The sequence below is a fragment of the Sporosarcina sp. Y352 genome (assembly GCF_056786535.1).
On record NZ_JBXCJE010000018.1, the window covers coordinates 1 to 55561 of the forward strand.

Annotated in this window: 50 protein-coding genes, 18 tRNA genes, 1 rRNA gene and 3 pseudogenes; 52 read left to right on the forward strand and 20 right to left on the reverse strand. The window is 40.3% G+C overall.

Going from position 1 to position 55561, the window contains the following annotated elements:
- The 22 genes from rrf to AC1TO6_RS19365 all read left to right on the forward strand — a co-directional run.
- Positions 1 to 100: ribosomal RNA gene (gene rrf / locus AC1TO6_RS19260) — 5S ribosomal RNA — on the forward strand; the annotation flags it as partial.
- A 45-nt stretch (positions 101 to 145) separates the two neighbouring features.
- A tRNA-Asn gene (locus tag AC1TO6_RS19265) sits at positions 146 to 220 on the forward strand.
- A 4-nt stretch (positions 221 to 224) separates the two neighbouring features.
- Positions 225 to 316, forward strand: a tRNA-Ser gene (locus AC1TO6_RS19270).
- A 20-nt stretch (positions 317 to 336) separates the two neighbouring features.
- Positions 337 to 411: transfer RNA gene (locus AC1TO6_RS19275), tRNA-Glu, on the forward strand.
- An 87-nt stretch (positions 412 to 498) separates the two neighbouring features.
- Positions 499 to 574: transfer RNA gene (locus AC1TO6_RS19280), tRNA-Val, on the forward strand.
- A gap of 68 nt (positions 575 to 642) precedes the next feature.
- Positions 643 to 717 (forward strand) — tRNA-Met (locus AC1TO6_RS19285).
- A 90-nt stretch (positions 718 to 807) separates the two neighbouring features.
- A tRNA-Met gene (locus AC1TO6_RS19290) sits at positions 808 to 882 on the forward strand.
- Positions 883 to 885: 3 nt separating this feature from the next.
- Positions 886 to 961: transfer RNA gene (locus AC1TO6_RS19295), tRNA-Asp, on the forward strand.
- 139 nt (positions 962 to 1100) lie between these two features.
- Positions 1101 to 1176, forward strand: a tRNA-Phe gene (locus AC1TO6_RS19300).
- A gap of 13 nt (positions 1177 to 1189) precedes the next feature.
- Positions 1190 to 1265: transfer RNA gene (locus AC1TO6_RS19305), tRNA-Thr, on the forward strand.
- 14 nt (positions 1266 to 1279) lie between these two features.
- Positions 1280 to 1364: transfer RNA gene (locus AC1TO6_RS19310), tRNA-Tyr, on the forward strand.
- Between the two features lie 43 nt (positions 1365 to 1407).
- Positions 1408 to 1481: transfer RNA gene (locus AC1TO6_RS19315), tRNA-Trp, on the forward strand.
- Between the two features lie 26 nt (positions 1482 to 1507).
- Positions 1508 to 1583, forward strand: a tRNA-His gene (locus AC1TO6_RS19320).
- A 36-nt stretch (positions 1584 to 1619) separates the two neighbouring features.
- Positions 1620 to 1695: transfer RNA gene (locus tag AC1TO6_RS19325), tRNA-His, on the forward strand.
- A gap of 35 nt (positions 1696 to 1730) precedes the next feature.
- Positions 1731 to 1806, forward strand: a tRNA-His gene (locus AC1TO6_RS19330).
- Positions 1807 to 1816: 10 nt separating this feature from the next.
- Positions 1817 to 1888: transfer RNA gene (locus AC1TO6_RS19335), tRNA-Gln, on the forward strand.
- Between the two features lie 4 nt (positions 1889 to 1892).
- Positions 1893 to 1967, forward strand: a tRNA-Gly gene (locus tag AC1TO6_RS19340).
- An 8-nt stretch (positions 1968 to 1975) separates the two neighbouring features.
- Positions 1976 to 2049, forward strand: a tRNA-Cys gene (locus AC1TO6_RS19345).
- A 38-nt stretch (positions 2050 to 2087) separates the two neighbouring features.
- Positions 2088 to 2168, forward strand: a tRNA-Leu gene (locus AC1TO6_RS19350).
- Positions 2169 to 2276: 108 nt separating this feature from the next.
- Positions 2277 to 2729: an SRPBCC family protein gene (locus AC1TO6_RS19355; RefSeq protein ID WP_482103244.1), complete on the forward strand. Its 453-nt coding sequence runs from the start codon at positions 2277 to 2279 to the stop codon at positions 2727 to 2729.
- Positions 2730 to 3052: 323 nt separating this feature from the next.
- Positions 3053 to 3598 (forward strand): RNA polymerase sigma factor, encoded by a 546-nt coding sequence (locus tag AC1TO6_RS19360; RefSeq protein WP_482103245.1) that lies wholly within the window; start codon positions 3053 to 3055, stop codon positions 3596 to 3598.
- Complete coding sequence (locus AC1TO6_RS19365; RefSeq protein ID WP_482103246.1) at positions 3552 to 4451, forward strand: hypothetical protein; 900 nt, start codon at positions 3552 to 3554, stop codon at positions 4449 to 4451. Before AC1TO6_RS19360 ends, AC1TO6_RS19365 begins: the two co-directional genes overlap by 47 nt.
- Positions 4452 to 4589: 138 nt before the next feature.
- Here the strand turns inward: AC1TO6_RS19365 and AC1TO6_RS19370 are convergent, their stop codons facing one another.
- Positions 4590 to 5291, reverse strand: a complete 702-nt coding sequence (locus AC1TO6_RS19370; RefSeq protein WP_482103247.1) for a B3/B4 domain-containing protein — start codon at positions 5289 to 5291, stop codon at positions 4590 to 4592.
- A 47-nt stretch (positions 5292 to 5338) separates the two neighbouring features.
- On the opposite strand from AC1TO6_RS19370, the gene queG reads away from it, so the two are divergent.
- From queG to AC1TO6_RS19385, 3 genes are all read left to right on the forward strand, one after another.
- Complete coding sequence (gene queG, locus AC1TO6_RS19375; RefSeq protein ID WP_482103248.1) at positions 5339 to 6478, forward strand: tRNA epoxyqueuosine(34) reductase QueG; 1140 nt, start codon at positions 5339 to 5341, stop codon at positions 6476 to 6478.
- Positions 6479 to 6495: 17 nt separating this feature from the next.
- Entirely contained in the window at positions 6496 to 6969 is a 474-nt protein-coding gene (gene trmL / locus AC1TO6_RS19380) for a tRNA (uridine(34)/cytosine(34)/5-carboxymethylaminomethyluridine(34)-2'-O)-methyltransferase TrmL (RefSeq protein ID WP_482103249.1), read from the forward strand.
- 322 nt (positions 6970 to 7291) lie between these two features.
- The gene (locus AC1TO6_RS19385; protein WP_482103250.1) at positions 7292 to 7594 is read left to right on the forward strand and encodes a hypothetical protein; all 303 of its coding nucleotides are present in this window, start codon (positions 7292 to 7294) and stop codon (positions 7592 to 7594) included.
- Positions 7595 to 7631: 37 nt separating this feature from the next.
- On the opposite strand, the gene AC1TO6_RS19390 is transcribed toward AC1TO6_RS19385, so the two are convergent.
- A complete protein-coding gene (locus AC1TO6_RS19390) occupies positions 7632 to 8933 on the reverse strand; it encodes an NCS2 family permease (protein WP_482103251.1) in 1302 nt (433 codons plus the stop codon).
- A 159-nt stretch (positions 8934 to 9092) separates the two neighbouring features.
- Between AC1TO6_RS19390 and AC1TO6_RS19395 the strand changes: the two genes are divergently transcribed.
- Positions 9093 to 9917 (forward strand): aldo/keto reductase, encoded by an 825-nt coding sequence (locus AC1TO6_RS19395; RefSeq protein ID WP_482103252.1) that lies wholly within the window; start codon positions 9093 to 9095, stop codon positions 9915 to 9917.
- 336 nt (positions 9918 to 10253) lie between these two features.
- On the opposite strand, the gene AC1TO6_RS19400 is transcribed toward AC1TO6_RS19395, so the two are convergent.
- The 3 genes from AC1TO6_RS19400 to AC1TO6_RS19410 are packed head-to-tail and all read right to left on the reverse strand — an operon-like array spanning position 10254 to position 12039.
- Complete coding sequence (locus AC1TO6_RS19400) at positions 10254 to 11105, reverse strand: RluA family pseudouridine synthase (RefSeq protein WP_482103253.1); 852 nt, start codon at positions 11103 to 11105, stop codon at positions 10254 to 10256.
- Positions 11106 to 11132: 27 nt separating this feature from the next.
- Positions 11133 to 11612 carry a thioredoxin family protein gene (locus AC1TO6_RS19405; protein ID WP_482103254.1) on the reverse strand — a complete coding sequence of 160 codons (480 nt, stop codon included), beginning with the start codon at positions 11610 to 11612 and terminating at the stop codon, positions 11133 to 11135.
- A gap of 1 nt (position 11613) precedes the next feature.
- The gene (locus AC1TO6_RS19410; protein WP_482103255.1) at positions 11614 to 12039 is read right to left on the reverse strand and encodes a disulfide oxidoreductase; all 426 of its coding nucleotides are present in this window, start codon (positions 12037 to 12039) and stop codon (positions 11614 to 11616) included.
- Between the two features lie 132 nt (positions 12040 to 12171).
- Between AC1TO6_RS19410 and AC1TO6_RS19415 the strand changes: the two genes are divergently transcribed.
- A complete protein-coding gene (locus AC1TO6_RS19415; protein WP_482103256.1) occupies positions 12172 to 13716 on the forward strand; it encodes a GNAT family N-acetyltransferase in 1545 nt (514 codons plus the stop codon).
- A gap of 60 nt (positions 13717 to 13776) precedes the next feature.
- Here the strand turns inward: AC1TO6_RS19415 and rsgA are convergent, their stop codons facing one another.
- The 3 genes from rsgA to AC1TO6_RS19430 form a co-directional block, all read right to left on the reverse strand.
- Positions 13777 to 14856, reverse strand: coding sequence for a ribosome small subunit-dependent GTPase A (gene rsgA / locus AC1TO6_RS19420; protein WP_482103292.1), 1080 nt, complete (start codon positions 14854 to 14856; stop codon positions 13777 to 13779).
- Between the two features lie 442 nt (positions 14857 to 15298).
- Positions 15299 to 16573 carry an Nramp family divalent metal transporter gene (locus AC1TO6_RS19425; RefSeq protein WP_482103257.1) on the reverse strand — a complete coding sequence of 425 codons (1275 nt, stop codon included), beginning with the start codon at positions 16571 to 16573 and terminating at the stop codon, positions 15299 to 15301.
- Positions 16574 to 17208: 635 nt separating this feature from the next.
- On the reverse strand, positions 17209 to 18546 hold the full coding sequence (locus AC1TO6_RS19430; RefSeq protein WP_482103258.1) for a hemolysin family protein: 1338 nt from the start codon (positions 18544 to 18546) through the stop codon (positions 17209 to 17211).
- Positions 18547 to 19810: 1264 nt separating this feature from the next.
- On the opposite strand from AC1TO6_RS19430, the gene AC1TO6_RS19435 reads away from it, so the two are divergent.
- Both AC1TO6_RS19435 and AC1TO6_RS19440 read left to right on the forward strand, forming a co-directional pair.
- Entirely contained in the window at positions 19811 to 21550 is a 1740-nt protein-coding gene (locus AC1TO6_RS19435; protein ID WP_482103259.1) for an ABC transporter ATP-binding protein, read from the forward strand.
- A 1-nt stretch (position 21551) separates the two neighbouring features.
- Positions 21552 to 23306: an ABC transporter ATP-binding protein gene (locus AC1TO6_RS19440; protein WP_482103260.1), complete on the forward strand. Its 1755-nt coding sequence runs from the start codon at positions 21552 to 21554 to the stop codon at positions 23304 to 23306.
- A 96-nt stretch (positions 23307 to 23402) separates the two neighbouring features.
- On the opposite strand, the gene AC1TO6_RS19445 is transcribed toward AC1TO6_RS19440, so the two are convergent.
- Both AC1TO6_RS19445 and AC1TO6_RS19450 read right to left on the reverse strand, forming a co-directional pair.
- Positions 23403 to 23555, reverse strand: a complete 153-nt coding sequence (locus AC1TO6_RS19445) for a hypothetical protein (protein WP_482103261.1) — start codon at positions 23553 to 23555, stop codon at positions 23403 to 23405.
- 52 nt (positions 23556 to 23607) lie between these two features.
- On the reverse strand, positions 23608 to 23811 hold the full coding sequence (locus AC1TO6_RS19450; protein WP_482103262.1) for a YheE family protein: 204 nt from the start codon (positions 23809 to 23811) through the stop codon (positions 23608 to 23610).
- Positions 23812 to 23880: 69 nt separating this feature from the next.
- Between AC1TO6_RS19450 and AC1TO6_RS19455 the strand changes: the two genes are divergently transcribed.
- The 6 genes from AC1TO6_RS19455 to AC1TO6_RS19480 all read left to right on the forward strand — a co-directional run bounded on the left by AC1TO6_RS19455 (position 23881) and on the right by AC1TO6_RS19480 (position 29721).
- The gene (locus tag AC1TO6_RS19455) at positions 23881 to 24270 is read left to right on the forward strand and encodes a ferritin-like domain-containing protein (protein ID WP_482103263.1); all 390 of its coding nucleotides are present in this window, start codon (positions 23881 to 23883) and stop codon (positions 24268 to 24270) included.
- Positions 24271 to 24321: 51 nt separating this feature from the next.
- The gene (locus AC1TO6_RS19460) at positions 24322 to 25494 is read left to right on the forward strand and encodes a DUF445 domain-containing protein (protein WP_482103264.1); all 1173 of its coding nucleotides are present in this window, start codon (positions 24322 to 24324) and stop codon (positions 25492 to 25494) included.
- An 11-nt stretch (positions 25495 to 25505) separates the two neighbouring features.
- Positions 25506 to 25853 carry a YlbF/YmcA family competence regulator gene (locus AC1TO6_RS19465; protein ID WP_482103265.1) on the forward strand — a complete coding sequence of 116 codons (348 nt, stop codon included), beginning with the start codon at positions 25506 to 25508 and terminating at the stop codon, positions 25851 to 25853.
- Between the two features lie 836 nt (positions 25854 to 26689).
- The gene (locus tag AC1TO6_RS19470; protein ID WP_482103266.1) at positions 26690 to 28198 is read left to right on the forward strand and encodes a coproporphyrinogen III oxidase; all 1509 of its coding nucleotides are present in this window, start codon (positions 26690 to 26692) and stop codon (positions 28196 to 28198) included.
- 68 nt (positions 28199 to 28266) lie between these two features.
- Complete coding sequence (locus AC1TO6_RS19475) at positions 28267 to 29046, forward strand: enoyl-CoA hydratase (RefSeq protein WP_482103267.1); 780 nt, start codon at positions 28267 to 28269, stop codon at positions 29044 to 29046.
- A gap of 540 nt (positions 29047 to 29586) precedes the next feature.
- A complete protein-coding gene (locus tag AC1TO6_RS19480; protein WP_482103268.1) occupies positions 29587 to 29721 on the forward strand; it encodes a hypothetical protein in 135 nt (44 codons plus the stop codon).
- A gap of 62 nt (positions 29722 to 29783) precedes the next feature.
- On the opposite strand, the gene mgsA is transcribed toward AC1TO6_RS19480, so the two are convergent.
- Both mgsA and AC1TO6_RS19490 read right to left on the reverse strand, forming a co-directional pair.
- A complete protein-coding gene (gene mgsA, locus AC1TO6_RS19485; RefSeq protein WP_482103269.1) occupies positions 29784 to 30188 on the reverse strand; it encodes a methylglyoxal synthase in 405 nt (134 codons plus the stop codon).
- Between the two features lie 136 nt (positions 30189 to 30324).
- On the reverse strand, positions 30325 to 30510 hold the full coding sequence (locus tag AC1TO6_RS19490; RefSeq protein ID WP_482103270.1) for a YhzD family protein: 186 nt from the start codon (positions 30508 to 30510) through the stop codon (positions 30325 to 30327).
- 175 nt (positions 30511 to 30685) lie between these two features.
- Between AC1TO6_RS19490 and AC1TO6_RS19495 the strand changes: the two genes are divergently transcribed.
- From AC1TO6_RS19495 to yhaM, 5 genes are all read left to right on the forward strand, one after another.
- A complete protein-coding gene (locus AC1TO6_RS19495) occupies positions 30686 to 31585 on the forward strand; it encodes an ABC transporter ATP-binding protein (RefSeq protein ID WP_482103271.1) in 900 nt (299 codons plus the stop codon).
- Complete coding sequence (locus AC1TO6_RS19500) at positions 31578 to 32843, forward strand: ABC transporter permease (RefSeq protein WP_482103272.1); 1266 nt, start codon at positions 31578 to 31580, stop codon at positions 32841 to 32843. Before AC1TO6_RS19495 ends, AC1TO6_RS19500 begins: the two co-directional genes overlap by 8 nt.
- 145 nt (positions 32844 to 32988) lie before the next feature.
- A complete protein-coding gene (locus AC1TO6_RS19505; RefSeq protein ID WP_482103273.1) occupies positions 32989 to 34218 on the forward strand; it encodes a metallophosphoesterase family protein in 1230 nt (409 codons plus the stop codon).
- Positions 34219 to 34227: 9 nt separating this feature from the next.
- Positions 34228 to 37131 (forward strand): ATP-binding protein, encoded by a 2904-nt coding sequence (locus tag AC1TO6_RS19510; protein ID WP_482103274.1) that lies wholly within the window; start codon positions 34228 to 34230, stop codon positions 37129 to 37131.
- Positions 37128 to 38066, forward strand: coding sequence for a 3'-5' exoribonuclease YhaM (yhaM, locus tag AC1TO6_RS19515; protein ID WP_482103275.1), 939 nt, complete (start codon positions 37128 to 37130; stop codon positions 38064 to 38066). The genes AC1TO6_RS19510 and yhaM overlap by 4 nt, the downstream gene beginning before the upstream one ends.
- Before the next feature lie 119 nt (positions 38067 to 38185).
- Here the strand turns inward: yhaM and AC1TO6_RS19520 are convergent, their stop codons facing one another.
- The gene (locus AC1TO6_RS19520; RefSeq protein ID WP_482103276.1) at positions 38186 to 39064 is read right to left on the reverse strand and encodes a peptidylprolyl isomerase; all 879 of its coding nucleotides are present in this window, start codon (positions 39062 to 39064) and stop codon (positions 38186 to 38188) included.
- A 145-nt stretch (positions 39065 to 39209) separates the two neighbouring features.
- On the opposite strand from AC1TO6_RS19520, the gene AC1TO6_RS19525 reads away from it, so the two are divergent.
- On the forward strand, positions 39210 to 39302 hold the full coding sequence (locus AC1TO6_RS19525) for a YjcZ family sporulation protein (protein ID WP_179393195.1): 93 nt from the start codon (positions 39210 to 39212) through the stop codon (positions 39300 to 39302).
- Positions 39303 to 39385: 83 nt separating this feature from the next.
- On the opposite strand, the gene AC1TO6_RS19530 is transcribed toward AC1TO6_RS19525, so the two are convergent.
- From AC1TO6_RS19530 to AC1TO6_RS19550, 5 genes and pseudogenes are all read right to left on the reverse strand, one after another.
- Entirely contained in the window at positions 39386 to 39571 is a 186-nt protein-coding gene (locus AC1TO6_RS19530; RefSeq protein WP_482103277.1) for a hypothetical protein, read from the reverse strand.
- Between the two features lie 161 nt (positions 39572 to 39732).
- A pseudogene (locus tag AC1TO6_RS19535) lies at positions 39733 to 40240 on the reverse strand (HTH-type transcriptional regulator Hpr); the annotation flags it as partial.
- Between the two features lie 213 nt (positions 40241 to 40453).
- Positions 40454 to 40816 (reverse strand): YtxH domain-containing protein, encoded by a 363-nt coding sequence (locus AC1TO6_RS19540; protein ID WP_482103278.1) that lies wholly within the window; start codon positions 40814 to 40816, stop codon positions 40454 to 40456.
- Between the two features lie 126 nt (positions 40817 to 40942).
- Positions 40943 to 41467, reverse strand: coding sequence for a tryptophan transporter (locus tag AC1TO6_RS19545; protein WP_482103279.1), 525 nt, complete (start codon positions 41465 to 41467; stop codon positions 40943 to 40945).
- A 112-nt stretch (positions 41468 to 41579) separates the two neighbouring features.
- Positions 41580 to 42005 carry an HIT family protein gene (locus AC1TO6_RS19550; RefSeq protein WP_482103280.1) on the reverse strand — a complete coding sequence of 142 codons (426 nt, stop codon included), beginning with the start codon at positions 42003 to 42005 and terminating at the stop codon, positions 41580 to 41582.
- Positions 42006 to 42124: 119 nt separating this feature from the next.
- Here AC1TO6_RS19550 and AC1TO6_RS19555 point away from each other — a divergent pair, with 119 nt between their 5' ends.
- The 6 genes from AC1TO6_RS19555 to AC1TO6_RS19580 all read left to right on the forward strand — a co-directional run bounded on the left by AC1TO6_RS19555 (position 42125) and on the right by AC1TO6_RS19580 (position 50737).
- Positions 42125 to 42874, forward strand: a complete 750-nt coding sequence (locus tag AC1TO6_RS19555; RefSeq protein ID WP_482103281.1) for an ABC transporter ATP-binding protein — start codon at positions 42125 to 42127, stop codon at positions 42872 to 42874.
- The gene (locus tag AC1TO6_RS19560; RefSeq protein ID WP_482103282.1) at positions 42858 to 44069 is read left to right on the forward strand and encodes an ABC transporter permease; all 1212 of its coding nucleotides are present in this window, start codon (positions 42858 to 42860) and stop codon (positions 44067 to 44069) included. The genes AC1TO6_RS19555 and AC1TO6_RS19560 overlap by 17 nt, the downstream gene beginning before the upstream one ends.
- A 139-nt stretch (positions 44070 to 44208) precedes the next feature.
- Complete coding sequence (locus AC1TO6_RS19565; RefSeq protein ID WP_482103283.1) at positions 44209 to 44445, forward strand: IDEAL domain-containing protein; 237 nt, start codon at positions 44209 to 44211, stop codon at positions 44443 to 44445.
- Between the two features lie 153 nt (positions 44446 to 44598).
- On the forward strand, positions 44599 to 46581 hold the full coding sequence (uvrB, locus tag AC1TO6_RS19570; RefSeq protein ID WP_482103284.1) for an excinuclease ABC subunit UvrB: 1983 nt from the start codon (positions 44599 to 44601) through the stop codon (positions 46579 to 46581).
- A gap of 6 nt (positions 46582 to 46587) precedes the next feature.
- Positions 46588 to 49461: an excinuclease ABC subunit UvrA gene (gene uvrA, locus AC1TO6_RS19575; RefSeq protein ID WP_482103285.1), complete on the forward strand. Its 2874-nt coding sequence runs from the start codon at positions 46588 to 46590 to the stop codon at positions 49459 to 49461.
- 85 nt (positions 49462 to 49546) lie between these two features.
- Entirely contained in the window at positions 49547 to 50737 is a 1191-nt protein-coding gene (locus AC1TO6_RS19580; protein ID WP_482103286.1) for a DUF4097 family beta strand repeat-containing protein, read from the forward strand.
- Between the two features lie 307 nt (positions 50738 to 51044).
- Here the strand turns inward: AC1TO6_RS19580 and AC1TO6_RS19585 are convergent.
- Positions 51045 to 51419: pseudogene (locus AC1TO6_RS19585) on the reverse strand (cysteine hydrolase family protein); the annotation flags it as partial.
- Positions 51420 to 51531: 112 nt separating this feature from the next.
- Here AC1TO6_RS19585 and AC1TO6_RS19590 point away from each other — a divergent pair.
- From AC1TO6_RS19590 to AC1TO6_RS19605, 4 genes and pseudogenes are all read left to right on the forward strand, one after another.
- Positions 51532 to 52006 (forward strand): annotated as a pseudogene (locus AC1TO6_RS19590) (Lrp/AsnC family transcriptional regulator).
- A gap of 523 nt (positions 52007 to 52529) precedes the next feature.
- Positions 52530 to 52913, forward strand: a complete 384-nt coding sequence (locus tag AC1TO6_RS19595; protein WP_482103287.1) for a hypothetical protein — start codon at positions 52530 to 52532, stop codon at positions 52911 to 52913.
- A gap of 107 nt (positions 52914 to 53020) precedes the next feature.
- The gene (locus tag AC1TO6_RS19600; RefSeq protein ID WP_482103288.1) at positions 53021 to 53218 is read left to right on the forward strand and encodes a hypothetical protein; all 198 of its coding nucleotides are present in this window, start codon (positions 53021 to 53023) and stop codon (positions 53216 to 53218) included.
- Positions 53219 to 53503: 285 nt separating this feature from the next.
- Positions 53504 to 54187: a hypothetical protein gene (locus AC1TO6_RS19605; protein WP_482103289.1), complete on the forward strand. Its 684-nt coding sequence runs from the start codon at positions 53504 to 53506 to the stop codon at positions 54185 to 54187.
- A 584-nt stretch (positions 54188 to 54771) separates the two neighbouring features.
- Here the strand turns inward: AC1TO6_RS19605 and AC1TO6_RS19610 are convergent.
- Positions 54772 to 55146, reverse strand: a complete 375-nt coding sequence (locus tag AC1TO6_RS19610) for a hypothetical protein (RefSeq protein ID WP_482103290.1) — start codon at positions 55144 to 55146, stop codon at positions 54772 to 54774.
- Between the two features lie 178 nt (positions 55147 to 55324).
- Between AC1TO6_RS19610 and AC1TO6_RS19615 the strand changes: the two genes are divergently transcribed.
- Positions 55325 to 55471: a hypothetical protein gene (locus AC1TO6_RS19615; protein WP_482103291.1), complete on the forward strand. Its 147-nt coding sequence runs from the start codon at positions 55325 to 55327 to the stop codon at positions 55469 to 55471.
- The last annotated feature ends 90 nt before the right edge of the window (positions 55472 to 55561 follow it).

Below are 55561 nucleotides of genomic sequence, written 5' to 3' on the forward strand. Positions count from 1 at the left end.
AAGAGGTCACACCCGTTCCCATACCGAACACGGAAGTTAAGCTCTTCAGCGCCGATGGTAGTTGGGGGTTTCCCCCTGTGAGAGTAGGACGTCGCTGGTCTGTTATTCCAAAAGAACATACTAACTGTATGATCTATTACATTATTCCGCAGTAGCTCAGTGGTAGAGCAATCGGCTGTTAACCGATCGGTCGTAGGTTCGAGTCCTACCTGCGGAGCCATTTAGGAGAGCTGTCCGAGTGGCTGAAGGAGCACGATTGGAAATCGTGTAAGCGGCTAACGCTGTTTCAAGGGTTCAAATCCCTTGCTCTCCACCAGAATTTACTTTCATAATAATGGCCCCTTGGTCAAGCGGTTAAGACACCGCCCTTTCACGGCGGTATCACGGGTTCGAATCCCGTAGGGGTCACCAATACTTTTTCAAAACGAAGTTTTGAAAAGAGTAATCCATAAGTACTTTAAACGAAGTTTTAAAAAGAGTTTATCAATATTTTACCCAGGAGGATTAGCTCAGCTGGGAGAGCACCTGCCTTACAAGCAGGGGGTCGGCGGTTCGAGCCCGTCATCCTCCACCATTAAGTTTTTTAAGCAGATCCACCGCTTAAATAAACTTCCATATATTTACTTATATAAATACTATTGTCGCGGGGTGGAGAAGTGGTATCTCGTCGGGCTCATAACCCGAAGGTCGCAGGTTCAAATCCTGCCCCCGCAACCAAATTTTATTGTGAATACAGCCTTTTACACACAATTCTTGTACATAGAAGGTTCAGGTTCATATACATTTATTGATATTTTATATTGTTGTCGCGGGGTGGAGAAGTGGTATCTCGTCGGGCTCATAACCCGAAGGTCGCAGGTTCAAATCCTGCCCCCGCAACCAAATGGTCCCGTGGTGTAGCGGTTAACATGCCTGCCTGTCACGCAGGAGATCGCCGGTTCGATCCCGGTCGGGACCGCCATTTTTTATATTAAAGGTTTAGAATAAGCAAGCAGATAGTTGAAGCAATCGAATATAGGATAGAACGTATGTAGTTACGTGACTGACCGAATGATTGAATTAGACATAAAGGTGCATAGCTTAACAAAAGCCAAACATGTGGCTCAGTAGCTCAGTCGGTAGAGCAAAGGACTGAAAATCCTTGTGTCGGCGGTTCGATTCCGTCCTGAGCCACCATTTAACTTAATATGCCGGAGTAGCTCAACTGGTAGAGCAACTGACTTGTAATCAGTAGGTTGAGGGTTCAAGTCCTTTCTCCGGCACCATATACACCTATTGTGGTGGGGTAGCGAAGTGGCTAAACGCGGCGGACTGTAAATCCGCTCCCTACGGGTTCGGCGGTTCGAATCCGCCCCCCACCACCAACTTTTTTTAACATGAATTATGTGTTGAAATGAATTTCCATTTAGGGGCATAGTTTAACGGTAGAATAGAGGTCTCCAAAACCTTTGATGTGGGTTCGATTCCTACTGCCCCTGCCATTTTTTTAATTCAACTTATTATTTTGGCGATTGTGGTGAAGTGGTTAACACATCGGATTGTGGTTCCGACATTCGAGGGTTCGATCCCCTTCAGTCGCCCCATTTTTTACACTTTCTCAAATCAAATTAAACGTCATGGCGGTTGTGGTGAAGTGGTTAACACATCGGATTGTGGTTCCGACACTCGAGGGTTCGATTCCCTTCAGCCGCCCCATTTTTATATTTTTTCAATTCAAATGAGATATCATGGCGATTGTGGTGAAGTGGTTAACACATCGGATTGTGGTTCCGACACTCGAGGGTTCGATTCCCTTCAGTCGCCCCATTTATCTTTTTGGGGTATAGCCAAGCGGTAAGGCAACGGACTTTGACTCCGTTACTCGTTGGTTCGAATCCAGCTACCCCAGTTTTGCGGAAGTAGTTCAGTGGTAGAATACGACCTTGCCAAGGTCGGGGTCGCGGGTTCGAATCCCGTCTTCCGCTCCAATTTCTACGGCGGCATAGCCAAGCGGTAAGGCATGGGTCTGCAACACCCTTACCACCGGTTCGATTCCGGTTGCCGCCTCCATATTTTATTACTACAGTATGGAAAATGAATATTACTATGCCCGAGTGGTGGAATGGCAGACACGTCGCACTCAAAATGCGATGCCGCGAGGCGTGCCGGTTCAAGTCCGGCCTCGGGTATCATATGGAAAAAACACAACTTCGGTTGTGTTTTTTTATGCTTACTTTTAACTACTGTGGTATGGTTTTTCTAAAGTGATTGAAAGAAAATCGGGTGGAGGAATCAATATGCCTTTAATAGAACATCAGCAGTTTATTCATGCCCCTATTGAACGCTGCTTTGATCTTACACGTGATGTGGATATTCATACTCGTACAACAGAAAGTACGAAAGAGAAAGCCGTGGGTGGCATTACGACAGGTTTATTGTCGGCTGGGGATGTTGTCACATGGGAAGCTGTTCATTTCGGTATAAAGCAAAGGCTGACTGCAAAAATAACAGTAATGAATAGACCCTATCTGTTTGAAGATATAATGGTGAAAGGCGCCTTTCACTCTTTCACACATATTCATGAGTTTATTGAAAAGGATAATGGCACTCTGATGATTGACAGATTTCAATATACATCACCTTTTGGACTGATTGGTGTTATAGCAGATAAGTTGTTCTTGGAAAGCTATATGAAGAATTTTATCATGAGTCGGGCTATAGCACTGAAGGATATTGCAGAAAGTGAGTAACGGGTGTTTCGTCACGAAAAGGTGACTTAATAAATAAGTATTGAATTTATCTACTATATAAATTGAAATCAAGAATTCCTTCCAACCCGCTTCGACTAGACCTTTTAGGGCACCTACGCTCAGGCTATTAACCGGATTCAATATTTAAACTAATATAGTGAAAAAACTCCTTTTACCAAAACTTTTTTTAAATTGGTAAAGGGAGTTTTTTGGGGGAAGAAATAGGCGAAGTTTCATTCTAACCTTTGAAGTAACATGTCTTCTTATTTATCTGTAATAATTTACATAATAAATCGTCTAATAACTAAAGGGGGGGAGATTGTGTGACGAACCATAAAATCGAGGAGTGGTTTCGACTGTACGAAAGGGATATCACGAGTTTCCTAACTTACTATACAGGTTCACTGGACGTCGAGGACCTTGTACAAGAGACCTTCATGATTGCTATGAAAAAGATGTCTAGCTTCAAAAATCAATCCCATCCGAAAACGTGGTTGATTTCAATCGCAAGGAACAAGGTCGTCGATGAATATCGCAGAAGGAAAGTATGGGGGAAAATCAAATACTTATTTTTCCGTGTGCAAAGACATTCAAATGAATTGGAAGACCAAACAATTCAGAACCAGGAGATTATCCAATTATACAAAGCAATTCATCAACTTTCTCCGCGATATAAAGAAGTGGTAATACTTAGGGGCATATTAGAGCTAACGCCTAAAGAAGTGAGTGAAATACTGAAAAGTAATGTGAATCAAGTGAATGTCACGTTTCATCGAGCGTTAAAGAGACTAAGGGAAATACTTGTGGAGGAGGGCTATGCTAATGAAGAGGGTGGAGAACTTACAAGAAAATCTGAAAAACCTACCTAAATACACATTGAATGTAGAACAGAAAGAAAGAGTCAGCCTGGCTTTGAAAAGGAGGACGAAATCTAGAAAGAGAGCACAATTTGTTAACCCTATCATTGTATTCACTTTACTATGTGCGACTGTATTTGTTCTTGCCCTATCAAATAATTGGTTTTATGAACTGAGACAGTCGTTTCAGCCTCAAGTCGAATTTACATCGGGAGAAGCGGAAACCTTCAACTTAGCAGATAGTAATTATCAAGTGACTGGAATTGAAGGTAAGGTGGGAATGTTATTTAACGAGAAATTTGTTGCAGAAGATGCTAGAAGAGGAGCAAAGATGATGCTCTACTTTTGGGGGGATGCGTCAGAACTCGCAGGTGAAAATTACACAGTTGAAGCTAGAAATACTTACAATAAAAAGATTACAATGTCTGAAGGGATTTTTGATGGGTTTCTATTTGCTGAAGATATTCAACAGATATTGACTAGTTTTCCACCATTTCCGACAGAGGGTGAATGGCAACTTTCCTTCCTTGTGAATGATCAATTACTAGAGGAATTCACAATTGAAGTCCTTCCACCATTTCCAAAGACCGAACATTATACTTTGATTAATCAACCAATGGAACTTAAAGTAGGTGAGGAGACTGAAATCACAATTGAAAGTTCAGTGGATAGTGGGAAGGAAATAGAAGTGAAGTTACTGAATAAGAAAGGAAGTATAGTGTCTGAACATGTTTTTGCCCAAGGCGGCAGCTATATTGGAGCGGGTTCATTTATTTATCACTATCAAGGGAATTTAAAATTACCAGAGCATGGCACCTGGACATTACTCATCGATGGTGAGAAAACAAAGCCATTCAAAAATTGAAGCTAAAAAAATCGCTCCTTTCCGTCGATGCGGAAGGGGCGATTTCCATTATGGGAGATCAGATTATACTACATTGGGGTTGACCATTGCAGTTAGCTTGGTAGCTTTTCGGTTCATTCCCCTCAATTATAAACACTATCAGCCTACTTCAATAGATGTCTGTTCCTTATGTAAAACATAAGAACGAACGTCTCCGCCGCTAAGGCTTGTGAACATATTTCCACATGCTCTCGTCAGTTCAAAAGCTTTAGCCGCATCCATGGATGGGCGTAGAAAGTAGATATGCATTGCTTCAGTCGTTTCTTCAGTTACTGCTGTTCGGATTGAATCGACATAGGGACTTCCAAATGAGCTATAATCATCTTTCAAGAGTATAATGTCTTTTAACGAATTGAAACGGCCATTTAGCCCATCATATCCATCATCGTTGGTACCTGTCGTAACCAATACATCACCGACGATTTTTTGGAAATCATAGATGCCCATTGGAATTGAATGCTGCAAGGATAAGAAGTTGTTTAAGTCGACGGCATTATGGAATGGGTTAATGAAGTTTTCCTGTTTGATCCGACGCATAAGTGCTTCTGAAGAATTGCGGTAGCGATTTGGATCCGCGCCAAGTGTTTTCCATATCGTACGCCATTCCTTAATAGCGGGTAAATCAGTAATAGATTTATCCTCAAGTTCAAAGAAAAGTTGCTCTTGGAATAATTGCAATTTTCCTTTTAACATTTGAGGCGATTCTGACACTGTAATTTTGGTATAATGGTTAATGCCCAATTTTAAATCGGGCACGGCTTCTAATAGGTTTTTAGCCAATTCAATATTCAATAAATTCACCCTTTATATAGTTTAATTCAATAGTAGCATAGTGGAGGTGATACAGTGTGAATGCTGTTCAAGTGCAACAGTTAGTGAGGGCTTATGCGGAGTCGATTGGGATTGATAAAGTCGGTTTTACAACAGCTGCACCATTTCGTGAATTGAAAAACCGCTTGAAGCGCCAGCAAGAACTTGGCTTTCAGTCGGGTTTTGAGGAAAAAGATTTAGACAAAAGGACTGAACCTGGACTTCTGCTAGATCAAGCAGAGAGTATCATTTCAATAGCTATAGCGTATCCATCTAAAATGGCTGATTCACCGAAAGGGAAAAAAGGGGAAAGACGGGGAATCTTTTGCCGTGCATCCTGGGGCACGGATTATCATACGGTTTTACGGGAGAAGTTGAAACTTCTTGAAGAATTTATATTGGGACAAGTACCCACCGCTAGAGTAAGATCTATGGTCGATACTGGGGAACTATCTGATCGTGCAGTTGCGGAACGGGCGGGTATCGGATGGTCTGCAAAAAACTGTTCAATTATTACACCTGAGTTTGGTTCATATGTATACCTAGGTGAAATGATCACGAATATCCCGTTTGCGCCAGACGTTCCGATGGAAGATGAATGCGGGGAATGTAGACTCTGTCTTGACGTATGTCCAACCGGTGCTTTGATTCAAGGAGGGCAGTTAAATGCGCAGCGTTGCATTGCTTTCCTAACACAGTCGAAACTCCCAATCCCGGAAGAATTTCGGATGGAGTTTGGTAATCGAGTGTACGGGTGTGATACATGTCAAACGGTATGTCCGAAAAATAAAGGAAAGCATAATTTGCATCAGCACGCTTTCCAACCGGACCCTGAACTGGCTAAGCCACTTCTTCAGCCGATTCTTAAGTTGTCGAATCGTGAATTTAAAGAGAAGTTTGGCCATGTATCAGGATCTTGGCGCGGAAAAAATCCGATTCAACGAAATGCAATCATTGCACTCGCGCATTTCAAGGAGGAGTCTGCGGTCCCTGAATTAATCAGTATGCTAGAGAATGATCCAAGGCCCGTCATTCGTGGTACGATTGCTTGGGCACTTGGTCGAATTGGTTTGGAAGAAGGACATGTAGCTATAAAGGAAGCATTATTGAAAGAGGAAGATCCGGAAGTGCGCGCTGAATTAGAAAAGGCGGCAAATAGCTGGAAAGAAAGAGTTTAAGTGGAGGAAGTGTTGAAATGGCAATACATGTAGCATTATTTGAACCGCTCATTCCTGCAAACACAGGGAATATTGCACGGACATGCGCGGGAACAGGAACAAAATTGCATCTTATCAAGCCGCTCGGTTTTTCGACAGATGATAAAATGTTGAAACGGGCGGGGCTCGATTACTGGGAACATGTAGATATTACGTATCATGAAGGAATCCGTGAACTATTTGCAGAAAATCCCGATGCCCTGTTTTATTTTTTGACGAAGCATGGAGATAAAGCTCATACTGCCTTTGATTATTCAAATGTTTCACAAGATATATTTTTCGTTTTTGGAAAAGAGACGAGCGGACTACCTGATGACGTTTTACGTGAAAACGAAGATAGATGTCTTAGGATTCCAATGAATGATAATATACGGTCACTCAACTTGTCGAATGCTGCTGCTATTCTTATTTATGAAGCACTTAGACAGCAAAATTATCCAGGACTGGCATGAAAAAACGGGACAGCCAGAAGGCATGTCCCGTGTATTAATCATTATTTTCTTTGACCAGGTATCTTAACTTTACCAGGCTTATCATCGTATCCACCTGTAAAAATTGCAGATAGGAATGCGAAGCAAACACCTATAATTAGAATTACTGTCATGATAGGTACCTCCTGTAAATTCATTAGTAGCTTTATTAAGTATACCCTATTTTTATTGGAATTGAAACGACCGTCTGGAAAAATTGTGACAGAGCAGAGAATAGTGAAACTTTTTGTTCGCTTGTCCGTATATAACATAACGACTAAAACGATATGGAGGTAAGATATATATGAATTATTCTACAGGAATGAAATGGGTGACAGCAATTGCTGAAGGGTTTCTCGCAATTCCACTCATTGGGGGAGCTTTTGTCATAGGTACTGGCTATTCGGCACTTGTCGTAATGTTTGTACTACACGCAATTACGTTAATTCTTTCAATCCGTGAGATGCAAGGCAAGTCTGCATCGATCCTAGGTCTTGTAACAAGCGTAGTGAGTGCCATACCACTCATAGGCTGGTTCATGCACCTACTGACTGCAGGAGCGCTCTTACTATCGGCAATCACTTCTAGCCGCAGAGTAAATATATAAGAAAATGCGCTTCCGCTTAAAAACGGAAGCGCATTTTTTAATGTGGTAAAAAGAACAGTTGATAGGTGAACAGTACTGCGAAAATATACAAAAGCACAGGAACTTGTTTCCCTTTCCCCTTAACAACTTTTAAAAGCGGGTAGGTGATGAAACCTAGTGCAATACCTGTCGCAATGCTTGAAGTGAGCGGCATCGTCAGAATAACTAAAAATGCCGGGAATGCTTCATCGAAAGAATCCCAGTCTACATCTTTGACAGCGCCAATCATCAGACTTCCGACAATGATTAAAGCAGGAGCGGTTATCGCTGAGACACTCGATAACGAACTAACGAGCGGACCAAAAAATGCCGCGACAAGGAATAGAATTGACACTGTCAGTGTTGTCAAACCTGTCCGGCCACCTACTGCTACGCCAGAGGAAGATTCAATGTATGCTGATGTAGGGCTCGTTCCAAACATGGAGCCGAATGTCGTTGCAATAGAATCTGCAAGTAATGCATGACGTGCACGTGGTAGCTTGTTTCCTTTCATCAGGCCTGCCTGTTTTGCAACGCCAATCATCGTACCAGTTGTATCGAACAAGGTCACGATAAGGAAGGCAAAGACGACACCATACAAACCGTGTGAGATAACATCCCCGACTGCCGTAATGGGATTCCAGACTAAAATACCCTCAGGTAAATGAGGCATTTTCCATAATGCGCCTTCAAATTTAAGCTGACCTGTAAATGCTGCGACAATTCCCGTCAAAATCATTCCGATGAAAATCGAGCCATAGATATTCAGCGTCATAAGAATTATCGTAACTAGAAGGCCGAATAAAGCAAGTAGAACCGGTGGTGAGGTGAGGTCGCCAAGCTTAACAAGATTCGCTTCATGTGGAGCAACGAGTCCGGAGAGCCGTAAACCAATAAAGGCAATGAATAATCCTATCCCGGCCGTAATTCCCAGTTTCAAGCTCTCTGGAATGGATTCGATTAATTTTTCGCGGAAAGATGTCAATGATAAGAGAACAAATAATAGTCCAGCAACGAAAACTGCGGAAAAAGCGGTCATATAATCGAGTTGTCCATCAGAGGCAAGAATAATAGATGTGAAATAAGCGTTTAATCCCATCCCTGGAGCAATCGCAATTGGATAGTTGGCGAAAAGGGCCATCCAGAGTGTACCAACAACAGCCGCGATAATCGTCGCAATGAATACTTGCTCAAACGGTACACCTGCGTCAGCAAGTATAATGGGGTTAACAATGACGATATAAGCCATTGTTAAAAAAGTAGTCATACCGGCTAATAGTTCAGTTTTTACTGTGGTATTATTCTTTTTTAAATGGAACAACGTAATTCTCCTTTCAAAATACGAACGAAATGAGGTTCAATTACAATAATATTCGTTTTTACAATTAAATTCAACTCTGACTTTTAATCAGGGAATTCGTACTATTCGAATGACGCTTGTACAATTAGTAGTATAAAGGTTAGAAAGGGGAAATACACAATGTCAAAACGATTTACTGGAACAATTGAGCTTGGAAATGGTGTGGAAATACCACAATTAGGTCTTGGTGTTTATAAAATGACAGAACACGAGCAGACGGTCGAAGCAATTGCCTATGCAATCGAAACTGGATACCGTGCAATCGATACAGCAGCCATCTATGACAATGAAAGAGAAACAGGTGAAGCGATTCGACATTCCGGAGTTCCAAGAGAAGAGCTGTTCATTACATCAAAAGTTTGGAATACTGATCAAGGATATGACGATACATTGCGTGCGTTTGAGACTTCTTTAAAGAAATTGGACTTAGATTATTTGGATCTCTATTTAACACATTGGCCAATCACTGGAAAATACACGGATACATATAAAGCAATCGAACGACTATATGACGAGAAGCTCATTCGTGCAACGGGTGTTTCCAATCATCACAAACATCATCTTGAAAAAATACTCGTTAAAGCGAATGTTGCACCAATGGTAAATCAGATTGAACTTCATCCACGTCTGACGCAGGAACCGCTACGTATGTTTTGTAAAGAGAACGACATTGCTGTCACGTCTTGGTCTCCGCTAGCACGTGGGAAATTGCTTATGGAACCAACACTTCTTCAAATTGGTGAACAATACGATAAAACCGCTGCACAAGTAATTATTCGTTGGCATCTGCAGAATAATCTTATCGTCATACCCAAATCAGTGACGCCTGAACGAATTCGGGAGAATAGTGAAGTTGCCGATTTTGAACTAAGGCCTGAAGAGATGGATTCGATTAATGCACTAAATCTCGACGAACGAACGGGAACTGATCCGGATACTTATTAAGTTGAAAATGGACGAGCGTTTTGAGATTGGCATCTGTCAATTGACCTTTTAACTTCATTCAGCAAATCTTTTTGTACTGAAAGCGAAGCGTCAGCTACAGAAGTCTTCCACTTCTATAAGTAGCGAGATGAATGCGAACAAAGTCTACAATTCAGCGGGGGTTTAAACCCTTGCTGAATGGGGAGAAATTGAGTTCCATTTCTCCTTGTTAAGCCTCCGGCGGATGTCACAGATTTTGAATTGAGCAAGCTCAATTCAAAATCTTGACGCAATCACACCGAGGCTTGATTGATTACAAAAAAAAATGCCATGGAGAAACACCCTCCATGGCATTTTTTACATATCTTTCATTTCAACTAGTGTCTGTTGCTCTGAAAATGGATGGATGAACGATACTGCAGCTGCAGTTAATCGATAATTGCCATCTTCCGTTTCACTGCCATCGTATAATGTATCGCCTTTAACGGGATGTCCAAGATGAGACAAGTGCACACGAATCTGATGTGTGCGTCCTGTTTCCAGTTCAGCTTCAACAATGGACGTATCTTCTTTGCGCTCAATGAGTCGAAAGTTTGTAACAGCAGATTGTCCTGACGTTGAGACCAAACGTTTCGCTGGATGATGTCGATCGCGTCCGATAGGCAGTCTGATTGAACCTTTAGGCCTTTTCAGGTATCCGTCTACTTCTGCAATGTATTTTCTGCTGATGTCGTTATTCTCAATCATCCGGTCGAAAAGTGCTTTCGCAATTGGATGCTTCGCAATAAGGACGACACCGGAAGTACCTTTATCGAGACGATGGATATGCTCAGCATATTTACCGCCATTGCTTTTTATATACGCCATGACAGCGTTCATCAGCGTACCGGTTTCACGCGGTCCATCGGGATGGGTTGAAATGCCGGCGGGCTTTACGACTGCGAGGATATGTTCGTCTTCGAATAACACAATTACGTCGACTTTTTCGTCAGGAACGTATGTTGATGCTGCGTCGGGAAAAGTGAAAACCAACTCTGTGCCAGAAACGAGGGGCTCCCGCCAATCATCGACAGGCTCGCCAGTTGAGCCTAGTACACTTTTACCCATTCGCATTAAATGGACTGTCTTTTTCCCACCCTGCCATTTATCCTTGAGCAGATGCTCGACCGTCATATTGTCTTCTGTTGTCTTATAATGAAATAACGTCATCCAAATCAACCTTCCTACACGTATTCATTATTTTCCTTCGAATTCATTGAAAAACGCACGAATATTTTCCTCTGGTTGTCCACCAAGCATTCGTCCAACTTCTTTTCCATTCTCATAATGGACAAGTGCTGGCCAAGATTCGATTTTGTAGTCTGTATTCATTCCTACTTTATCTCCATATTCTAGCATGTTAAATTGCTGCACATTGACATTCATTTCCTTGGCGATTGGCATCATTACGGGCGTCATTGCTATGCAATATTGACATTCGGGATGGAAATAGTAAGCAGTAACTGATTCACCAGCTTCGATTTTTTTGAAAAGTTCATCTGGTTGTACGATATTGCTATAGTTTTCATTGCCAATCAAATCAATGGTTGATTTCTCGAGATTGTCCGTATCATAAGGATTGTCTTTCAATTTTGTTTCGTTTGCTTTGTTCGCTAAGACGACAATTAGAATAAAAATAGCAATAATAACTCCGCCGATAATCAATAGTTTTTTCAAATTACTTCGACTCCTTCTGCCATTTTAACATGAAAAGGCTTGTGATTAAGATGATTAAAAATGCTGTTAACGCCAAAAAAGGAATAGTGATGAATCCTAGGTAGTTTATGTATTGCCCAGTGCAAGAAACATTTCCACATGTCGGCGCACTGTCGCCCAAGAAACTAATTTTTTGGAGTCCATAATGATATAGAGAAATGCTGCCTCCAATAATAGAAAAAACTGCTGTGGTTAAAGCAATTTTCGCATTTTTCTGGAAAAGGGCAATACCTGAAATGAGTACGATAGGGTACATCAGGATCCGCTGGTACCAACATAAGGTACATGGTTCATACCCTTTTACTACCGAAAAGTATAACGAACCGAGTGTTGCCACCAGCGAAACTGTCCAAATAAGAATTAGACTGTTTTCCATTCGTTTTTGCATAGTTTCAACTCCCACTTTAGTAACTTCATACATATTTGATTATAGAGCGTGAAGTGAATCAAGTAAAATATTATTAACTGATGGGACACTGCGATATAATGAATACAAACAGGTTTGGAAGAGGTGTTTCAGGTGAGTGAGGAATTTGATTTGTCCAATTTTGAAATAAGTATGATTATCCGTCAGATGAAATTTGAGGATATAAAGAAGCTTTTAGGTATGCAGGAACTGTGTTTTCCGGGTATGGATCCATGGGAAGAAGGTCATCTGAAAAGTCATTTGGAGAAGTTCCCAGAAGGACAGCTAATTGCTGAGTTAGATGGAGAAATCATAGGTTCTTGTTCAAGTCTGATTATCAACTTCGACGAGTATGACGACCGTCACACATGGGATGATGTAACAGATGAAGGGTATATAACCAATCATAATCCCGACGGTTATAATATGTACGGTATTGAAGTGATGGTTCATCCGGACTATCGACGTATGAAAGTCGGTCAGCGTTTGTATGAAGCGCGTAAGGAGCTTGCAAGAGAGCTCAACTTGAAGTCGATTATCCTCGGAGGGCGTATTCCGAACTATCATAAATTTGCGGATGAAATGTCCCCACGAGAATATGTGGATTCTGTGTCACGCCATAAAATCTATGACCCTGTACTAACTTTTCAGTTGATGAACGACTTTACGTTGATGCGGGTTAATCCGAATTATTTACCGGATGATAAAGCATCTAAGAAATATGCAACACTTATGGAATGGAATAATGTTGATTATAAACCACTGACAAAACGACATTTCAAAACGAGTTATCCCGTCCGTATTTGTGTTGTTCAATATTTAATGCGTAAAATCAATTCGTTTGAAGAGATGGCTCATCAGTGTGAATACTTCGTGGACGTCGCTTCGGATGCCAATTCTGATTTCGTGGTTTTTCCGGAAATATTTACGACCCAGCTCATGTCCTTTATGGATGAAGTATCACCGAGCCAAGCGGTTCGTAAAATGACAGAGTATACGCCACAATACATTGAGATGTTTATGAACTTAGCGGTGCGTTACAACGTGAATATTATCGGTGGATCCCACTTTGTAGAAGAAGAGAATGAAGAAATCTATAACATCTCCTACTTGTTCCGTCGAGACGGTTCAATTGAAAAACAATATAAGATTCACATTACGCCAAATGAACGGAAATGGTGGGGGATTAGTGCAGGTGATGCGGTGCGCGTGTTTGATACGGACTGTGGGAAGATCGCGATTCAGATTTGCTATGATATCGAATTCCCGGAACTCGCACGTATTGCGACCGATATGGGGGCTAATATTATTTTCACACCATTCTGTACTGAAGACCGCCAAGGTTATTTACGCGTCCGTTATTGTGCACAAGCCCGTGCCATTGAAAATCAAATTTATACCGTGATATCAGGTACGGTAGGCAACTTGCCACAAACGGAAAATATGGACATCCAATATGCGCAATCAGCGATATTCGCACCATCCGATTTCGAATTTGCCCGTGATGGCATCGTCGGTGAAACGAATGCTAACTTGGAAATGGTTCTTATCGGAGATGTTGACCTTGAGATATTACGCCGTCAGCGTCAAGATGGAACTGTTAAGCAATTGAAAGATAGAAGGCATGACGTGTATCATATTGAGTATAAGAAGGATTAATAGTTGAAAAGCGCCACGCATTCCGAGAAATCCGGTGTGCGTGGCGCTTTTTTCGTTGAATTAATTCTTCTTGGAAGGATGATTCCGCATGCTTTTCGTAATCTTTTTCCACTTATTCCGTTCTTCAGCTTGAGCGGCGGTGTCCATTTTGCGCGAGAGGAATGCTAATTCTTTTTGAAGCTTCAAATAGCTTGCATAGCGGTCTTCGGGTAAAGCACCGGTAGCAAGTGCTTCCTGCACAGCGCATCCGGGTTCATTGTTATGTTGGCAATCGTTGAATTTACATGCATCTGCAAATGCTTCCACGTCTTTGAAACCTGAATCCAAGCTCTCGCCATTATCCCAGAGCTGGAACTCTCTCATTCCTGGCGTATCGATAAGTACACCACCGCCAGGAATTTTAACAAGTTCACGATGTGTCGTTGTATGCCGCCCTTTGTCGTCATCATCGCGAATATCTTGTACAACCATTGTTTGACCGCCACAAATGGCATTTGTTAGTGAGGATTTACCAACGCCAGAGGAGCCTAACAGCGCAGCAGTTTTACCGCCTACTAATAGTGTCGTTAGTTCTTTAATACCCTCACCCGTGACGTTACTCACTGCAAAAACATCGGCACCCAGTGCAATATTACGTGCTTCTTCTATATAATGTGATGGGTTATCGCAAACGTCTTTTTTTGTTAAAACAACAACAGGGCTTGCACCTGAGTCATAGGTAGCAACCAAATACCGTTCTAATCGTCGTGGATTGAAATCTTTATTCATCGACATAACCAGAAAAACAACATCAATATTGACTGCTATAATCTGTTCGATAATTGTTGAACCCGCCGCTTTTCTGGAGAACAGTGACGTGCGAGGTAAAATGGCATGAATGATGCCCCGTTCCTCACCTGGCATCTTTTCAACCGCAACCCAATCACCGACAGCAGGGAAGTCCCGTCGATCATCAGCAACATATTGCATCGTACCTGAACAAACAGAAAGCCATTCACCTTCAGTTGTAACAACGCGATACATCCTCTTATGTTCAAGTGTGACACGCCCAGGGACGTATTTATTCATTTTTGCGTTTTCATTTAATTTTGCCCAATTAGCTTCGTGGGATATATTCCAACCGTACTCGTTTAAGTTAATCAATTTGTTTTCCTCCTATTATGTGCATGCTAGAAAAGCGCAGAGCGCTAAACAATAAAAAAGCCGTAGGTCCTGATCGGACACCACGGCTTTCACGCGCATAACAGAAGAAGCATGCTTACTAAAAAAGCACGGCAGGTGAAAGTATGGGTCCGATCAAATTGACATTAGGTACATTTAAATTAGCCATAAAACTTCACCTGCTTTCTGTAAGATGAATTAATATTAACAAAATGAAAGAGGTAAGTCAATGCAGACTTTTCACTCTACTTATAGAAGAAAAAACTTTCCCTGAATTTAACAACACATTCCAAACAGGTCACACTAAATTCTGCTCTTAGCGAAGATATTTTGGGATTAATTTTGATAGAAAACCAAAAGGCTGTCCAACAAGTCAGTGTACTGACTTTCTGGACAGCCTCATTTAACTTACTAGTCTCTTTTAAATAAATCTCATAATTAGTTTAGTCAGTTCTTGCACACCAAGGTATCCAAACATGATAAGACAACCAATTAAGACTGTGTTTGGCACCCATTTGTTTCTTGATTCTTTTTCTACATCTTTCGAATTCAATAGGAATAGCAATGAAGCTGCCAAAAACGGCATGAACAGAGCTCCTAATGCGCCGTATAGAATAATGAGTTCAACAGGCTTCCCGAAATACATTAAAATCAATGGAGGGAATGTCAGCCAAATCAAATAAAATCGGTAAGCAGGATCTTTTGCGGACACTTCTTGTTTCCCGGGTTGTTTCTTTTTACGTACAGTTTTCACAAAATCAGCAAAAAGATAAGGCACGCCATTCCATACACCAAGAAGTGATGAATAGGCTGCGGACCAGAATGCGACTAGGAACATCCATTTCATTGGAGTTCCGAACTCAGCTCCAAGCATACCCGCTAATTTAACCAATCCTTCATCATCTCGAATGCTGACGCCAGTTCCAGCTAAAAACTGTGCACCTATGATAAGTCCAGCTAATGTGAAAAGACCAGTCAGGATATAAGCAATTTTTGCATCCGTTCGCATTGCGGGAATCCACTGTTTACCGCTCCAACCTTTTTCTTTTAGCCAATACCCATAGGATGCCATCGTAATCGTTCCACCCACACCACCTATTAAACCGAGCATGAGAATAAAGGAACCTTGCGGAGCACGAGGTACTAAGCCGAATGCAAATTCACCGAAACTCGGTAAGAAAAGGGCTGCTGTTCCGATTATCGTAACGAACATGACGCCAATTAAGACAGTCATAACTTTTTCAAAGAGGAGATAGCGACCAAACCAAATTAAGATAAAACCGACGACCGCGTGTATGATAGCCCATGCCCAAATTGGCATGATAGGGAACATAGCATGCATCGCCATTCCGGATGTTGAAGATGCGGCAGCGCCGTAGACGAAGCCCCAAATAATCGAATAACCCCCGAAATAACCAGTAGCCCAACTTCCTAGCTGCTGCCATCCGTCTAAGATGGTTCTGCCAGTTGCTAAGTACCATCTACCAACGCCTTCGTTCAAAAAATACTTCAAAATAGAACCGACGATTACGGCCCAAACAAATGTCATTCCAAATTGAGTCCCGATTACAAGCGAAGTGATTAAATCCGCTGTTCCTGCCCCAGTAGCTGCAACAACAATTCCTGGACCGATATTTCTCAATTTTTCCCCAATCGTTTTTGGTGGAAGAAGTTGTTGATCAAGCTGCGTTGTCATAAAAATACCCCCTAAGTTTGTAGTGAAAGAACCGATCATGACTGAAGGGATTCTAACTGACTTTACTTGACCTCCACCAACACAAAGTGTCGCGATGCCAAATTGTTCGTTTTAATCATGCAAAATCAGTAATAAGTGTAGAACTGACATTTTTCGCAATGATTGGCCACCGGTGACATGATAAGTGGCTCTTTGGTTGTAACTAGTTAATCTGTGCAAGTTATCCTTGCTCATTGTAAAGAAATAGTCAGTCATGTAACCCCTTACATTTCTTTTTCAAAGATTAGTGGAAATTTGCAATTCTGAAATGTTATAAATAGAGAATAATGGTTGTACGTTATACGTACGATTGTACGAATGGTGTAACTAGGGTAATTATAACTTGAGTGTTTCATTTTAGCAATCAAATTTTTGCAAAGATTTTAGAAAAGGGACTAAAATTATTGCATTTGAAATATGAAATGTATTTTTGTTCCAAAAAAGGAAAAAGTGAGACGTGTCGCATCGCGTCATTTTGTAGCGTTTCGTCTCGTTATGAAAGGTATAAGAAAGTAACGGACTGAATATTGGTTTGCTTACACTCAAATACATAACAAAAAAGCAGCCTCCAAAAAGGAGACCACCTAAAGTTAGGATTACATCGACAATTCCGTAACGTCGTCGGTTTCTTCCTCTTCAAATTTCATAACTTCCAGGTAAAGAATGTGATGACCTTCCACATCTTTAACAGTGAATTCAAATCCTTGTTCGATAATTTTTTCACCTTGTATAGCTTCGAAACGTTGTGTCATGAACCAACCGCCGATTGTATCGATATCTTCTTCATCAATCGAAATGCCAAGAATTTCATTTACATGTTCAATCCGAATCTTTGCATCTAAAATATAATGGTTTTCTCCGAGGTTTTGAATTTCGGGTACTTCGTTCATATCAAATTCATCTTGAATATCACCGACAATTTCTTCGAGAATGTCTTCGATTGTTACAAGACCGGATGTACCACCATACTCATCCATCAAAATTGCCATATGAATCCGTTCTCGCTGGATTTTAAGAAGCAAGTCTCCGATAGGCATTGTCTCAATGACATGAATAACCGGTTGCATATAGCTTGTCACCGCTTGATTACCCGCAGTGTCGGGGTCTTTAATGAATGCGGTTAAAAGGTTCTTCATATTGACGAGACCGATGATATGGTCTTTATCGCCGTCTGTCACTGGGTATCGCGTATATTGCTCGACGCCCATTACTTCGAACACTTCACGTAATGTCATGTCCTTTTCGATTGTAATCATTTCTGTTCGAGGAGCCATTATTTCTTTGGCAATTCGATCGTCGAATTCAAAAATTTTATTTACATATTTATATTCAGCTTGATTGATTTCACCGCTTTTTAAACTATCGGACAAAATCATTCTAAGTTCTTCTTCTGTATGGGCAACTTCCGAATCGGACATTGATTTGTATCCGAAAAGTTTAATAAGAAATTGAGCAGAACCGTTCATTCCTCTGATGATTGGGTAGGCGATGCGATAAAAGATAACAAGCGGTTTTGAAAATCTTAAAGTAACTTCTTCCGCCCTTTGTATTGCAATCGATTTTGGAGCCAACTCACCAACAACCACATGCAAAAATGTGACGATTGAAAAAGCAATAATGTATGAAATAATACTTGAAGTGCTAGCTGAAATGTTAAAGCTTTCCCAAAGGGGAGCCAGCATAAGTTTGACCGTAGGTTCCCCTAGCATCCCAAGCCCTAGAGCGGTAATGGTAATACCCAATTGGCAAGCGGATAAGTATTCATCCAGGTTACCAACCACTTTTCTCGCAACTATTGCACGTGGATTACCTTCCGCAATCAGTTGGTCAATCCGTGTGGTTCTAATCTTTACAATTGCAAATTCACTCGCAACAAAAAATGCGGTGAGGGCGATCAAGACAGCAAATGCTGTCAATCGTATGGCAATTTCCAAATAAATCCTTTGTTCCAAACCCAGATGAGGGGGAGAACAAAGTGTACACCTCCTATAGTAGTAAAATCGTTAGTTAAGTCTATGATAATTTATTTACAAGAAAAAAACAATTAGTTACGCTTTTCTAGCGTATAATTGTAGGAAACCCAGGAACTTCTATTAGTATTTACGTGTAGAAAAGGTTGACGAGAAGGACTTAAAAGCCAATATTTTCACGGACTATTTCCGGCTCGCTTTCGGCGAATTAATCCCGACATCTTAACCAAGGGGCAAGTGTGGACAGAAGTGACTCCGTCACTTCTGTCTACACCCTTTACGGTTATCTTGTTGTGAATAACTGCCTGCAGCGTACCTACACTATTCAAGTGAAAAATGCTGTTGCTTTTAAAGAAACGAATAGATACCTTTCTTTAAAGGGTGTAAGTGCCCTAAAATGCAATTTCGGGCACTATTGCACGCTGGATAATGTATTCTCTACTTTACTATACTCTGTTAGTAAGTGATGACATCCCTAAACTATGAGTAGAGACACTATTAGAGAAGGCACAAGCGGCCAAAATTGTATCTTTGGCCGCTTCTCTCGATGTGAGAAGCGATCTATTCTTTCGTCCCAAAAAGCTTCGACATTACTTGTATTAGTATCTTTGGAGTGCGACGGATGAACAATCACCATACGATTACCGAAAAAGTAAATAGGGATGCGACAACGTCGCATCCCTATTTACTAAGACACCTCGATAATTGTATAGAAGTTGTTCAATCCAAAGCAATCCAAAACCAACTATACACGTAGTGCCCGGTGTTTAATCAAGTTACTTTTGGATAATCGGTGGTGTGCCACTATTATGAACTATCCCTATTTTCAAAAGCTATTGACAACTAGGAAATGGAAATGCTAATCTGGAATAGTTAGATACTCGAAATAGAAAGGGAGGTACGGAAAATGAAAAAAGGTATGATGACTAAAAACAATTGCATAGAAAAGCCGTGCCTACTCATATACTAGTAATCTGTCACTAATATCAGATGGAACGGTGCAATACCGTTCCTTTCTATGAGCACACGCTTATTTTTAAAGGCGTGTGCTCTTTTTTAGTTCCAAGTTTACAGAATAATCGGTGTTACCACGCTTTGCGTGTTTCATAAAAAAATAGAAAAGGAGTGTTGAAGATGTTAATCATCAAACAGCAAAGGAAACTATTGAAAAAGGAATCTCTTGAAAGCGGATAGCTGTAAGAGAATATGGAAGAAGGTAGATTGAATTATGTTCTCAGTATTATTTAAATTGAAATGGTTTTTCAAAGAAAATAGAAAAAGGTACGTTGTAGCACTACTCCTACTGATGGTGACGAATATTCTAGTCGTTATCCCCCCGTGGCTGATTGGTCAAGCGATTGACTCGATTTATACGCAATCATTGACTGCAAGATTACTTATTATATTTATAGCTTCTATGATTTTTATCATGATTTTCAATTATGCTTGTAACTTCGTCTGGCAATACCAGTTGTTTGGTGGGGCTTATGTAATTGAACGGCAATTACGCGGGAAACTCATGCAGCAATTTTTGAGGATGACCCCAACGTTTTATGAAAAAAATAAGACAGGCGATTTGATGGCAAGATCGACCAATGATTTAAGGGCGATTTCTGAGACAGCGGGTTTCGGCATTATGACGCTTGTCGATTCGACACTCTACCTAATGACGCTCATTCTGACAATGGGTTTTCTCGTTTCGTGGAAATTAACGCTTGCTGCAATTTTACCGCTTCCACTACTCGCTTTTATCATGCAAGTGTTAGGTAAGAAAATCCACGAAAGATACATGGTAGCCCAGCAAGCATTCGGTGATTTAAATGATAACGTCCTGGAAGCAGTTGCTGGAGTCCGGGTTGTTCGTGCCTACGTTCAGGAGCGTGCATCTGAAAAAGGATTTGCAGAAATGACGGAAGACGTTTATCAGAAAAATATGCACGTCGAGAAGATTGATGCGCTATTCATGCCAATTTCGAAAGTATTGACAGGTCTAACGTATATGATTGGGCTCGGTTATGGTGCTTATCTCGTATCGATAGGTGATATGACGCTCGGAAAACTCGTTACCTTCAACGTCTATCTCGGAATGATCGTTTGGCCGATGTTTGCGATCGGTGAACTAATCAACGTCCTTCAACGCGGCAATGCATCACTTGACCGTGTGACAGAGACGCTAGATAGCGCGGAAGATGTGAAAGACCCCGAACATCCAATAAAAGTGGAGCATCCTGAAAGTGTTGGTTTCCGGGACGTTACGTTCACGTACCCAACCTCACATTCGGTTAATTTAGAAGCGATAAAACTTCATTTGAACCGTGGTGACACGCTTGGTATTGTTGGGAAAACAGGTAGCGGAAAGACAACGTTCGTCAAACAACTATTACGTGAATATCCTCCAGGTGAAGGAGAGATTTCCTTCGCAGGTGTACCTTTGCAATCCATGACAAAAAACCAAGTGAGGGACTGGATTGGTTATGTTCCTCAAGATCATGTTCTGTTTTCACGATCGGTCAGGGAAAATATTTTATTCGGCCGGCCTGATGCAACGGAAGCAGAAATTGTAGAAACAATTAGACTGTCTTACTTTGGAAAAGACCTTGAAATGCTTCCTAAAGGACTTGAAACGCTTGTTGGAGAGAAGGGTGTCGCACTTTCGGGGGGACAGAAACAACGAATTTCCATCGCTCGGGCACTTGTGAAAAATCCTGAAATACTCATTTTAGATGACTCGCTTTCTGCAGTTGATGCAAAAACGGAAGCAAAAATCATAGAAAATATCCAAGCAGAACGAGCTGAGAAAACAACAATTATTACCACACACCGTCTGTCTGCCATACAGCATGCGGACTGGATTATCGTTCTCGATGACGGTCGAATGATTGAAGAAGGAACACATGAGGACTTACTTCGGATGAACGGCTGGTACAAAGAACAATTCGACCGCCAACAGATTGGGGAGGTTGAATAATATGAGTACTGGCAAACGATTAGTAAAATATGCACTGGTCTATAAAAAAATAATTATTTCGGGTCTTCTCCTTCTAGGGATTGCAGTCGCGGCAGATTTGATGGGACCGATGATTGCTAAGAAAATCATTGATGAACATATTGCAGGAGCTCCTGGTGGTGGAATTGATTTTAATCCGATTTTTAAACTGCTAGCGGTCTTTTTCGGGCTAGCTGTTGTTACTGCAATTATGAGGTATTTTCAATATCTTTTGATGCAAAAAGCGGCTAACCGTATAATTCAAAAAATGCGGAATGACTTGTATGAACATATTCAGACATTGCCGATTCGTTATTTTGATAATTTGCCTGCCGGTAAAGTTGTGGCACGAATTACAAATGACACGGAGGCAATCCGTAATCTATATGTAACAGTTGTTTCGCAGTTTGCGATAAGTGGGATGTACATTTTAGGAATTTTCATTGCGATGTTTATCTTAGAACCTAAAATGGGTGCCATCACGTTATTTGTCCTACCCATTTTGTATATTTGGATGAAAACGTACAGGAAGTTTGCTTCGAAAGTGAACCATATCATTCGTGGAAAAGTAAGTGATATGAATGCAATGATCAATGAATCAATTAATGGCATGACAATCATTCAGGCATTCCGTCGTGAAAAGCAGATGGAAGATGAATTCCAGGAGTTGAATGATGAGCATTTCCGTTACCAGAACAAGTTATTGAAAGTGGAGGCGGCTACGTCACATAATCTTGTCGACGTTATCCGATCATTAACGTTTGTATTCTTCATCTGGTATTTTGGCGGCGCATCGATGTCTGTCACAAGCGTCATCTCAGTGGGGATGCTTTATGCATTCGTGGATTACATTACAAGGCTGTTCAATCCTGTCACGGGTATCGTTAATCAATTCGCGAACCTGGAGCATTCACTAGTAGCTGCGGAGCGGGTATTTAAATTATTGGATCGTATTGGTGAGCCCGTAAGCGACGATAAAATAGCTCGCTACAGTGGAAATGTCCGTTTTGAAAATGTTTGGTTCGCCTATAATGAAGATGAATATGTCTTGAAAAATCTTACGTTCGGAGCGAAGCAGGGAGAAACAGTAGCGCTAGTCGGCCATACTGGATCCGGAAAAAGTTCGATTATGAACTTACTGTTTCGTTTCTATGATGCATCAAAAGGGAAAATAACGATTGATGACATGGATATCAGCGAAATGCCGCGCCAAACGGTCCGTGATCATATGGGCATCGTTTTGCAGGATCCGTATCTATTTAGCGGAACTGTAGAATCTAACATAAGCCTAGGAGACTTACGTATCAGTCGTGAAAAAGTGCAGCAGTCTCTTGATGCAGTCGGCGGGGAACGCGTATTGAAGCATATGCCAAGTGGAATTGACGAGGAAGTTGTCGAGAAAGGGAGCACGCTCTCTTCTGGACAACGCCAATTAATTTCATTCGCAAGGGCACTAGCTTTCGACCCAGCCATTCTTATACTGGATGAAGCAACTTCCAACATTGACACGGAAACAGAAGAAATTATCCAACACGCAATGGACGTTCTAAAAAAAGGGCGTACAACTTTCATTATTGCCCATCGACTCTCCACCATTAAAAACGCAGATCGTATTTTAGTGTTAGATCGCGGAGAGATTGTCGAAGAAGGATCACATGAAGAATTGCTCGCTCTAGGCGGGCAGTATGCACAAATGTATAAATTGCAGGCGGGTACTTCCACTCAAATCGAAACTTAATTGAGTGGGGGACTCCCTGCTTTTTTTGCATAAAAAAACGAGAATTGTGAAATAAGTACAAAACTCCCTGCAACGAATATGCAGGGAGTTTTGTACTTATTCGCCTCTTTTATATTGCGTTTCTTTCCAAGCGTTTTGCTCATTGGGAACGCGACTCTTATCTTCAAATACATTTTCGGTTTTCTGATCTTGTACTTTTAACTGTTCCTTTTCTTTGAGCAACTCTTCGGGGGATTTTTCTTTATTCATACTGCGCCTCCTTATTCGTCATCAAGCGTAGTATTCCCGACATTCCCGTGATTCAGTCGTAGACGTGAAAAATCATTAATTCATGAATCATCTTTTTTAGATTTTCTTCTTCAGAGGGTGTGTTTCCACTCCAAGTAATTGCGCCATCAGGCATATATTCACCCGTATACCTTGAATTGCGGTAGAAAAATGAAAATGTCCATCCTGGCAATTGTGTATTCTCAAACATTGGTTTGTAACTGAAATGCTGTAGCATATAATACTCCTCTCATAAGACGTCGCCCAACCGCATAAAATCAAGAAAAGAAAGCGAAAGGGTGCTGACTTGTTTGTTGATAAATTAAAGCAGGCCATCGAAGACGAGTACAAAGATTATTATTTTTATAAATCCATGCACGGCATGACAAATGATCCGCTCTGGCAAGATTTCCTCACACATATGTACGAAGATGAAAAAAGCCACTATGAAATGTTCCAACAACTCTATTATATGATGACGGGGACATTTGTACAAAACCCTAAGAAACCTTTGCCTTGTTATAACCTGAAGGTATGTGTCCAACGAGCGCTTGTAGATGAGTTGGAAGCAGTTGAAACCTATAAAGAAATGTTACTGACCATTCCTATTCAGCAGGCTTACAATCCGTTATTCATTGCTATGCATGATGAGATGGAGCATGCCATTCGTATGTCAACAATGTACAATGCACTTTAACAAGGCTTGTCATTTTTCCGTTGGGTTGAGTTCTGCTATAATTAGGACTTAATGAAACGGAAAAAGGTGAAGAAATTGGGCTTTTTATGGACATTGTTATTTATGGCCTTCATTGGTGCATTAATCGGTGGACTTACAAATCATTTGGCGATTAAAATGTTATTCAGGCCGCATGAAGCGAAATATATTGGGAAATGGCGCTTGCCATTCACACCGGGCTTGATACCGAAACGGCGTAGCGAACTGGCAACGCAACTCGGCAAGACAGTAACGAATTATTTATTGACACCGGAAACGTTTCGAAAAAAATTGTTGACACCTGACATGGAGAAAAAAACGGAAGACTTTCTACAGGCAAAACTGGAGCAACATATTCTCCTCTCCGATAGAACGTTGAATGACTGGCTCGATACTGCCGGAGCGACAAACGTAGCCGTTAAAGCAGAGCGGAAAGTGTTAGAAGTACTCGATACCCAGCTTAACGCCGTTCGTGCAAAACTGACGACGGGATCGGTAGAAGAGGTGCTACCGCAAAAGTGGCGGGTTGAAGCAGCAGGGCGCATTCCGGATGTGACAGCATATATTTTAGGCAGGTCGGAACAATATTTCGAATCGGATGAAGGAAAAGCAATGTTCCGTAAAATGATTGATGAGTTCCTAGCATCCAAAGGTAAACTTGGAAGCATGGTAAACATGTTTTTTGGAGAATCGGAATCACTGGTTGGAAAAGTGCAAGGGGAAGCATTGAAGTTTGTCGCAGCTCCAGGTACTTACGAGCTTGTAAACACGATTATACTAAATGAGTGGGAAAAGCTTCAAAAACGTCCAGTCGAAGAACTTCTTTCAGGATTTGATTGGAATGGATTGTTCGATTCGATTCGAACTTATGCGAAAGAAGAACTTGTATTGAAAGACCGGCTGAATAAGACAATCCGGGATTATTGGCCGGAAGGGTCTGAATGGACAGCTGTCAATGTGACACCAGCGTTGACGAGTTTTGCATTTAAACAAGCAGAAGAACAAATAGAAATATCGCTCCGCAAATTGAAAATAGATGATATGGTTAAGGAGCAAGTCGATACGTTTCCGGTTGCTGTTCTTGAGGATCTCATGTTAGGTATTTCGAAACGGGAGTTTAAGATGATTACCGTGCTCGGGGCATTACTTGGCGGTGTGATTGGAATTGTTCAAGGCCTTATCGTCTATGCAACAAATTTAGCTTAGGGGGACTTTAAATGACAGTAAATATTTACGATGATTTAAACAAGTTAGAAGGAACGCTTAGACAAACAGCAGAGTTTAAAGAAGTAGCACAAGCGGTTGAAGAAGTGAAAGCCGATAAAGATGCACTTGAATTGTTCAAGAGTTTCCGTAAAATCCAATTGAGTCTGCAGGAAAAACAAATGTCTGGGGAAGAACCGCTAGCTGAAGAACTAGAGTATGCGCAAAAAACGGCACAGCTTGCACAGCAAAATCCTAAGATAATGAAAATGCTTGAGTCAGAAATGGGTTTGAGCGGTCTAATTGAAGAAGTTAACCGCGTACTTATGAAACCAGTTCAACAATTATACGAATCCATCTAAAAACCGGCCTCGGCCGGTTTTTCTTCATTCACCCCGTAAATTTGCTATAATGAATGGTATATTCCTCTACAAAAGGGCAAGTCTGTTGATTGACCATTTACTAGCATAAAACGCTGGTGAGTAGGGCTTGAAAGCCACAATATTCACTGGACTATTTTCGGCCCGCTATTGGCGAATTAATCACGACGGTTTTACCGAGAAGCAAGTGTGGCTAGAAGTGACTCCGTCACTTCTAGCCACACTCATCTCGGTTTTACTATTGTGATTATTAGCCTGTCGCGTTCCTACAATATCTAAGTGAAAAATGCAGTTGATTGGGAAGAATAGAATAGATGACATTTGATAAAGAGAGTAAGTGCCCGAAGATGCAATTTCGGGCACTCTAGTACGTTGTATATTGTATTCTCTTCTTACTATTAGCAAAGACTATGTGATGCTTTATAAGAAAGTGACACTTCCTTAAACGAAAAAAAGAGATACGATAGTAGAAGGTTTGAGCGGTCAAAATTGTATCTTTGACCGCTTCTTTCCAGGTGAGAGGCAAGCCATTCTTTCGTCCAAAAAAACTTTGGCACTTCTTGTAAATATGTCTTTGGAGAGCGACGGATGAACAATCACCATACGATTACCGAAAAAATATGTAGGGATGCGACGAAGTCGCATCCCTACATATAAAGTCATCTCGATAATGGTATAGAAGTTGTTCAATTCAAAGCGATTCTAAGCAATTCTACACGTAGTGCCCAGGTCAATCAAATTATTTACTGGATATTCTTAGTTAATCAAAAGGCGTAATAAAAGGGTTCACTTTATCAATAGAAAGTTGGGTTTACACAATGCAAAAAATAGTCATGAAAGAAAAATATGAACAGGGTTGGATTAGGATGTTCACACATCTTGCAAACCTATTCTTTGAACAATCAAAAATAGTCGATGAAGACGAAGAGGGTGCAATTCTGGCAGAGCTCACATTGGAGCGGACGCTTGATGGGCACCTTTCGGGGAAGGCAATTCTTACGTGGGAAGGCGAAGAATATTCTGCCGTGTTTTCTGAAATGGAAGAAACTGACGATGAAAAAGTGATAACCCGCCAGTTGAAACGAATCTATTCACACGTCTTTCTTGAAACGCTTGAACAGGCAACAGGAATGCAACAATCGTGGGGAATTCTTACCGGAATCCGTCCCATGAAGCTGTATCATAAATATCGCCTTGAAGGACATAGCAGTGAAGAAGCCCAGCAATTGCTGATGAAGCGGCATCGCCTTTCCAGTGAAAAAAGTGCACTTCTCGCAAAAATTGCCAATGTGCAGTTACGAACAGTACCTGATCTGCATGACCTAAGAAATGAAGTAAGCATTTACATCGGAATCCCATTTTGTCCAACGAAATGTGCCTATTGCACATTCCCGGCCTATGCAATTAATCGGAAAAATGGACGAGTTGAAACTTTCCTAGACGGATTACATGATGAAATCCGAGAAATGGGAAAATGGATGACAGAGCATGATACGAAGATTACTACGATTTACTTCGGTGGGGGCACACCTACTTCTATAGAAGCGGAAGAAATGGATGCGCTATATGAAACCATGTATGCTTCATTTCCGAATATGGATAAAGTACGGGAAATCACAGTAGAAGCGGGTCGTCCTGACACGATTACACCTGCTAAAATTGATGTGCTGAAAAAATGGGGTATTGACCGAATTAGTGTCAATCCACAATCGTATACTGATGAAACATTGAAAGCGATTGGACGTCATCATTCTGTCCAAGAAACAATTGATAAGTTTTGGTTATCCCGTAACATGGGCATGAAAAATATCAATATGGATCTAATTATTGGTTTACCAAATGAAGGAATGGATGAGTTCAGGCATTCACTAGCTGAGACTGAAAAGATGCAGCCAGAATCACTGACTGTTCATACATTATCATTTAAACGGGCATCTGAAATGACGCGCAATAAAGATAAATACAAAGTAGCGGATCGTGAAACGGTTGAACAGATGATGCATCTCGGAGAAGAGTGGAATGCGGCGAATGGTTATGAACCTTATTATTTATATCGCCAAAAAAATATTTTAGGCAACTTGGAGAATGTCGGATACGCAAAACCAAATGAAGAAAGCATCTATAATATCATTATTATGGAAGAAGTACAGACGATCATTGGTGTTGGATGCGGGGCTTCAAGTAAGTTCATCGATCCAATCTCAGGGAAAATCACACAATTCTACAATCCGAAAGATCCGGCGGCTTATATTCTGACGTATGAAGAGTCAATCGAAAAAAAGCTCGCTCATCTAGATTCAATTTTTCCGGAGATTGTCACTAAATAAAGGATTTACAGAAAAAACATCGAATGTAAGAAGTGAATGGCAATTCATTTCATACAGGGGGTGTTTTTTTGTATACGACAATTGAATTGAAAAAAGAAGGGCGTCTTGCGCGTCTTACGTTGAATAGACCGACATCGATGAATGCTATGAACATGTTAATGATGAAAGAGATTGCTGATGCATTTGAAGACTTGAAAAAGGATATGACGGTACAAGTACTAATAATTCATGGGGCGGGTCGCGCATTTTCGGCAGGCGGAGATATTAAGGCGATGGTGGATCCGGACAGTCCATTTGAAATCAGTGAAGTAATGGTGGATGTGAGCCGCCTTGCAAAAGCGCTTTACACGTTACCACAGATTACAATTGCAGTCGTCCACGGTGCAGCAGCCGGACTTGGGTTTAGCTTGGTACTTGGTTGTGATCACATTATTGTTGAAGAAGAGACTAAACTTGCAATGAATTTTATAGGTATTGGCCTAATTCCGGACGGAGCCGGTCATTTCTTCTTAAAAGAACGTGTAGGAGTTCCTCAAGCGAAAAACCTTATTTGGTCAGGAAAAGTGATGAATGGACAAGAGGCACTTGAAAAAGGGTTAATTGATGAAGTGACTGCAGAGGGGAAAAGCATTGAAACTGGAGAGAAATTTGCCCATAAACTACTTGCATCACCGATTGCTGCTATGATTGCAACGAAGAATATACTTCATGAACAAAAAACGAAAGAACTTGAAAGTGTGTTGGAAATGGAAAGTGAAGCACAAGTAGCAATGAGGAAAACGGAAGATCACCTAGAAGGCGTGCAAGCATTTATAGGGAAGCGCAAACCTGATTTTACAGGAAAGTAATTTTGTGCAGTACGTCTGTTGATTAACTATGTATTTGCGTAAAACACTAGAGAGTAGGACTTGGAAGTCGATATTTTCACTGGATTATTTTCGGCCCGCTTTCGGCTAATTAATTATGACACCTTAACCAAGGAGCAAGTGTGGCTAGAAGTGACTCCGTCACTTCTAGCCACACATTTTTCGGTTATCTTGTTGTGATCAATCGCCTGTCGCGGTCCTACAATATACAAGTGAAAAATGCAGGTTCTTTGGAAGAAGTGAATAGATGGCTTTCTATATAGGGTGTAAGTGCCCGAAGATGTAATTTCGGGCACTCTTGCACCTTGCACATTTTTATTGTTTACTTACTTTTAGCAAAAACTATGGGATGCTCTAATAGAAAGTGACACTTCCTTATAATAAAAATTGAGAAACTATAGTAGAATACTCGAGCGTCCAAAATTGTATCTTTGGACGCTTCTCTCCATTTGAGAAGCGAGCTATTCTTTCGTCCCAAAAAGCTTTAGTACTTCTTGTAGCCGTGTCTTTGGAGAGCGACGGATGAACAAATACCATACGATTATCGGAAAAATAAGTAGGGATGCGACGAAGTCGCATCCCTACTTATTAAAACATCTCGATAAAGGTATAGAAGTCGTTCAATCCAAAGCGATCCAAAGACAACTATACACGTAGTACCCAGTGTTTGATCAAATTACTTTATTCTCAAACACAGAGATTTGTTTATACTCAACAACTTACTTGTATTTATCAGTCACTTCACGCCATGAAAAATAGCCTTCTTCAACAGAGCGAATCAGAAGTTCTGCTGTTGCGATATTTGTAGCGAGTGGAATTCCGTAAACGTCGCACAGACGCAACAATGCACTGACGTCTGGTTCATGAGGCTGTGCAAACAGGGGGTCGCGGAAAAATAAAATTAGATCCAACTCGCCTGTCGCAACCATTGCGCCGATTTGCTGGTCTCCTCCTAAAGGTCCTGAGTTTAATCGTGTGACAACTAAATCGGTCTCTTCCATAATTCTTTTTCCAGTTGTCCCAGTTGCGAATAAAGTATGTTTCGAAAAGATATGTTCATAAGCAATCGTAAAATTCACCATTTCATTTTTCTTTTCATCATGTGCTATTAATGCGATTTCCATTTTACGCACCTCACTTTTATAGGTTTGAACAATAAATATTTACTTCTATTATAGAATGACTTCGGCTTAAACCAAATATGATTGCTTCAATCATACGCACATCTAAGAAGTTAAAACTACTTAGAAGTGCTATTTGTCATGAATGGAATAATAGTAACTTACCTGCAGGAGATGCGAGGCGGTGTGTTTTTTCTAAAAGGCTTTTCTCTTCTAGTATTACTTGTCCTTTTTCTTTAGCTTCATCGTCTGTATCAGACATGAATGTTTCTTCAATAATTAATTCCCCTGTTGGTTCGAAAGCTGTCAATTTATATGTTCTCACCTAATTCATCCTTTCCATTCTAATTACCTTCATTATACTACTAAAAAATCGGAAAAGAAATTTGAATTGAACACTTCGTATAGTGAAACTGATTTTTAACAAAAGTAATTAAATTGAAACTTCGGCGTACTAGATACGTATAGTTAACAATAGGGAAGATGAAAGGAGCAATAAGATGTCATTATTACTTGAAAATGTAACAAAACGGTTTGGGGATTTCACTGCAGTAGATGATTTAACACTCTCCGTCGGCAAAGGAACGATGTACGGGTTTCTAGGGGCGAATGGAGCGGGCAAGACGACAACATTTCGGATGATTCTTGGTCTATTGAATGCCAATGAAGGACGGATTACCTGGAACGGGAAACCGATTTCTTATGCAACAAGTCCTGAGATCGGTTATTTGCCGGAAGAACGTGGGCTTTATCCTAAAATGAAAGTGGAAGAACAACTCATTTTTCTAGCCCAATTGCGCGGGATGAAAAAGCCGGATGCCAAAGTAGCAATGAATAAATGGCTGGAGCGAATGGAAATTACGCATTATACCAATAAAAAGGTTGAAGAGTTATCCAAGGGAAATCAGCAAAAGATACAAGTAGTGGCTTCTCTCATGCATAATCCTCAGCTGTTAATCCTTGATGAACCATTTTCAGGTTTGGATCCCGTTAACGTTGAAATGCTGAAAAAAGCAATAATAGAATTTAGAAACGAAGGCGCGACGATTGTTTTCTCGAGTCACCGAATGGATCACGTTGAAGAATTATGTGAGCAACTAAGTATTATTGATAAAGGGAAACAAATTGTAAGTGGCACTCTGCGTGATGTAAAACGATCATTTGGAAAGCAGAATGTACGTATAAATTCGGACAATGACTTATCGCTTTTGGACTCAATTGCAGGTGTAACATCCGTACATAAATCCATAGAAGGCGCGCTTTACCAAGTGGAATCCGAAATGGTTGCGGACAATCTCCTGACAGAGGCTTTGAAATCCGGACCAATTCGCCACTTTGCAATTGAAGAGCCGTCGCTGCAGGACATTTTCATCGAAAAGGTGGGAAAACAACATGCGTGAATTTATGATCATCTTTAAGCAGGCTTTCATGACGAAAGCGAAAACAAAATCATTCGTTATCACAACGACCATCATGATTGCTGCAGTATTTCTTTTTGCAAATATGGGGAAAATCATCGATAAGGTTAATAGCATGACTGGTGGAGACAGTGAATCAACGGAAGTGTTGCAAGTTGTCGATAACAGTGGGGTACTTGCGGATCGACTGAAACTGCAGTTCGATGCGAATGACTCAGATATTAAGATGGAAGTCTCCACAAAGTCGGAAGAGAGTCTGACAGCTCAGGTAAAAGAAGGGGAAATCGATTCTTTTTTGACGCTTGACCTGAACGATAGTAATACGATTCAAGCAAGTTATTCATCGATGAGTGCCATGGAATTTGACCTTCCGATGATGTTGCAAGATGCACTCCAATCAATTCAGACGGAGATGAAAGCGCAAGAGCTCTCATTGTCCGGTGAACAAGTTCAGACGTTGTTTGCCCCTATACAGTTTGAACAGCAATCGGTATCTCCTTCAGCGAAGTCTGAAGAAGAGCTAAGCCAGGCGCGCGGTCTCGTCTATGTATTAATGTTTTTAATTTATTTTGCGGTCATTGTCTATGCGAGCATGATTGCTACTGAAGTGGCAACAGAAAAATCGTCACGTGTTATGGAAATACTAATCTCTAGTGTTTCACCGGTTAAACATATGTTTGCAAAAGTTGCAGGGATAGGGTCACTCGGTCTTTTGCAAATGGTGCTGCTTGGATTAGCAGGATTCATTGCTTTGAAAACAACAACTTCTGAAATGGCAGATGGGTTATTTTCTGTTTTCGGCTTTTCAAATATGAATATCGGAACGCTTGTTTATGCAGTAATCTTCTTCCTGTTAGGATACTTCCTCTACGCGACGTTAGCGGCTCTTCTAGGGTCTTTGGTAAGTCGTACGGAAGATGTCCAGCAAATCATCATGCCCATGACACTGTTAATTGTGGCAGGGTTCATGATTGCAGCAACCGGGCTCGGGAATCCTGAGATGGCGTATATAAAATATGCTTCCTTCTTCCCATTCTTTGCTCCACTTGTGATGTTCTTACGCGTCGGTATGCTTGAATTACCAGTATGGGAACCGCTATTAGCAATTGGAATTATGCTTGTGACGATTTTCCTTCTTGGCTTCTTCGGCGCACGCGTTTACCGAGGCGGTGTTCTGATGTACGGTCCGTCACGTTCATTGAAGGATATTAAAAAAGCAATCCAGCTCGGTAAGGAATAATTAGGTTCAATGTAAGTTGTGGGTCATATTGATTTGACCTGCAACTTTTTTGTTAATGAGAGATTTAAGTAGACATGTAGACTTTCATTCACGGATTCTTTTTATATATGGTAAAATTAGAACAAGTATTCGTTGAATTAAGGAGGTGTTTCATTTGTCAACAATCCGATTTATCCACACGGCTGATTTGCATCTCGATAGCCCTTTTAAAGGTATGACAGGACTTGCGGAAAATCATTTGACTCAAGTACGCGAGAGTACTTTTTCCGCATTCAAAAAATTGATTGATCATGCGGTAGAAACGAAACCAGATTTTGTTTTAATCGTGGGTGATATTTATGATGGTGAAAATCGTAGTTTACGAGCACAGATGAAATTTCACGAAGGAATGAAGAAATTGGATGCAGTGGGTATTCCCGTATTTATATCGCACGGGAACCATGATCACCTTGGTGGAAGATGGACTCGATTTGACTTGCCGCCAAATACCCATGTTTTCACTGAGGAGATTGAATCGGTTCAACTCACCGTGAAAGGACAAGACATCGTAATTCATGGTTTCAGCTATAAAGAAAGGCATATTCGTGATAGGGTGATCGACCGTTATCCCGTTGCTGAAAATCATGAACCATTTCATATCGGTATGCTGCATGGCAGTTTAGCGGGAGATGAAACACATGCAGTCTATGCGCCCTTTACAAAAAGTGATTTACTTGCCAAGCACTATGATTACTGGGCTCTTGGGCACATTCATCTACGGCAACAGTTACATAATGCCCCTCCTATCGTCTATCCTGGTAACTTGCAGGGACGTCATCGCAACGAACAAGGTAAAAAAGGTTTTTATGAAGTTGAACTTTCGAAAACAGAATCCTCACTTCATTTTATCGAGGCGTCAGCGATTGTATTTGGCAGATTAGAAGTGTCGTGTGCCGGAATGAGTCATGCCAATGAATGGCTGTCAGCTTGTTCGAAAGCGCTTGAGTTATTCCGACAACAGAATGGAGCGGGCATTGTGGAACTATTGATGATTGATATCGATAGTGAGTCCGTAATACTTTTCGACCAATCGCCTGAAGAAGAATGGCTCGAAGTTTTACGCGATTTTGTCGGGGATAACGAACCGTACGTCTGGATACAGAAGATTTCATTTGCCAGACAGATGAATCTCACAACGGCTTCAAGTGCGCTTGTACAGTCTGTTGTAGGATTAATGGACGACTGGACGGTTGATGACTGGAAGGATGTTTTAAAAGACGTCTATCAGCACGCACGGGGTGTCAAATATCTTGAAATTTTAACTGATGGTGAAATAGAGGAAGTAAAAGCTGGGGCCAATGCATTGCTTGCGGCAGAAATGTCAGAAATGGAATGAGGTGTTTATATGAAAATTGAAAGACTGAACATTTTTGGATTTGGCAAACACGAAAATGTCGTTGTAGATTTTGGTCCAGGCACTACTGTGTTTTATGGGTTGAATGAAGCTGGAAAAACGACGATTCAGCAGTTTATCCTTCATATCTTATTTGGGTTCCCACTGAAAAACAATGTGCTCTTACGCTACGAACCGAAATCGGGCGGTAAGTACGGCGGTCAAGTGCATCTATTAGATGAAATCTATGGAAAATGTATCGTCGAGCGTATCCGCGGGAAATCCGCTGGTGATGTCACTGTTTATTTTGAAGATGGAACGAAGGGCGGAGACGAGGATTTGAAAATGCTCCTTCGGCAGTACGACCGCGCTTCATTTGAGTCTATCTTTTCATTCTCTCTCTTACAGTTGCAGGGATTCGAGAAAATGGATGAAGACGAGTTAAGCCGAACACTTCTTGCGTCGGGGACAACTGGAGTTGACTCCTTATTGCGGCTTGGTGGCCGAATGGACAAAGAGTTGGGGGAGTTATTTAAAAAGACAGGTAGAATTCCACAAATGAACGTTAAAATTGCGGAACTTCGAGACTTGGAAATCGAACTGAAGAAAGAACAGGAAAAAATAGGCGAGTATGCGCCTTCGATTGAACGAATCCAGGAAATTGATGAACGTCTAGTTAAGTTACAAAGTCAGGAAAAAGTACTGTCACAAAATGCACAGAGGCTTGCTGTTATGCGTTTACTGCTCCCCCTCCTTCAAAGAAAACGAGCTATTGAAGCGCGACTTACACAATTTGGTAACGCAACCTTTCCTTCAGAGGGTATAAGACGTTATGAAACACTGGTCGGAAAGCTGACAGAAGTCGAAGCGTCTATAGAACGATTGGAAGAAGAATTGGCAATCGTGGCGGCACGCATGCCTGAAAAACAGGAGTCTGAATCCATCACTGAACTTGAAGTTTTGCTGGCCAAAGAATCTGAGTGGCATAGATGGCAAACTACGGTTGCTGCTGCAGATGACGAAGTGAGTCAGCTAACCAGTTTTAAAAGACGTCTACTCGACAGACTAGGTGTCAGGGAAGTTGAAGCGGAGCAATCTCTATTCCAGGCAGATGTTTCAATTCAAAAGGAAGAACAGATGCACAAAATTATCCACGACCTAACTGATAGTGATCAGCAAATTGGGTATATAAATCGTCAGCTTGTGCAACTAGAAAATGAGTTGTCGGATAAAGAATCTGAAATTAGTGATAGTGAACTTCATGCGCCTTCTGAGGAGGAATTAGGACGTGTACAAAACTGGCCAAGAATACGCCAGCAACTTGCTGAAGCGAAAGCATACATCTTACTAGGAGGGAGACCTGTTGAACAGAAAGTGTTAGTGGTACCTATACTTCTGTTCTTACTTGCTATCGTTTTCATCATCTTTGGTCTCGTCCAAAAAGAATGGATCATTAGTGTGGCTGGGGTTCTTGTTGCAGGACTAGGATTCTTTTTATATTCAAAAAAAGAAACTCAGACTTCAAACACTTCAAAGCAACAGGAGATGGAAAGTGTAATTGCTGCATATGATGGAAACGAGTGGCAGATGGAAGAACTCACAGAGCGTATCCTTATGCATAAGCGAAAGTCAGAAGAGTTGAAAGAAGCATTATTAGCGCTTAAAAAAAAGCATCATACGCTGAAAATCGAACTAGACAATGCATATACCATTAGAAAGCAAATTGAGTTAGAACTAGCAGGATTTTTACAGCTATACGGTTTCAAGGAAATGCCATCAACCGGAATTGTCCCAGAATTATTCCGGATGATACGGGAAGTTCAAGAGGTTAACCGAGATTTGAATGATGCTGACTTACGGCGACAAATGACACGACAACATATGACGGAAAGAGTAGACGCAGTTGAAAGAGCATTGCAGAAAGCAGTACCCCAAGAAGCGATTTATGAGATTTTGAGAAGAGACCTTATTCAACTGAAGGAACGGGCGGAAACAATGAAGTCATTGAAGTCCAACCAGGAACGCAAAGGAACGGAATTAAAAGATATGTCGGCTCTTGCAGGCTCATTGCAAGGAAAGGTGCAGGATTTGCTGGCTGAAGCAAAAACGGACACGGAAGAAGCGTTTTATAACGCATATGACATGCACCAGGAATCACTTCAGTTACAAGGACAACTAGAAGATGTAAAGGCGCAATTGGCGACCCACGGACCTCTAGAACTTCCTAGCGAAGTAACTACTGTAGAGGACCTGACAAAAAAAGCGGAGTCTAATACCGCAGCACAATCATCTATCGATGACGAGTTGAGTGTACTTGTTAATGAGAAGGCTACACTTATCAATAAAACGGAACAGCTTTTAACTGACGAAAACTACAGCCATAAACTGCAACTCTTTGAAATGAAAAAATCGGAACTTACGGACCTTTCTCGAAAGTGGTCTGAACGCAAAGCGATTTCGGAAGCCATCAAACGTACGATGTTCGATTTGAAAGAAAAAAAGCTGCCTAAAGTGCTTGAAGTAGCGGAGCGATTGTTCTGCGAGTTAACGGGAGGGAACTATGAATCGCTAACCGTAACGGAATCTGGGCATTTTGAAGTTTTATCGAAGGATGGGATGCGCTACCCGATTGTGGAGCTTAGCCAAGCGACAAAAGAGCAGGCATACATATCTCTTCGATTAGCCCTGGCGGAATCTATGCTAGTTACTGCTCCTTTTCCAATAATGATGGACGATCCGTTCGTTCACTTTGACGGAAAGCGACTTTCGCGTATGATTAAACTATTGGACAATCTTCAAAACAAGCATCAGTTCATTTATTTCACATGCCACGAAGCGATGAAGGATAAATGGCGGGATGCAACAATATTAAACGTTTCCGATATCGGGAGCGCACAGGGAGTGAGCGTCTTATGAAGAAAATTGCGGAATATAAAACTGGAGAACCACTGGATCTTTTCTTGCTTATTAAACAATCTACAAAAGGAGTCACAACGCAAGGAAGTCCGTTCATGACACTCATTTTACAAGATAAGAGCGGTGATATCGAAGCAAAACTATGGGATACGACTGAAGAACATGCTAAAACGTATGCCGCAGCGTCAATTGTAAAAGTTGGCGGTGAAGTGCACGAATATCGTGGGAAAAATCAATTACGCATCAAAAGTATACGTCCTATTAAAGAAGATGAAGGCGTATCGATTGCAGACTTAGTCCCGTCATCAGAAACAAGTAAAGAAGTACTTTACGAAGAATTGATGCAGTATTTTTTTGAAATGCAAAACCCGCAAATTCAACGAATTACACGACATTTACTGAAAAAGCATCAGACTGCTTTCATGACATATCCTGCCGCAACTAGAAATCATCATGACTATGTTTCCGGTCTAATTGATCATGTCGTCTCCATGCTGAAACTTGGAAAAGCGATGGCAGATTTATATCCAACGCTAAATAAAGATTTATTGTATGCAGGAATTATATTGCATGACATAGGGAAAGTAATTGAACTTTCTGGGCCGATTGCAACACAATATACAATTGAAGGAAATCTTCTTGGCCATATAACAATCATGGTCACTGAAATTTCAAAAGCGGCGGACGAACTTGAAATAGCTGGGGAAGAAGTAATGTTGCTCCAACATATGGTTCTATCCCATCATGGTAAAGAAGAATGGGGAAGCCCGAAACGGCCAATGCTGAAAGAGGCAGAAATTCTTCATTATATTGATAATATTGACGCGAAGATGAATATGTTGAATCGTGCATTAGGCAAGACGGCTCCAGGTGAATTCACTGAAAGAATATTCCCACTCGACAACCGTTCGTTTTATAAACCAACGATTGACTAATGAGTATAGAAAAAAGCTGTCTCCCACATACGGAGACAGCTTTTTTCATTGGGTATGAAATTATGAAAAGTCGCGAATGCCTTTATTTGAAAGCCATCCGAGAGACTTTATCTAACGTATTATTTCTTGTCAGTTTTTGCTTCTTCTTCAGCTGGAAGGTAACCTTCAAGCGCATCTTTAAACTCTTCCGATTTAATATCGATTTCCGAGTCTTTTAACAGCTTGACAAGTTTCTCTTCGAATTTAACTTTCTTGAGACCGTCCGTGACTTCTGCCTTGAGTTCTTCATCTGTTTGCTCAAGTTTAGCTTCACGTGTGTCAACTAGTTCAATGATATGGAAACCGAAGCTTGATTTTACAGGCTCACTGATTTCGCCTTTTTTAAGTGCAAATGCGGCTTCTTCAAATTCAGGTACCATTTTACCAGGTCCGAACCAACCTAAATCGCCACCTGTTTCTTGTGCAACTTCTTCTGTGGAGTATTCTTTCGCAAGTTCCGCGAAATCACCGCCGTCTTTCAATTTAACAAGAACTTCGTCTGCCGTCTTTTTATCTTTTACTAAAATATGACGTGCATTGACTTCTTTTTTCTTGTTAGCAATACCTTCATTGATTTCTTCATCACTTACTTCAATGGATTCAATCATTTTTTGTTGAATCAATTGGGATTTAACATTTTTATCGAAGAACTCTTCTGTCATGCCATTTTGCAATAGGTACATTTCAAAGCTATCACCATATTGTTCTTTCTGTGATGCAATCGCTTTTTTTACTTCTTCATCTGAAACTTTATATTCACTTTCAATCGCTTGTTGGAGAATTAGGTTTTCAACAACTCGGATTCCAATTGCATCTTTCATTTCATCATATAAATCTGCTTTTGTAATATCGCCATTATTAGAAGTAGCAATGATTTCCTCATCAGTATTCTTGTCACTACATGCTGAAAGTACAAGAACGGATGCAGCCATTGTAAGTGCTAAAACAGTTTTTTTCATTTTGAAATCTCCCCTAACTTTTATGTGCAACAGTAGATACTATATCATAAAACGAATCTAAAACAAAAAGGTTCCCCTCGGATAATCTGCCTACAAAGGCTCAATGATTCCGCATAGGATACATAGAGAGAGAGGGGGTGCTCTTATGAGCGGATATAACCAGGGTTCTTCGGGCTTTGCGTTGATTGTTGTATTGTTCATCTTACTAATCATTGTCGGTGCAGCCTTCGTTTACTAAGATGAGAAAAGCGTTAAATCGCTAGTGTCAGAAGCTTCAAAATGAAAAAAGTCCATTCCCGTACAAAAGGGAGTGGACTTTTTTTATACTTGTAACAGAATTTCTAGGTAAAATGACACAATCAGTATTGTTACAAGAACGTTTACGGTCGTGTATATTTTCGGTTGCTTTTCCTCAGGAATCTCTTTGGACTCGCAAAGCGCATATGTCATTTTATTGATCTGAAACAGATAGAATAATGAGAACAGAATTGTGATAAATAGGATCAAATCTATTCCTCCCCTTTAACGTACCAAGGTAATCATAGCAGAAGTGAGTATAAAATGAAATTAATTTTCCTCTGAGGAAAATACTGGGCTTTTAGATTCTTCGGAATCTTTTGTTTGACTAACTGCAATCATTTCGCCTGTGGAATCATCATAAGCATCTTTAATATTTTCAAAACCGCGTTCAAAGATTTCCATGAAATCCTCACCATAAATATTTTTAACCACAGACATGACCTCCAGGAATTCCGGGAATTTGCCGTAAAGATTTTTTATCGGCAGAGAGCCCTCCAAAATACCATGGTTTGTGTTATAGTAGTTTTCGTTCATTTCGAGTATGAGTCTTTCACCTTCATCTGTCACTGCTACATATGTATTACGTCGGTCATCGTCTTTTTTATAAAAGCGTAAATAACCCCGTGTTTCTAACTTCTTCGAAAAGTTGAATGCGGTGGATACATGCATAACTCCAAATTTAGCTATATCGGAAATTGTAGCTCCTTGAAGATGGTAGGAAATCCATAAAATATGATGTTCATTAATATTCAAGTCATAAGGTTTTATCCACTGTTGCCAATCTTTTTCAACAGCTTTCCAAAGTGCTTTTGACATCTGCGCAACCCTTTGACTGAAAATCATTGCTTCTTTTGGTGAATATCTTTGATCTGCCATTGTAACACCTACTTCCTATTTTTTTACGCTTCTTTTTATTATAGCAGGAAAGCAAAGAAGAAAAAAGTAAGAATTGCAAAAAAACTTTTAATTAGATAATAATTTAGGTGGGAAATAGAAGTAGAAAGAAAAAAACGCAGTCACAATCACACGAAAAAGACCTGCAAAGCGTAGTCTTCAAGTGAGAATCTGACTGCATTATTGGATTTAAATTTATTTTTGTTGTGCCGCGATAGTCTGTTCGAGTTCTTCAAGAGCGGTTTGGATTGCAGCAATTTCTTTCTCCATCCGTTCTCTATTTGGCTCAGTAGACTGTTGCCATTTTTCAACAGAATCATTTATCCCTTCAATTGCAGAGGGAACAGTTTCACGTGATTCTTTCTTCAAATGTGAAATGGATTCTTTTAAATCAGCAACTTTAACTTTTACATCTTTAAACATCTCTTTCATGTCGCTGGAAGCGCTTTTTACAGATGTTCGTAGTTGTCTTCCTGATTGCGGTGTTGAATATAATACCGTAACCGCAGCCGCGACTGAACCTGCTGCTAGTCCGGTGAAAAATGTAGATGCTTTCATTCTAAAATGCACTCCTTCCTGTATATGAATAGTATTCCTTACTATAGTTTAATTAAAACACTTATAAGGTTTCTGAGCAATCAAAAAAAGCTTTCCTCTTGTAGACGGAAAGCTTGAGTAGTCATTTTAATTGGATAATGCAGTTTTGAACGAAGATCGTTTTACCAGGTTTGTAACGATTGGATAGATCAGGAAAAAGGCAACTGCGTTCATTGCAACAGCTGGAAGTACAACTGTTAGGAATAAAACTGAAAATGGTAGATTTATGTTGAATATGAAAATTGCGACTGAAAGGAAAATAGTTCCTGATAATAGTGTACCGAGCCCTGCAACGACAGTAGCGGCTGCTAGGTTGCTAGCAATCTTTTTGAAGGCGATAATAACCAGATAGACTACAAATGCAGTTACTAATTTATCGATAACATTCGGGATTAGACTTCCTGGAAGGGATGAAAACATTCCAGATAGGATACCATTTGTCATTCCTAGTAAAAATACACTACGTACTTCCGGAAATAACAATATGCCAATAAACATCATTGTAAGCATGAAATCAGGCTTCATTCCACCGGCAATTGGGGGAATGATTAAATATAATGCGGTACCCACAGCAGTCAATAATGACATCAACACAAGATTTTTTGTTTTCATTTCTAATCTCTCCTCGGCTCATCTAGTATTTTAGTTTTTCTTGACGTATCCTCATGATCGGCAACGAAAAACTTATTACAAATATTACACTGTTTTCAGAAACTTTGCAAGCTTAACTTCTCAACTTTGTACGGATACTTTGTGCAATTTCCTGAATGCGTTCTTTGTCTGATTCTGCTTCATTTGTCTCAAATGTCGGTTGGAACCCATCCGTTTCATCGTAACGAGGGATAAGGTGCAAGTGAAAGTGAAACACGGCTTGACCGGCGGGGGCACCATTGTTTTGGAGTAAATTCATTCCTGAAGGTTTGAACTCATCTTTTAGTGCGTTGGCAATTTTCGGAACAACCGAAAACAGCTGGGCCGCTTCTTCCGAAGTTAAATCATAGATGTTTTCGCGATGTGTTTTAGGGATGATTAGGGTATGCCCTTTCGTTACAGGCATAATATCCATGAAAGCGATTACGTGCTCATCTTCATAGATTTTGACGCTAGGGATGGTGCCTTCAATGATTTTACAAAAAATACATGCAGTCATTTCGTCACTCCTTTTCATGAATGGGACAAGTGTAGCATATTTTTAACTAGCAGCTGCATGAAGTAGAAAGCTTTTTGCACAGTATTTTGCTAAAATGAATTGAAGAATGGAGGTTGGGTATGGAAATTCTTGAATTGAAAGACGTATCAGGAGGCTATACACGCAAGCCTGTCCTGCATGATTTATCCTTTAACATCGGACAAGGTGAGCTAGTAGGTCTAATTGGGCTCAATGGGGCGGGTAAAAGTACGACTATTAAACATATTATTGGATTGATGAATCCCCATAGCGGAGAAATCCGAGTGAATGGGGTGACGTTCAGCGAGGATTCCGAGAGGTATAGAAAGGCGTTCACTTATATTCCAGAAACGCCAATTCTTTATGAAGAGTTGACGCTCAAGGAGCATCTGGAGTTAACGGCAATGGCGTACGGTCTTGATAAAGAAGTGTTTGATGCTCGTTCGGGTGAGTTATTGAAAGAATTCCGTATGGAGAAACGTTTAAACTGGTTTCCTGCACATTTTTCAAAAGGGATGCGCCAAAAAGTAATGATTATGTGTGCATTTCTCGTTAATCCTTCTTTATATATTATTGATGAGCCATTTGTAGGTCTTGATCCGATTGCTATCAAATCTCTGTTGGAACAGATGACGGAAAGAACAGAAAACGGGGCTTCCATCCTCATGTCGACCCATGTTTTGTCGACCGCGGAAAAACATTGCGACAGGATCATTTTGCTGCACGAAGGACGAGTGCGGGCGGAAGGGACGATGGATGACTTGAGAAAAGCATTCGGACGACCAGGAGCATCATTGGATGACTTGTATATTGCGATGACAGAGGATCATGACAATGAACAATTTGCGTGAAATATGGGGTTCTCGGTTCGTCCATTATATAACCGAACTTCAAAAGTATTTGAAGTATGTATTTACGGGACACTTGGCAATTGTTCTTGTTTTTACAATTGGAGCGGGGGGATACACGTATAGTGAGTGGCTAAAAGAAGTGCCAGCAGACTTTCCAGCGGCTCTACTGACGGCTGTCTTACTTGGTGCTGTCCTTGCTATATCGCCACCCGTGACACTCTTGAAACCGGCAGATACAGTATACTTTTTGCCGCTAGAAAATAAACTAGGTTCTTATATAAAACGATCTTTAAGTTGGAGCTTTTTCTCACAATTGCCATTGCCTTTTATTCTTTATATAGTGGCACTCCCGTTACTTTCTGCCACGGGGACTGGAACGAAAACAGAATTCATCGCCATCGCAATCTTCATAGTGCTTATTAAGTGGGCATTCGTTGAGTCGGAATATAATTTCAGACATGTTTTAGAAGGAGATAAGGTCTGGTTGGATAGGGCCGTGCGGTTTTTATTGGCGGGAATACTTATTTATGCTTTCCTTGTAGGAAGTTTCCTTTACATTCCAGTTATTGCAGTCCTTATCGGAATGTACAACTTCTACTGGCGGAAAAAGAGGATGGTAAAGCCTTTCCCATACGATCACTTTATTTCACTTGAACAGAATCGTATGATGCGGTTTTACCGGTTCGCTAACTACTTTACGGACGTTCCGCATCTGAAAGGATCCGTTAGTAGAAGAGGTTGGCTTGGATTTATAACAGGTTCTCCCACTTTCGGCAAGAGTGTTTCACAGACCTACCTGATTAAGCGTACATTTATTCGAACCGATGATATTTTTTGGTTATGGATGAGGTTGACTGTAATTTCAGCACTTGGTGCAATATTCATTCCATTCCCAATCGTTGTATTCATTTTCTCAGGGGCGCTTGCATTTGCCTCGGCAGTTCAGCTTATTTATGCATTGCGTGCGGGGGATGATTTCCGAATGGATATGCTGTTTCCTGAGAAGGAAGACACGCGACCTGGCTCAATTAGGAAAATCGTTCGTTCGGTTCAATGGATTCAAGCAGCAGTTGTTACAGTTGCTTCCCTATATCTTTATGGAGTCTCGACAATACCATTTCTAGTAGGGGCTGTCATTCTCATTACTTCTGAAGCTACTATTAGATTGACTGGGGAAAAGAAGGAAGATGAATAAGGTCAATTCATCCCGTTTGTAAGTAACTGCAGACGGGATTTATCTTTTGTGAAAGATTAAAAATAGAATATTCAAAAAACCCTTGCAACTTCTCTCTGAAATTAGATATACTATATAAAAGGCATCAGGGGTGAGAGCGATGGAGAACAACTATTCATATGCCGAGTTTTTGAAGGCCGTCGGAAAAAACAGTTCTTCGCTTCAAGCGGAAAAGTTGTTGAATGAAATTTATTTGGATCTTTTCTTAAAACATTTACACAGGGAGCAGACAAAGTATCGACTCGCGGTTTTAATTGATGCAGCACTCGATTGTCGGGATGAAAGCGCCTTCTTATTGTATTCAGAAAGACTTGTTAAAATTGAAGAGAATGATTGAAAAGTGAGTTGACGCTACATGTTGAATAGACATGCAGCGTTTTTTTCGCTTTAATTGGAAAATAAATCCATTGAAAAACGTATGTTCGCTTTTTGCTCGTCAAAAGATGGGTAAAGTGATAAGATAGAAGTAGTATATATGGGAGTGACTTCGATGAACCAAAAATTTAATTTGCAAGCCCCTTACACTCCGCAAGGCGATCAGCCGTATGCAATTGCGAAGCTTTTGGAGGGTCATGAACGGGGAGAGAAGCACCAGACTTTACTCGGTGCAACTGGAACCGGAAAAACATTCACAGTCTCGAACGTCTTAACAGAAATTAATAAACCAACACTTGTCATTGCCCACAACAAAACACTTGCTGGTCAATTATATAGTGAATTTAAAGAGTTTTTCCCTGATAACGCTGTTGAGTACTTTGTCAGTTTCTATGATTACTATCAGCCGGAAGCATACATCGCTCATACAGATACCTTCATTGAAAAAGACTCAAGTATAAACGATGAAATTGATAAGTTGCGACACTCAGCTACATCTTCTTTATTCGAACGGAATGATGTACTAATCGTCGCTTCCGTCTCATGTATTTATGGTCTCGGTTCCCCAACAGAATATAATGAACATGTAGTATCGCTACGACCGGGAATGGAGATTGGACGCAATGAGTTGCTCCGTAAATTTGTAGATATTCAATACGAACGGAATGATGTAAGTTTTACACGCGGTACATTCAGGGTGCGCGGCGATGTTGTCGAACTTTTGCCAGCTTCACAGGATGAACAATGCCTCCGCATCGAGTTTTTTGGCGATGAAATTGAACGCATTCGTGAAGTGGATTCACTTACTGGTGAAATCCTGGGTGAACGAGAACATGTTGCCATTTTTCCAGCATCCCATTTCGTTACGGGTGATGACAAAATGGTAAAGGCAATTGAAAACATTGAAATCGAACTAGAAGAACGTTTGAAAGAATTCCGTAGTCAAGATAAGCTTTTAGAAGCGCAGCGCCTTGAACAGAGGACGCGATATGACCTTGAAATGATGAGGGAAATGGGCTTCTGTTCTGGTATAGAGAACTATTCCCGCCATTTGACACTTCGTCCGCCGGGGGCAACACCCTACACGCTCCTTGACTATTTCCCAGATGATTTCCTAGTCATTGTAGATGAAAGTCATGTCTCACTTCCTCAAATACGTGGAATGTATAACGGTGACCAGGCAAGGAAGAAAGTACTTGTGGAACATGGTTTTCGTTTACCTTCAGCGCTTGACAACAGGCCGCTGACTTTCCAGGAATTTGAAGGTCATGTACATGAAGCTATTTATGTTTCTGCAACACCCGGTCCTTACGAAATTGAACATACACCCGAAATGATTCAACAAATTATTCGTCCAACAGGTCTACTGGATCCGACGATTGAAATCCGTCCAATTAATGGGCAAATAGATGACTTGATTGGTCAAATTAGAGAACGGACGAAAAATAACGAACGGGTACTTATTACGACATTGACGAAGAAAATGTCAGAGGATTTAACTGACTACCTAAAGGAAATTGGTATAAAAGTACAGTATCTTCATTCTGAAATCAAGACGCTTGAACGAATTGAAATCATTCGGGAACTGAGAATTGGAACATATGACGTGCTAATCGGCATTAACCTTTTGAGAGAAGGAATCGATATTCCGGAAGTATCACTTGTTGTGATTCTAGACGCGGATAAGGAAGGATTCCTTCGTTCCGAGCGTGCACTCATCCAGACGATGGGGCGTGCAGCACGTAATTCGAATGGTCACGTCATCTTGTATGCCGACCGAATGACGGATTCCATGACGAAAGCGATTGATGAAACCCGTCGACGCCGTGATATTCAAAGAGAATATAACGTGAAACATGGCATAACACCGACAACTATCAAGAAAGAAATTCGCGACGTCATCCGTGCAACGCTCGTATCTGAAGAAGCAATTACTTATCTAGAAAAGGTGACACAAGGCAAGAAGCTGACGAAGGACGAAAAAATGACACTTTTAGTAACTCTGGAGAAAGAGATGAAAGAAGCTGCAAAAGCACTCGACTTCGAACGTGCTGCTGAAATAAGGGATACGATCTTGGAGTTGAAGTCTGAAAGGTAGGATTTTATGAAAAATAAAGAAATTGTCATACAGGGCGCACGTGCGCATAACTTGAAAAATATAGATGTGAAGATTCCTCGTGATCAACTGGTCGTTATGACCGGCCTTTCCGGTTCCGGGAAATCTTCACTTGCTTTCGATACAATTTACGCTGAAGGGCAAAGAAGGTACGTTGAATCCTTGTCCTCTTATGCCAGACAGTTTTTAGGACAAATGGACAAACCTGACGTTGATGTTATTGAAGGGCTATCGCCCGCGATTTCAATAGATCAGAAAACGACAAGTCGTAATCCTCGTTCTACTGTCGGAACTGCAACTGAAATATATGATTATCTACGACTTCTCTATGCACGTGTAGGGAAACCAATCTGTCCAATTCATGGAACAGAAATCTCATCGCAGACAATTGAGCAAATGGTCGATCATCTGATGAAACTGCCAGATCGTGCACGAATTCAAGTGCTTGCACCGATTGTTTCGGGTCGAAAGGGAACGCATGTCAAACTGATTGAAGATATAAAGAAACAAGGTTACGTGCGTATACGTGTAAATGGTGAAATCATTGACTTGGATGACAATATCGAATTGAACAAAAACAAGAAGCATACAATAGAAGTCGTCATTGACCGGATTGTCATTAAGGAAGACATAGCACCGCGTCTGAGTGACTCTCTTGAATCGGCTCTTCGGCTCGCTGAAGGAACTGTAATGGTTGATGTTATGGATGGAGAAGAAATCCTGTTTAGTGAACACCATGCTTGTCCATTATGCGGGTTTTCAATTGGTGAATTGGAACCGAGAATGTTTTCGTTCAATAGTCCGTTTGGTGCTTGTCAGGAATGTGACGGGCTAGGGACAAAGCAAGAGGTAGATCCGGAGTTAGTGATACCAGATCTAACACTCACCTTAAAAGATAATGCAATTGTTCCATGGGCTCCGACAAGTTCTCAATACTATCCGGAACTTTTAAAAACTGTCGCAGATCATTTTGGCATAGCCATGAATGTGCCGGTTAGTGAATTAGCACAGGACGACCTTGATAAACTATTAAATGGTTCAGACGATGAAAAGATCCGATTCCGTTATACAAACGAATTCGGGGGAACGCGGGATAACAACATTTATTTTGAAGGTGTTTTAGCAAATGTGGAACGCCGTTTTAAGGAAACATCATCTGATTATATACGTGAACAAATGGAGAAGTACATGTCACAGCGACCATGCCCTACGTGTGCAGGTTATCGATTGAAAAAGGAATCACTCGCGGTCAAAGTAAACGATGTCCATATCGGGAAAGTGACGGAACTCTCCATTGTTGAAGCAGACCGGTTTTTCAAAAACCTTGTACTATCTGAAAAAGATACACAAATCGCGAAACTCATTTTACGAGAAATCGAAGAGCGGATTGGATTCCTTATTAATGTAGGACTCGACTACTTGTCGCTTTCAAGAGCAGCGGGAACTCTTTCTGGAGGAGAAGCGCAACGAATTCGATTGGCAACACAAATTGGGTCGAGACTAACAGGTGTCCTCTACATTTTGGATGAACCATCAATAGGACTCCACCAACGTGATAATGATAGGCTGATTAGTACACTTAAAAGTATGCGTGATATTGGCAACACACTAATCGTCGTTGAACATGATGAGGATACAATGATGGCGGCTGATTATTTGATAGATATAGGACCAGGTGCAGGTGTCGCAGGCGGAGAAATCGTTTCTGCGGGTACGCCTGAACACGTGATGAATGATCCGAAATCACTGACAGGTCAGTATCTAAGTGGCAAAAAATTCATACAGCTGCCTTTGGAACGACGTAAACCTGATGGCCGTGAAGTCGTTATTAAGGGCGCTTCTGAAAATAATTTAAAAAATGTAAATGTAGATATTCCGCTAGGGCAATTTATAGCGGTTACAGGCGTCTCAGGTTCAGGGAAAAGTTCACTAGTCAATGAAGTACTCTATAAAGTACTTGCCCAGAAACTGAACAGATCAAAGCAGAAGCCGGGACAATATAAAACTGTAACTGGTCTTGAGGAACTTGAAAAAGTTATTGAAATTGATCAATCGCCAATCGGACGTACGCCTAGGTCCAATCCTGCGACCTACACGGGCATGTTCGATGATGTCCGGGATGTTTTTGCATCGACGAATGAGGCAAAAGTTCGGGGATATAAAAAAGGTCGTTTCAGCTTCAACGTTAAGGGTGGTCGCTGTGAAGCATGCCGCGGTGATGGGATTATTAAAATAGAAATGCACTTCTTACCAGACGTTTATGTACCATGTGAGGTTTGCCATGGAAAACGATATAATCGTGAAACACTGGAAGTAACATATAAAGGGAAAAATATTGCGGATGTTCTAGCTATGACGGTGGATGACGCATTATTGTACTTTGAAAATATTCCAAAGATAAACCGTAAACTTCAAACAATTGTAGATGTGGGGCTAGGTTATATAAAGCTTGGACAGCCTGCGACAACATTGTCAGGTGGTGAGGCACAACGTGTGAAACTGGCATCTGAATTGCATAAACGCTCAAACGGAAAGTCGTTCTATATCCTTGATGAGCCGACCACCGGTTTGCATGTCCATGATATTGCCAAATTACTAGTTGTGTTACAGAGACTTGTGGATACGGGCAATACTGTGCTGGTAATTGAACACAACCTTGATGTGATAAAAACCGTTGATTACATTATTGATATAGGTCCTGAGGGCGGTGACAAAGGCGGAAAAGTTATTGCGACAGGTACTCCTGAAAAAGTAGCTGAGTCTAGCGTTTCCTATACAGGATACTATTTAAAACCGATTCTTGAGCGGGAAAGAAAAAGGATGGAGATTATGATTGGGGATGCTGAAAAAGTTGTGAAATGAAACTTTTTTCACATCTGTTCGTATATATACTTAGATGTAAATTTACGGAGAAATCCGAATCACCACCATACTAGGAGGAGTAATTATGCAAACTGAACGGAAACGGATTTTAACAATGTTGGAAAACGGTACAATCACGACTGACGAAGCATTGACACTTCTAGAAACATTGGGACAGACGAACCAACCAGCAACTGCACAACCAATAGAAAAGAAAACATATGAGTCTAACGAAGAACCTATGAGCCAAAAACAGGATAAGGTTGATCCGTTCGAAAAAGTAGAACCAAACGCTGAGAATAAGGAACAGGGACATCCTTCAATGGATGAATTCCTTGAGGATTTACGAAAAGATTTCTCAAATGTCGGGGACAGGTTTATGCAATTCATGCAGACTGCCGTACAAAAAGTGAAAACATTTGAATTCGATTCACCGTTTGGAAATTCTCAAACATTCACCCATACGATGGCCAAGAATGCTAGCGGTATCGATAAGGTAGTGATTGATGTCGACAATGGTAAAGTAACAATTCACACTGGTGAAACGGAAGAAGTTCGCGCAGACTTTACGGTGAAAAGTTATAATAGTGAATCAGAAGAAAAAGCCAAAAAAGATTTTCTTGAAAAATTGTTGTTCGTTAACGATGAAGGGAAAATTAGACTTTCAAGTGATATGAAAATGGCACAAGTGAATGTTGAATTATATATCCCGAAAAAAGACTATGCAAAAATATCCGTCCAATTGATGAACGGTTCGTTTAAGATGAAAGACGCAACAGCGGATAAGGTGCGTGTAAAGACTGCGAATGGGAAAATTGAGATTGCAGAATTGACGTTTAAAAACGGTGAATTTGAAACGGTGAATGGTGCAATCGCATTAAACAGCGTTACGGGTAATACGATTGAAGCGGAAACGCTGAATGGCCGAGTGTATATCGACGGGGCTGTGAAAGATGTAGAAGCACAATCCCTAAACGGACATGTCGTTGTTACAACAACGGATCCTGCCGCAGAAAAAATTGAAGCAAAAACAATGAGTGGATCGGTTGAAATTTACATTCCCGCTGGCTCTGCCTTATCAGGTGAAATCGCGTCCAACATGGGTCGCCTTGACCTTCAGCTGGATGATGTCAATCGGACTGTTGAGCAAGAACAATTGTTGCAACGGACAATTCGCTTTAAGAAAGACGTGGAAGGAAATACATCACCCCTTCATATCTTTGGTGAAGCAAAAACGGGTTCTGTGCTTGTTTGTTATAATGCGAAAAAAGAATAGATTAACCAGAGTTACTGAAAGAACAGTTGTGCACCGGTTTATAGGTGCAACAACTGTTCTTTTTTAATGGATAGAATTAGAAGTCCTGCTAATACCGCTTCTGCGCCTTGTGGATGCCTCCCGCGATAAGCCGGAAAGAAGACCAGGGAAGGATTGAACTGTATCCTCCATCAGTCTTATCGCATCAGCTACAACGAATTCGCTCCGCAGGATGGCCTATTTAGGAAAGCGTATTTCGCATTTTATGATTAAGCCGAAAACACCCGTGACTTCAGTCGTGGGAGGTTCATTGTAAAAATGCCTCTGTTGTTTTAACTGTTGCATCAATACACATATGTGAAATCATTCCACAAACGAGAAATTCATTAATGTCTTGTTCTTGTAGTATTTCATGTAAGTTTGTATTGAAGAAGCTATTTGGCATATGTTTTACAATGACTGTCTCGCCTTTTAATGGGCGTACTGACTCATGAATTTCGACACCTTCTGTATTTGGATGGAAAAAAGGAACGACTTCACCTTCTGTGATATGCTGTACAGGAAAGATTGGTGAGCCTGTTTGTCTGAAGTGTGTTAGCAATTTCGCCGCATTTTGTGCTGCTTGATCCGGGTTTGTTAAAGACATCTTTCCATTTGGAAAATAATCATTTTGAATATCAATCACTAATAAAGCTTTTGTCATTTTCTTTACCTCTTCATTTTTTATAGTATAATAATAATCGGAATTAATTGGATTTTCGATGATCTTATGAAACACCATTATTGAAAACAATTTCACTGTGAAAGGAATTACTATGCAAATTGATTCAATTGATATTCAAATACTACAACAATTAAATGATAACGCTCGTATACAATGGAAAGATATCGGTGTGAAAATTCATATGACAGGACAAGCTGTTGGCAATCGCGTAAAAAAAAATGGAGGATAACGGGATCATTCAAGCTTATTCTATCGTGATTGATGAATTGAAGATGGGGTTTCCTTATACAGCCTTTGTCCTCATTTTTATGAATGCTCATACGCATGATGATTTACTGAAATTTATTGATGTTCGTAGTGAAATTACCGAAGCGCATCGTGTTTCGGGAGATGCTTGTTATCATTTGAGGATTACGGTTGGTTCACAAGATGTTTTAAATAATCTATTGAATGATTTATTGAAATACGGAAACTATCAGCTCTATTTGTCTATTAAGGAAGTAAAAAAACGTTATAATGCCACATTAGAATCTAGCGAAAAATGCTCTTCTGGTCCTCATGTATGAATGTAAAGACCGTTACTAAATTATGTGTAAAATAGCCCTAGCTTGGTACATATCATGTCCGAGCTAGGGATTTTTTTAGAGAAGATACACATCATGTTATTTGGGGATGAGAGCGTGCAAGGAGATTGTTCTTAATTAACTTTGTGAAGAATTAGACTTAAACTAACGAGTGCTTTACTTCAAGAAGGAGTAAAGCTTTTTTTCTTATTGAACTAACGAAGCAGGTTAGTTCAACAAGCATAGTGTGTTCGTACTGTAAATTATGTTCTTTTTTTCTTTTGAAACTTTTCTATCAAATAAGCGTATGCATTAATAAATACTACTTTTTGAGGTGATAATAATGGATGAACAAAAATTTATTTGCAAATTCTGCGGTAGTGATTCTTTTACTAGAGGGATAATGGATAACATTGTTAAGTTAAGACCAATCAAATGTATTTTCTGAATAATAGGGTAATATAGTTAAGAAGAGGGAAAAATAAACGATAGTGCTAATTTTAAAAAACTCATGGGAGTGATTGAGTTGAAACAGATTTTCCTATTGGTTACTTTAGTGTTTTTAATGAGTGGCTGTGTGGATGGGGAAAGATATAGTTTTTCAGTAAGTGGAGATAACTGGGATGCTCTTTATGAAGTAGTAGTTTCGAACGAAGTTGAGCAACAAGCTTCTGGGGAAATTAAGTATATAGGAGATAACAAAGCTCCAGAAACGATAGATTATAAAATTGAATATAATAATAAAAGCCAAGGGAATAGCGGAGAAGAAAGTCCATTGAAATATGGAGCTGTAAAATTTAAAAGTGTAACTTGCGGGAACTGTGAAATGATCCAAAAGGATGAAGAAATTGAAGTGGAAATAATGTGGGAGGGACAAACAGAAAAAATAATATTAACAACTGATAAGTGATAGCGCATTAAGCGGTGTCATTTTTTGCATAAAAAAACCACTCCTTAGCGTTCCAGATGGATATGTATTTTCACTAACGGATTAGATAATCGAAAAGAGGGAGTATAATGACGAATTATTATAATTTAGCATCAGACCAGAAATTGGGATTAGGTAATGCTTCTCTTGATTTTGTAGAGAGTGAACCATGGTTGATTCCAGGGTTTGATTACCCAATACAGGTAGAAATTTTTAGTGGAGTAAAAAAAGAGTGGGAGTTGCGTGAGTTATTACAGTATATTCGTAATCACATCGCACCTAGCTAACTTATTAAATTCAAATCAAGTTGAACTAAGAGGAGAGAAAAGTCTAATCTTACTATTACACGAGGTTGTTGACCCAACGCAACTTTTGCTGCAAGAAGAGCATTTGTTGACTATTAATAAAGTGTCAATCTCTCAATAATTCCTTGTGCACCTATTCTGCAATCTGGCCATATTGTGGAAAAAGGGGTGGGTAATATAGAAAAGATACAGCAAGTGATTGATTAAGGAATAGAGGATTGTCTACTATTGAAGTACTATTTTAAACGTAAAGGGGGTGGAAGACTAATGGTGAAAAAGTTGCTAGGTATTATTACAATAATTGGATTATTAATGGCTTGTAGTAACGAGGGGAATCAAACAAATAATAATCAAATTAGCGATGATACGAATAATCATGAAGAAGAAGTGGAAAAAGAAATTCCAGAAAATGATAAAAACCAATCGAATTCAAAAGATGTGGTTCAAGTTAATGAAACCAGCATGGAGATTCATACAGGCTCTACCGAAACAGTCATTAGAAAAAATGAAGGACAGGACCAGGAAATTAAAGTTATTAATTATCATATAACAACATATGGTATTGCTTATCAATTAGACGAGGTATTCGGTGTTCCTGAAGTGAGCAACAACCAAATAACTTATTCAAATCAATATGATGACTATAAGATAACGTTAGAGATGATAGAGCACGCAAATCTTGAAAAAGCTGTATCGAATCTGCAAGAAAGATTTGAAACAGAAGGATATGAAGAAAGTTTTGAAGAAGGTTATGAATTGAAAAGCACACCGGTTGAAGAAAATGGTTTGATAGGAAAAACACAATTTTATGGCGACCATCCAATGAAAGGATTTATTGCATATGAGATTGATGAACATGCACTAGTGATTACTTTTCAATATCCAATAGAAGGTGCAGATGCGATGGACCCGCTCTTAAAAGACTTACGAAAATCGATTCATGTACAATAATTATTTAATCAACAAAGCAGGTTTTTTCAATAAGAAGTCACGAAAGAGATAGATATTTATTTACAACAATCATTCCATTTTTACTATTTTTCTCTTTTGGTATATTGGTTGGCTTGTTGCTTTATCCAAAAAGCGTAGTCGTTAGTGAATTGGAAAGCATATTGCCTGTTGAAGTAATGGGTACGATAGCAATACAGGGCTGTCGATTCTGGTACAGAAGGAAAGGAAGAATTTCCTTGAGGGTTATGAGGACTATTCTTGCAGTAGTGCTAGTCATTTTATCTATTTGGGCTTTGATTACTGGTACTGTTACTAAAAGTTTCTCTCCCTATATGTTGTCAATTGTAGGGACAATAATTTTATTCAACGGGTTATCTGAATTGAAGTCGAAACGAAAAAAATGCGATTATCTCGTTTGTAACATCAGTATTTGTACTTTCAGTTTCAGCTTACATTTTCCTCCATTAACGGGTGCTTTCCTTCAAATAGGAGTTAAGCATCCTTTTCTTGTTCAACTAAAGAGGCAGATTAATTGAACAAGGGCAAATTACATTGATGCATTTTTGGTGAGATCGTAAGGTACGTCACTCTTCATCTATAATATATTGTGGTATGTCATTACCAATGATTTTTTTTGCAAAATCGATAAAAGGCTTTGAAACTACCCTCGGATTAGTATTAGTTTTTCGAACAATAAAATCTTCTGGTCCAAAAGTTGCTTGAGTTGACATATCCATGGCAAATCGTTGTGCGTACCTAATAGTTTCTTTATCATCTCTTGTATCATTCTCAACTAAACATATCAAGTTAACATTTTTTTCTATTTTTGAATTTTTATAAATGACTAAGTAACCCAAAACTTCTATCGTTCTTTGATCTACATAGATGCTAAAGTCATCAGAATCATTAATTCCTAAAATTTTTATTATGAAAAGGTCGAGTGAAAGAATAACTTTCAAATATTTTCATATTAACGCCTCCAATATTACCCATTATCATTATTATAGATACTATAACTATATTTCAAGTTAAAGAAGAGATAAGGGGTCATTCCTTGTTCAACTAACGGGTGCTTTAGTGGAACAACAGTAATGTTATTCTTATTAAACTAACAGGGCAGTTTATGGAGGGATAGAAATGGCAAGATTTACTGACGATTTAGCAGGAGCTATCTATGATTTCTTTAAGTTTATTTTCACGAGTATTTGTTATCTTTTTGTTGGAATGTTAATTGTCGGAGTCCCACTTTATCTAATTGCTTTAGTATTTAATATGTTGCACTAACGGGTGCTTTCGTATTATAAGGTTAACCAGTTTTTACTGGTTGACCTTATTTTTATAGGATTTAATATATCAGTAGCCAGGGTAGGACGT

Excerpts from the sequence above, each read along its gene's own strand:
- AC1TO6_RS19520 (WP_482103276.1), bottom strand. The coding sequence starts at position 39,064 with ATGAAAAAAACTGTTTTAGCACTTACAATGGCTGCATCCGTTCTTGTA.
- AC1TO6_RS19425 (WP_482103257.1), bottom strand. The coding sequence starts at position 16,573 with ATGACAACGCAGCTTGATCAACAACTTCTTCCACCAAAAACGATTGGG.
- yhaM (WP_482103275.1), top strand. The coding sequence starts at position 37,128 with ATGAAGAAAATTGCGGAATATAAAACTGGAGAACCACTGGATCTTTTC.
- AC1TO6_RS19550 (WP_482103280.1), bottom strand. The coding sequence starts at position 42,005 with ATGACTGCATGTATTTTTTGTAAAATCATTGAAGGCACCATCCCTAGC.
- trmL (WP_482103249.1), top strand. The coding sequence starts at position 6,496 with ATGGCAATACATGTAGCATTATTTGAACCGCTCATTCCTGCAAACACA.
- AC1TO6_RS19395 (WP_482103252.1), top strand. The coding sequence starts at position 9,093 with ATGTCAAAACGATTTACTGGAACAATTGAGCTTGGAAATGGTGTGGAA.
- AC1TO6_RS19465 (WP_482103265.1), top strand. The coding sequence starts at position 25,506 with ATGACAGTAAATATTTACGATGATTTAAACAAGTTAGAAGGAACGCTT.
- AC1TO6_RS19495 (WP_482103271.1), top strand. The coding sequence starts at position 30,686 with ATGTCATTATTACTTGAAAATGTAACAAAACGGTTTGGGGATTTCACT.
- AC1TO6_RS19560 (WP_482103282.1), top strand. The coding sequence starts at position 42,858 with ATGAACAATTTGCGTGAAATATGGGGTTCTCGGTTCGTCCATTATATA.
- mgsA (WP_482103269.1), bottom strand. The coding sequence starts at position 30,188 with ATGGAAATCGCATTAATAGCACATGATGAAAAGAAAAATGAAATGGTG.
- AC1TO6_RS19540 (WP_482103278.1), bottom strand. The coding sequence starts at position 40,816 with ATGAAAGCATCTACATTTTTCACCGGACTAGCAGCAGGTTCAGTCGCG.
- AC1TO6_RS19555 (WP_482103281.1), top strand. The coding sequence starts at position 42,125 with ATGGAAATTCTTGAATTGAAAGACGTATCAGGAGGCTATACACGCAAG.
- AC1TO6_RS19400 (WP_482103253.1), bottom strand. The coding sequence starts at position 11,105 with ATGACGTTATTTCATTATAAGACAACAGAAGACAATATGACGGTCGAG.
- AC1TO6_RS19605 (WP_482103289.1), top strand. The coding sequence starts at position 53,504 with ATGGTGAAAAAGTTGCTAGGTATTATTACAATAATTGGATTATTAATG.
- AC1TO6_RS19440 (WP_482103260.1), top strand. The coding sequence starts at position 21,552 with ATGAGTACTGGCAAACGATTAGTAAAATATGCACTGGTCTATAAAAAA.
- AC1TO6_RS19460 (WP_482103264.1), top strand. The coding sequence starts at position 24,322 with ATGAAACGGAAAAAGGTGAAGAAATTGGGCTTTTTATGGACATTGTTA.
- AC1TO6_RS19500 (WP_482103272.1), top strand. The coding sequence starts at position 31,578 with ATGCGTGAATTTATGATCATCTTTAAGCAGGCTTTCATGACGAAAGCG.
- AC1TO6_RS19600 (WP_482103288.1), top strand. The coding sequence starts at position 53,021 with ATGACGAATTATTATAATTTAGCATCAGACCAGAAATTGGGATTAGGT.
- AC1TO6_RS19385 (WP_482103250.1), top strand. The coding sequence starts at position 7,292 with ATGAATTATTCTACAGGAATGAAATGGGTGACAGCAATTGCTGAAGGG.
- AC1TO6_RS19365 (WP_482103246.1), top strand. The coding sequence starts at position 3,552 with ATGAAGAGGGTGGAGAACTTACAAGAAAATCTGAAAAACCTACCTAAA.
- AC1TO6_RS19510 (WP_482103274.1), top strand. The coding sequence starts at position 34,228 with ATGAAAATTGAAAGACTGAACATTTTTGGATTTGGCAAACACGAAAAT.
- AC1TO6_RS19450 (WP_482103262.1), bottom strand. The coding sequence starts at position 23,811 with ATGCTACAGCATTTCAGTTACAAACCAATGTTTGAGAATACACAATTG.
- AC1TO6_RS19545 (WP_482103279.1), bottom strand. The coding sequence starts at position 41,467 with ATGAAAACAAAAAATCTTGTGTTGATGTCATTATTGACTGCTGTGGGT.
- AC1TO6_RS19355 (WP_482103244.1), top strand. The coding sequence starts at position 2,277 with ATGCCTTTAATAGAACATCAGCAGTTTATTCATGCCCCTATTGAACGC.
- AC1TO6_RS19615 (WP_482103291.1), top strand. The coding sequence starts at position 55,325 with ATGGCAAGATTTACTGACGATTTAGCAGGAGCTATCTATGATTTCTTT.
- AC1TO6_RS19480 (WP_482103268.1), top strand. The coding sequence starts at position 29,587 with ATGAACAAATACCATACGATTATCGGAAAAATAAGTAGGGATGCGACG.
- AC1TO6_RS19565 (WP_482103283.1), top strand. The coding sequence starts at position 44,209 with ATGGAGAACAACTATTCATATGCCGAGTTTTTGAAGGCCGTCGGAAAA.
- AC1TO6_RS19580 (WP_482103286.1), top strand. The coding sequence starts at position 49,547 with ATGCAAACTGAACGGAAACGGATTTTAACAATGTTGGAAAACGGTACA.
- uvrB (WP_482103284.1), top strand. The coding sequence starts at position 44,599 with ATGAACCAAAAATTTAATTTGCAAGCCCCTTACACTCCGCAAGGCGAT.
- AC1TO6_RS19470 (WP_482103266.1), top strand. The coding sequence starts at position 26,690 with ATGCAAAAAATAGTCATGAAAGAAAAATATGAACAGGGTTGGATTAGG.
- uvrA (WP_482103285.1), top strand. The coding sequence starts at position 46,588 with ATGAAAAATAAAGAAATTGTCATACAGGGCGCACGTGCGCATAACTTG.
- AC1TO6_RS19435 (WP_482103259.1), top strand. The coding sequence starts at position 19,811 with ATGTTCTCAGTATTATTTAAATTGAAATGGTTTTTCAAAGAAAATAGA.
- AC1TO6_RS19445 (WP_482103261.1), bottom strand. The coding sequence starts at position 23,555 with ATGAATAAAGAAAAATCCCCCGAAGAGTTGCTCAAAGAAAAGGAACAG.
- AC1TO6_RS19525 (WP_179393195.1), top strand. The coding sequence starts at position 39,210 with ATGAGCGGATATAACCAGGGTTCTTCGGGCTTTGCGTTGATTGTTGTA.
- AC1TO6_RS19410 (WP_482103255.1), bottom strand. The coding sequence starts at position 12,039 with ATGCAAAAACGAATGGAAAACAGTCTAATTCTTATTTGGACAGTTTCG.